Annotated in this window: 34 protein-coding genes and 1 pseudogene (1 of these 35 only partly in view); 23 read left to right on the top strand and 12 right to left on the bottom strand. The window is 45.1% G+C overall.

The annotated features are described in order from the left end of the window. Nucleotides 1-89: 89 nt before the first annotated feature. From D0X99_RS06740 to D0X99_RS06760, 5 genes are all read right to left on the bottom strand, one after another. Nucleotides 90-755, bottom strand: coding sequence for a hypothetical protein (locus D0X99_RS06740; RefSeq protein WP_119476855.1), 666 nt, complete (start codon nucleotides 753-755; stop codon nucleotides 90-92). Nucleotides 756-939: 184 nt separating this feature from the next. Next, the gene (locus tag D0X99_RS06745; RefSeq protein ID WP_119476856.1) at nucleotides 940-1743 is read right to left on the bottom strand and encodes a metallophosphoesterase family protein; all 804 of its coding nucleotides are present in this window, start codon (nucleotides 1741-1743) and stop codon (nucleotides 940-942) included. 179 nt (nucleotides 1744-1922) lie between these two features. After that, nucleotides 1923-2789: an ATP-grasp fold amidoligase family protein gene (locus D0X99_RS06750; protein ID WP_158587681.1), complete on the bottom strand. Its 867-nt coding sequence runs from the start codon at nucleotides 2787-2789 to the stop codon at nucleotides 1923-1925. Nucleotides 2790-3021: 232 nt separating this feature from the next. Continuing rightward, the gene (purL, locus tag D0X99_RS06755; RefSeq protein WP_119476858.1) at nucleotides 3022-6699 is read right to left on the bottom strand and encodes a phosphoribosylformylglycinamidine synthase; all 3678 of its coding nucleotides are present in this window, start codon (nucleotides 6697-6699) and stop codon (nucleotides 3022-3024) included. Nucleotides 6700-6864: 165 nt separating this feature from the next. Continuing rightward, on the bottom strand, nucleotides 6865-7671 hold the full coding sequence (locus D0X99_RS06760) for an alpha/beta fold hydrolase (protein ID WP_119476859.1): 807 nt from the start codon (nucleotides 7669-7671) through the stop codon (nucleotides 6865-6867). 224 nt (nucleotides 7672-7895) lie between these two features. Here D0X99_RS06760 and D0X99_RS06765 point away from each other — a divergent pair, with 224 nt between their 5' ends. The 5 genes from D0X99_RS06765 to D0X99_RS06785 all read left to right on the top strand — a co-directional run bounded on the left by D0X99_RS06765 (nucleotide 7896) and on the right by D0X99_RS06785 (nucleotide 15078). Further along, entirely contained in the window at nucleotides 7896-8501 is a 606-nt protein-coding gene (locus D0X99_RS06765; RefSeq protein WP_119476994.1) for a TetR/AcrR family transcriptional regulator, read from the top strand. A gap of 14 nt (nucleotides 8502-8515) precedes the next feature. Next, nucleotides 8516-9874 carry a TolC family protein gene (locus tag D0X99_RS06770; RefSeq protein ID WP_119476860.1) on the top strand — a complete coding sequence of 453 codons (1359 nt, stop codon included), beginning with the start codon at nucleotides 8516-8518 and terminating at the stop codon, nucleotides 9872-9874. A 40-nt stretch (nucleotides 9875-9914) separates the two neighbouring features. Next, complete coding sequence (locus tag D0X99_RS06775) at nucleotides 9915-11048, top strand: efflux RND transporter periplasmic adaptor subunit (RefSeq protein WP_119476861.1); 1134 nt, start codon at nucleotides 9915-9917, stop codon at nucleotides 11046-11048. A gap of 2 nt (nucleotides 11049-11050) precedes the next feature. Next, nucleotides 11051-14455 carry an efflux RND transporter permease subunit gene (locus D0X99_RS06780; RefSeq protein WP_119476862.1) on the top strand — a complete coding sequence of 1135 codons (3405 nt, stop codon included), beginning with the start codon at nucleotides 11051-11053 and terminating at the stop codon, nucleotides 14453-14455. A 125-nt stretch (nucleotides 14456-14580) separates the two neighbouring features. Then, a complete protein-coding gene (locus tag D0X99_RS06785; protein WP_119476863.1) occupies nucleotides 14581-15078 on the top strand; it encodes a UpxY family transcription antiterminator in 498 nt (165 codons plus the stop codon). Between the two features lie 30 nt (nucleotides 15079-15108). Here the strand turns inward: D0X99_RS06785 and D0X99_RS06790 are convergent, their stop codons facing one another. The 6 genes from D0X99_RS06790 to ligA form a co-directional block, all read right to left on the bottom strand. After that, nucleotides 15109-16953: a toll/interleukin-1 receptor domain-containing protein gene (locus D0X99_RS06790; RefSeq protein ID WP_119476864.1), complete on the bottom strand. Its 1845-nt coding sequence runs from the start codon at nucleotides 16951-16953 to the stop codon at nucleotides 15109-15111. 112 nt (nucleotides 16954-17065) lie between these two features. Continuing rightward, a complete protein-coding gene (locus tag D0X99_RS06795) occupies nucleotides 17066-17770 on the bottom strand; it encodes a hypothetical protein (protein ID WP_119476865.1) in 705 nt (234 codons plus the stop codon). Between the two features lie 122 nt (nucleotides 17771-17892). Then, complete coding sequence (xseB, locus tag D0X99_RS06800) at nucleotides 17893-18081, bottom strand: exodeoxyribonuclease VII small subunit (RefSeq protein WP_119476866.1); 189 nt, start codon at nucleotides 18079-18081, stop codon at nucleotides 17893-17895. Further along, nucleotides 18078-19385 carry an exodeoxyribonuclease VII large subunit gene (gene xseA, locus D0X99_RS06805; protein WP_119476867.1) on the bottom strand — a complete coding sequence of 436 codons (1308 nt, stop codon included), beginning with the start codon at nucleotides 19383-19385 and terminating at the stop codon, nucleotides 18078-18080. The genes xseB and xseA overlap by 4 nt, the downstream gene beginning before the upstream one ends. Before the next feature lie 3 nt (nucleotides 19386-19388). Continuing rightward, on the bottom strand, nucleotides 19389-20252 hold the full coding sequence (gene dapA / locus D0X99_RS06810; RefSeq protein WP_119476868.1) for a 4-hydroxy-tetrahydrodipicolinate synthase: 864 nt from the start codon (nucleotides 20250-20252) through the stop codon (nucleotides 19389-19391). Nucleotides 20253-20389: 137 nt separating this feature from the next. Next, entirely contained in the window at nucleotides 20390-22843 is a 2454-nt protein-coding gene (gene ligA, locus D0X99_RS06815; RefSeq protein ID WP_119476869.1) for an NAD-dependent DNA ligase LigA, read from the bottom strand. Nucleotides 22844-23050: 207 nt separating this feature from the next. Between ligA and D0X99_RS06820 the strand changes: the two genes are divergently transcribed. The 10 genes from D0X99_RS06820 (at nucleotide 23051) to D0X99_RS06865 (ending at nucleotide 41630) form a co-directional block, all read left to right on the top strand. Further along, nucleotides 23051-23683, top strand: coding sequence for a TetR/AcrR family transcriptional regulator (locus D0X99_RS06820; RefSeq protein WP_119476870.1), 633 nt, complete (start codon nucleotides 23051-23053; stop codon nucleotides 23681-23683). 91 nt (nucleotides 23684-23774) lie between these two features. Then, nucleotides 23775-25835, top strand: a complete 2061-nt coding sequence (metG, locus tag D0X99_RS06825; RefSeq protein ID WP_119476871.1) for a methionine--tRNA ligase — start codon at nucleotides 23775-23777, stop codon at nucleotides 25833-25835. Between the two features lie 209 nt (nucleotides 25836-26044). Then, on the top strand, nucleotides 26045-28957 hold the full coding sequence (locus D0X99_RS06830; protein WP_158587682.1) for a PAS domain S-box protein: 2913 nt from the start codon (nucleotides 26045-26047) through the stop codon (nucleotides 28955-28957). Nucleotides 28958-29239: 282 nt separating this feature from the next. After that, the gene (locus D0X99_RS06835; protein WP_119476873.1) at nucleotides 29240-35419 is read left to right on the top strand and encodes a PAS domain S-box protein; all 6180 of its coding nucleotides are present in this window, start codon (nucleotides 29240-29242) and stop codon (nucleotides 35417-35419) included. A gap of 9 nt (nucleotides 35420-35428) precedes the next feature. Then, nucleotides 35429-35854, top strand: coding sequence for a response regulator (locus D0X99_RS06840; protein ID WP_119476874.1), 426 nt, complete (start codon nucleotides 35429-35431; stop codon nucleotides 35852-35854). 118 nt (nucleotides 35855-35972) lie between these two features. After that, nucleotides 35973-37436 (top strand): potassium/proton antiporter, encoded by a 1464-nt coding sequence (locus D0X99_RS06845; RefSeq protein ID WP_119476875.1) that lies wholly within the window; start codon nucleotides 35973-35975, stop codon nucleotides 37434-37436. Between the two features lie 161 nt (nucleotides 37437-37597). Further along, the gene (locus tag D0X99_RS06850) at nucleotides 37598-39025 is read left to right on the top strand and encodes a circularly permuted type 2 ATP-grasp protein (protein ID WP_119476876.1); all 1428 of its coding nucleotides are present in this window, start codon (nucleotides 37598-37600) and stop codon (nucleotides 39023-39025) included. 11 nt (nucleotides 39026-39036) lie between these two features. Beyond that, entirely contained in the window at nucleotides 39037-40017 is a 981-nt protein-coding gene (locus tag D0X99_RS06855) for an alpha-E domain-containing protein (protein WP_119476877.1), read from the top strand. Continuing rightward, nucleotides 40014-40757, top strand: coding sequence for a peptidase (locus tag D0X99_RS06860; protein WP_119476878.1), 744 nt, complete (start codon nucleotides 40014-40016; stop codon nucleotides 40755-40757). The genes D0X99_RS06855 and D0X99_RS06860 overlap by 4 nt, the downstream gene beginning before the upstream one ends. A gap of 3 nt (nucleotides 40758-40760) precedes the next feature. Beyond that, nucleotides 40761-41630 (top strand): transglutaminase family protein, encoded by an 870-nt coding sequence (locus D0X99_RS06865; RefSeq protein WP_119476879.1) that lies wholly within the window; start codon nucleotides 40761-40763, stop codon nucleotides 41628-41630. Here the strand turns inward: D0X99_RS06865 and D0X99_RS06870 are convergent, their stop codons facing one another. Then, nucleotides 41631-42401: a DUF6503 family protein gene (locus D0X99_RS06870; RefSeq protein ID WP_119476880.1), complete on the bottom strand. Its 771-nt coding sequence runs from the start codon at nucleotides 42399-42401 to the stop codon at nucleotides 41631-41633. Nucleotides 42402-42587: 186 nt separating this feature from the next. Between D0X99_RS06870 and D0X99_RS06875 the strand changes: the two genes are divergently transcribed. From D0X99_RS06875 to D0X99_RS06910, 8 genes and pseudogenes are all read left to right on the top strand, one after another. Beyond that, nucleotides 42588-43817, top strand: coding sequence for a PepSY-associated TM helix domain-containing protein (locus D0X99_RS06875; protein WP_119476881.1), 1230 nt, complete (start codon nucleotides 42588-42590; stop codon nucleotides 43815-43817). 80 nt (nucleotides 43818-43897) lie between these two features. Continuing rightward, nucleotides 43898-45010 (top strand): annotated as a pseudogene (locus tag D0X99_RS06880) (glycoside hydrolase family 130 protein). Nucleotides 45011-45087: 77 nt separating this feature from the next. Continuing rightward, nucleotides 45088-45756 carry a response regulator transcription factor gene (locus D0X99_RS06885; protein ID WP_119476882.1) on the top strand — a complete coding sequence of 223 codons (669 nt, stop codon included), beginning with the start codon at nucleotides 45088-45090 and terminating at the stop codon, nucleotides 45754-45756. Next, nucleotides 45753-47135 carry a sensor histidine kinase gene (locus D0X99_RS06890; protein WP_119476883.1) on the top strand — a complete coding sequence of 461 codons (1383 nt, stop codon included), beginning with the start codon at nucleotides 45753-45755 and terminating at the stop codon, nucleotides 47133-47135. Before D0X99_RS06885 ends, D0X99_RS06890 begins: the two co-directional genes overlap by 4 nt. A 72-nt stretch (nucleotides 47136-47207) precedes the next feature. Beyond that, nucleotides 47208-51530: a CusA/CzcA family heavy metal efflux RND transporter gene (locus D0X99_RS06895; protein ID WP_119476884.1), complete on the top strand. Its 4323-nt coding sequence runs from the start codon at nucleotides 47208-47210 to the stop codon at nucleotides 51528-51530. Then, nucleotides 51530-52687, top strand: coding sequence for an efflux RND transporter periplasmic adaptor subunit (locus D0X99_RS06900; protein ID WP_119476885.1), 1158 nt, complete (start codon nucleotides 51530-51532; stop codon nucleotides 52685-52687). Before D0X99_RS06895 ends, D0X99_RS06900 begins: the two co-directional genes overlap by 1 nt. Nucleotides 52688-52984: 297 nt before the next feature. Next, nucleotides 52985-56200 (top strand): SusC/RagA family TonB-linked outer membrane protein, encoded by a 3216-nt coding sequence (locus D0X99_RS06905; RefSeq protein WP_119476886.1) that lies wholly within the window; start codon nucleotides 52985-52987, stop codon nucleotides 56198-56200. 37 nt (nucleotides 56201-56237) lie between these two features. Further along, nucleotides 56238-57671, top strand: partial view of a SusD/RagB family nutrient-binding outer membrane lipoprotein gene (locus D0X99_RS06910; RefSeq protein ID WP_119476887.1) — the 5' portion only. The gene runs 117 nt beyond the window's last position; 1434 of the gene's 1551 nt are visible here — the first part of the coding sequence; it begins with the start codon at nucleotides 56238-56240; its stop codon lies beyond the right edge, outside the window.

The following is a 57671-nucleotide window of genomic DNA, read 5'->3' on the forward strand; positions in this document are numbered from 1 at the left end:
AATTTACAAGAAACAAAAAAGACCTAGTTTTAAAATTAGTTTAACTAATGTAAAATCCGTTTCAATAAATAGATCTTTTTTTGTTGCTCTTAACTATTAAATTTGAAATTTCCATTTTCTCTTCTGTAAATTTCTCCTTTTAGACTATTAGCAATTGCTATCTTAATATCAAAATTGTCAGGATAAGAATAAACTGTTTTAGTTAATTTTATCTCGCCAAATTTTTGTTTTCCGTGACTGTCGTTGCATAAAACTTGCCTTTGAAAATGTGAACATGTAATCTCACCTTCGGAAATGGTCAGGAATATTGTCAAAATAGTCTCAAGAGGAAGAAAAAATAATGCTTGTTTTTTTGTCATGTCCGAATTAAATAAAAAACCATCAAGTTTGTCTGAACTGTCATTTGAAAAGAATAATGAAAAGCTATGAATTATTTGGTTTATAATAAATCTCCAATCCTTTTCGGACTTTATTACTTTGTCAAAACTGTAATGAGTATCAATTTTGTGCCGATTCATAAGGTCAATAATTGTTCCTTTACTTTCATAAAATCCCAATTGTTCTTTCTTGGTCAAAAAGTCCTGTGGTATTTTCTGTGCATCATCAAGTTTTCTTGTAATGTAAGCGCCTATCAGTAAGGCCTTTTCAACTTTTACTTGAGATTGCTCAGTTATTCGTTTGGAATGTCTGAATTTGGCAATTGTCAAAAAACTATTATATAATTCCTTTTTCCAATTATAGCTTTCGTGTATCATTTTTTTATTGGGTTGCCTTTTAGAGTGAGTGAAAACTTGTTTCTAGGTAAACTACTGGTATGAATATTTACTTAAAAATGGATGTCCAAATGCACCTTTAATATCTTTTTTTCTCAAATAAATACTTCATTCCCATTCCAAAAAATACCCACTTCTGGATAATTCCATCAGCGGTTAGTCAAACTTAAAGGTTATGTCCGTTTAGGATCATTCCTTCTTGGACGGTCTTGAGATAGGTGATGGCCTTGCCGTCTTCGCCTACTTCGCAGACCCGGTAGGAAGGAAAAGGATTGCCCCAGTTGCCTCCGAAATGTCCGGACCAGAGGAAGGGCTTTTTTCGGTAGATCATCTGTCCATCCACATCGTGATCATGGCCGTGAAAGGTTGCCCGGACATTGGGATAGGAGGTGACTAGGTTTAGGAAGTCGGTACAAGGTACCCCGTGTCGGGTCCATTCGTTTTGGGAGATATGGACAAAGACAAAAACATTGGACAGGGAAGCATACTCTTCCAGTTTGCTTTTGGCGAAGTCCAGGTTGGCACAGAGGTATTCTCCTTTTTCATTGGAGCAGTCCAGCAGGATGATGCCCGAGTCTTTTGCTTGGAAAGAAAAGTTGGTCGCCTGTCCCATAATCCGTTCGAAGTCAGTCAGGCTGACCCTATCGTGATTGCCCCGGGTGACGTAATGAGGAATTTGGAGTTGGGAATAGACCATTTTTACTTCCGGAAGCAGCGTCGGTTCGTCATGGATCAGATCCCCGTTGAAGACCACAAAGTCCACGTCTTTTTCCCGATGGATGGCCTCGATCAGGTTGCGGTGGGAAGTTTCAAAATCAGTGTTAGGCTGTCCCCAGTGTCCGTCCGAAGCGGTGATGAATTTTAGTTTGGTGGCTTTTGGGAAATCCATTTTCCCGTAAGTGATAAATGGTAGCGTCATCAGAGAGGAGCCGATCAGGCTGAGTTTTTGGAGAAATGGACGTCGGTGCATTCCGTAAATTAGGATTTTGAGTTGGAAAATCGGGTATTTCTCCGATGAATCAATCTGACTTTTTCCATGTATTTCTTTAGATCAGCCGATTTTTTCCTACTGCATTCAGTAGAAAAAAAGCGAAGATTAATCCAAGCAGGAGTAGTTTTCGGGGCATAAACCAGAAGAGAATTCAACTCCTAAGCTCCTGCTTTTTGAAGAAGAAGCCTTCCTTCACTTATTTTTTTTCCAAGATTGAAGTCCAGAGCTTGACATTCAAACCGGTCCAATCCTGAACCTGGATAATGGGTGATCTCCCCAAAGTGAATTTTGTCCTCAACCGAATAAAGGTCGATCCGGACCAGTTCAAACTCCTCCGAGAGCGTTTCGGCCAAATGAAGCAAACGGTCTAGGTTTGGGATTTTGGGGATTTCGGGCATAGGGATATCATCACCCATTGGGCCGCCCACTTCCCGTAGAAGAGGATCCAGATAGCAGGCAAAACTTTGCTTCCCGCTTTTGTAAAAAATCCCGATCATTTCCACCTGTCCATGGATGCAATAAAACTTGAAGTCAAGCGGCAGCCTGCCCTGCCCGTCTCTCAATACTTTCTCACAGATGATTTTACGGGGAATATCCCGATAGCCCCACTCGTGAAGGGATTGTCCATAGCTGGAGTTCAGCCACTTTTCGCAGGTGGATTTCAGGAAACGGGGATCGGCGCCGGGCTTTACATGGAGGTTTGCGCCCGAACAGTGATTTGCCTTTAAAAAAAATTCCTGTCCAAGCTTATCGAAGGGAATATCTGTTCCTGATTTGCTGACGTGGAGCAAAGGGATTAACAATTCATCCCCATACTGTCTCCCAAGCTTTTGACGGATGTATTGCCTGACTTGAAATTTGTCCGAAGTGATGGGAATCAGCGGGTTTCGGTCCCTGACTTTTTTGAAATTGACCCATTCACAGAATGTCCTCGGCTGATCCAAATTGAGTGGATATCCGTGTTTTTTGAGGAATGTGGTTTTCAAAAAGGGATAACCTGTAGCCTGCTGTTTCAGGTTGATCAAACGGTCCCGGTAGGTTTGGATTGTGAAAGAAATTGCCAAAGAATCTTGGGAATAAGTTGGTATCGAAAAGTGAATACCAATTTTATAATTTATCCTTAGAATAGAATCTTCAAAAAAGGAAAGTGCAGAGAATCGTAAATGAATTTCCAGAATTCCCTACTTCCGGAAGCAATAAAAAATCCCTTCCGGTTTTCACCAGAAGGGATTGATTCAAATCTCAAATTTTCAAATCTCAAATTCGTCCTTCTACCCAATTCTTTGCATTGACAAACGCCTCCAACCAAGGAGTGAAGTCGTCATTTCGTTCGCTTGGATAATGGGCCCAGTTCCATGGCTTCAGGCTTCGCTCGATGTGCGGCATGATGGCCAGGTGACGTCCGTCTTCGGAAGCGATACCCGCTGTCGCAAAGTCAGAACCGTTTGGATTGCCGGGATAAGCAGCATAGCTGTACTTCATGGCGAAGTTGTAGGCATTGTCACCTTTTGGAAGGTAGAATTTGCCTTCTCCGTGCGCTACCCATACCCCGAGACGCTGACCGCTAAGGCTGCCGAGCATTACGGAGTTGTTTTCCGGTACGGTCACATTCACGAAGCAGGACTCAAACTTATGGCTGGCGTTGTGCAGCATTTTTGGCTTCTGGTCGTGGTCAGGTGTTACCAAACCAAGCTCGACCATCAGCTGGCAGCCGTTACATACCCCCAAGGAAAGCGTGTCTGGTCTCGCGTAGAAGTTGTCGAGCGCCTGCTTCGCCTTTGGATTGTAAAGGAAAGCACCAGCCCAGCCTTTCGCCGAACCCAACACGTCAGAATTGGAAAATCCACCTACGAAGACGATCATCTGTACATCGCTGAGGTCTTCTCTTCCTGCGATCAGGTCGGTCATGTGGACATCCTTCACCTCAAATCCCGCCAACCACAGTGCATAGGCCATTTCACGGTCACCGTTTACACCCTTTTCACGGATGATGGCCGCCTTGGCATTGCCTTTCGTAGTTCTGAAAGGATCTATTCCAAGCTTCTCAAATTTACCCTCCCATCCCGGAGCAAAGTCGTAGCTCAGGGCGTGGTTTTTATAATTTTCGAATCGGTCTTTTGCGAGCTTTTCTCCGCTTTGCTTGCGATCCAGGAGATAGGAGGACTTAAACCACAAGTCTCTCAACTCAGCCACATCCAAGGATAGAGATTCCAGGCTTACTTTTCCGCCCAAGTTCACTTCTGCCAGTTCTACAAAGTCGATATCAGCCTTGGCAAGCAGATCTTCCACGGCGTGATCGTTGGCTACTTGGATGAGGATTCCCGGATTTTCTGCGAAAAGAGCCTTCACCACATCTGATTCGCCCAATCGGGATTCCTTTACGGAAAGACCCAAGTTTTGACTTGGGAAGCACATTTCCAGCAAAGCGGTGATGATACCTCCTGAAGAAATATCGTGTCCTGACAAAATCAAACCTTTGGAAATCAATTCCTGAACGGTTTCAAAAGCCTTGGCGAAATAAGCTGAATCAGCCACGGTAGGCGTTTCTTTGCCGATCTTGTTGAAGATCTGGTAAAGGGAAGACCCCGCCAGCTTTGCAGCATCCTGGGAGAAATCAAGGTAAAGAACCTTTGTTCCTGCTTTTGGAAGAAGTGCGGCTTTAACTGTTTTGTTGATGTTGGAGCATTCTCCTACGGTGGAAATGATTACCGTTCCAGGTGAGTACACCACTTTTCCGTCAGGGTATTTCTGAGTCATGGAAAGGGAATCCTTTCCGGTTGGAATATTCACACCCAGCTCGATGGCAAAGTCTGAAACGGCTTTCACCGCTCGATACAATCGGTCGTTTTCTCCCTTGTTTTTCGCAGGCCACATCCAGTTGGCAGAGAGCGAAACTCCCTTCAGTCCATCCTGGACTGGAGCAAAAATCAGGTTAGTCAGCGCCTCAGCAATCGCCAGTCTGCTGCCCGCTTCCGGATTGGCCAAGGCCGCTACCGGAGCATGTCCTATGGAGGTGGCGATGCCTTTGTTTCCTGTATAATCAAGCGCCATTACCGCCACATCATTGAGTGGAAGCTGGATTTCACCAACTGTTTGCTGGGTTGCCACGCGTCCGGTTACCGAGCGGTCCACTTTGTTAGTCAACCAATCTTTACAAGCAACTGCTTCGAGTTGAAGCACTTCCTTGATGTATTCTGACAGTTTTCCAGCCTGATAATCTGCCTCTGCGAAAGTAGGGCCTTCTCCACTTTTGTCCTCCAACACAGTCTTTGGTGAGGAGCCAAACATGTAGGCCAAATCCCAATCCACAGGCTTTTCACCGGTCTTTTGGTTTTCAAACTTGAAGTGCATGTCTCCGGTCGTCTCGCCTACCACATAGAATGGTGCGCGTTCACGCTCGGATAGCTGCTTGAGGGTATCGATGTCTTTTTTGCCTACCACCAATCCCATTCTTTCCTGGGATTCATTTCCGATGATTTCTTTCGCAGAAAGAGTAGGATCACCAACCGGAAGTTGGTCGATGTGGATAGTTCCGCCGGTACTTTCCACCAGTTCTGAAAGACAATTCAGGTGACCTCCTGCTCCGTGGTCGTGGATGGAAATGATCGGGTTGTTTTCGCTTTCGGCCATGGCGCGAATCACGTTGGATACACGCTTTTGCATTTCCGGATTGGAGCGCTGGATGGCGTTAAGTTCGATGGCGTTGGAAAGTTCTCCGGTATTCAGGGAAGAGACTGCAGAACCGCCCATGCCGATGCGGTAGTTGTCACCGCCCATGATCACGATTTGGTCGCCTGCTTTTGGCTCGCCTTTTTTTGTATAGTTGGCATTGGTAAATCCAATACCACCAGCCAGCATGATTACTTTGTCAAAGCCGTATTGCTTGTCGCCTTCCTCGTGCTCAAAAGTCAGCAACGAACCCGCGATGAGTGGCTGTCCGAATTTATTTCCAAAATCGGAAGCTCCATTGGAAGCTTTGATCAGGATGTCCATCGGGGTTTGGTAGAGCCAAGGACGCTCAGCCAGATTTTTCTCCCAGCTTCTTCCTTTTTCAGATCGGGAATAAGAAGTCATGTACACAGCGGTACCAGCCAGGGGAATGGAGGCTGTTCCTCCCGCCAAGCGGTCGCGAATTTCCCCGCCTGAACCTGTTGCAGCTCCGTTAAACGGCTCGACGGTAGTCGGGAAGTTGTGGGTTTCCGCCTTCAGGGAAATGACGGTATCAATTTCCCTCGGCTCAAAAAAGTCAGCCTTGTGCTGGGTTTTCGGTGCGAATTGCTGGACTCTTGGTCCTTTGACAAACGCCACGTTGTCTTTGTATGCGGAAGCGATCCGGTTTGGATTGCGCTTGGAAGTTTCCTTGATCATCTGGAAAAGCGTCATTGGCTTTTCCTCTCCATCGATCACAAAGGAACCATTGAAAATCTTGTGACGGCAGTGCTCAGAATTGACTTGGGAAAATCCGAACACTTCGGAATCAGTAAGGGGACGGCCTAATTGTCTGGAGACATTTTCCAGATAATCCACTTCTTCCTGGCTTAAAGCCAACCCTTCGGATTTATTGTACCCTGCGATATCGGTTACTGCTTTGATCGGCTCAGGCTGGAGGTGGATGTCGTAGATTTCCTGATCCAGTCCGTCATATGCTTTCTGGAGCATCGGATCGATCTGATCACCCTCGTTCATTGGGAAAAACTCCTCGATTCGTTGGATGCCTTGGATTCCCATGTTAACTGTGATTTCCACAGCATTGGTTGACCAAGGGGTGATCATTTCCTTTCGGGGTCCGGAGTACTTTCCGGCTACTTTTTCACCTTGAATCAGCTTGGCTTCGCCAAAAAGCCAGGTGAGTTTTGAAATGTCTTGGGTGCTGAGGGGGTGGGGTACTTGAACTCCGTAGATGAGTTTCTGAGGGGATTCAAAGAAGAAAATCATGTCCTTTGGCTGGTAAGTCGCAAAGGTAAGGATTTGATATAGATTGGAAAATTCTCCCGGTGAATATCGGGATGCAGATTTAAAAATTACTGCATCTCCAAGGGAAGAGCTTAGGTAAGTAGTTCTTGAAAAGAAAATGGTGGAAGAGTGGTGAATCGAGTTGGGTTAGAACTCGGTTTTTGTTTGTAGGTAATTGGCGGCAGCTTCTATTAAGCCACCGTGGCCGACGGGAAGAATGATTTTACGGAGATGAGGGATTTTGGAGCTGAATCGTTCGAGGTTTTCAGCCGTTACCATTTTGTCGAATTCACCGATAAACAAAGTGACTGGGATATTGGGATGTTTTCTTGCCAGACGGATGATTTTGCCCAACTGGAGTTGGAGGTTGCCCAGGACTTTCCACACAAAATAGGCTTGGGCACGCTTAGATCGGGTTTCCATTTGGGTTTTGACAAATTTCACCAAGCTTTTTTCCACCAATCCTGCCGTACGGAGACCTTCGACAATCCCGAAAAATCGGTTTGGTTTGAAAACTACCCGCTTGAACAGCGGATGAAAATAATTGGGATAGCTGCCCATGCTGTACCAAAGTCCGGTTTTGATGCCGTCAGGAGCAAGCAGTGTCAGGCTTTTGATTTGTTCAGGAAATAGTTCGAAAGTCAGCAAGGCAAATTTTCCCCCCATGCTGTATCCGATTAGGTGAAAATTCCGAAAACCTTCCTGAACCTGAAGCATGTGGATCAAGTCTGCCCAAACCGATCTATCCAATTCCCGGTCAGAATCCATCCATTGGCTGCGACCATGGTAGAACATATCGAAAAAAAGGAAAGTCTGCCCGGGCTTTCTGATCCGGTCAAAGTCCAGCATGTCCCGATGACTCTGACCAAACCCATGGAAAATCAGGAAAACTTCAGAACCTGAGCCTTCTTTTCGATAAAACCATTTTCCCCGGGGATGAATCAGGTAATTCATGTCAGAAAATTATGTTTCGAAGTTAGATATAAGCAAAGAATTTTATCAACACTTTTTTTAATGAAACGAATTATATTTTGATTTAATCGATCAAATTTATTTTTTGTTCGATTTTGTACACTCATTACTGCGTGTGGGGAAATATTATTTTTGAAAAAACTCAGGAAACTTTGAACCAACTGATAGTTTCCATAGTTTTGCACCCAAATTCAACAGGAGGATCAGTGACAAGAACAAGAATTTTGGAGATCGCAACGGAGCAGTTTTTCCGATTTGGAGTAAGGGCTGTGACCATGGAAGACATCGCAAGACAGGCAGGGATTTCAAAAAAGACGATTTACCAGGAATTTGCCGACAAGAAGGATTTGGTAAAAGAGGCTTTTGAAGTCATTCTGGAAAAAGACAGAAAAAAATTGACTTTCATTCTCGACAATGAGGATGGAGTAATAGAGCACTTGGTACGGACTTCCAAATTGATGCGGGAACGTTTGCAAAACATGAATCCCATGGTCATCATGGAAATCCAGAAGTATTTCCCGGAAGCATGGAGAATGTTTGAAGAGTTTAAAGAGCGGGTAATCCAGGAAGACTTGGTCAATGTGCTGGAGAAGGGAAAGCAACTCGGCTATTTCAGGCCGGAAATCGACTCCCAGATTTTGGCCAAAGTCCGAATCAACCAAATCACATCCGCCTTTGACGCAGAAAAATTTGGACTGGCAGATTACAACATGGCAGAAGAACAAATGGTCCTAATGGATCATTTTTTACACGGAATTTTCACAGAAAAAGGCCGAATGGCATTTACTACACAGCAAGCTATTGAAGATTGAAAACTAACCTAACTATGAAAAAGTACCTTTTTACGATTTTGGTATTTTTACTTGTTTTTTCTGGAACCCAAGCTCAGGAAGTGGCTCAACTTACACTGAACGAGGCACTTCTGTACGCCATCGAAAACAACGTAACTACCAAAAATGCCAGATTGGAAACACTGATTTCCAAAGCAACGGTAAAGGAAACCACTGCACTTGGACTTCCCCAGATCAATGGATCTTTTAACCTGGACTACAATCCACAGATTCCTGTGGTTTTCCTTCCAAATCAGCCTCCTTTCGGAGATCCTAGCAATCCCAGTGATGTAATTCCTGCTCGATTTGGAGTGAGTTATTCTTCCGGAATAGGGATTACCATGACGCAGATGATTTTTGACGGATCTTTTTTCGTTGGCTTGAGAGCGGCAAAAACCCTGACTGAGCTTACCAACATGGATCTGAGTAAAGCAGAAAACGACGTGATCGAAAATGTCAAGAAGGCTTACTTCACGGTGTTGGTCAATCAGGAAAGAATCCGATTGGCCCAGGCAAACTTGGCCCGAATTGATACCCTGCTAAAAGAAACCAAAGCGCTTAACGAAGCTGGATTTGCAGAAAAAATAGACGTGTCCAGAATTCAGGTTCAGCGCAATAACACTTACACCCAAACGCAGCGTAGTCAAACTGCCTGGGAAATCAGCAAGGAAATCCTAAAGCTGCAAATGGGAATGCCTTTGGAGGTGGATATCGTCATTACAGAGACTCTTGAGGAACTCAACCCAAAAGAAAATTTGGCTCAGTTGCTTGTAGATGAAGGACAAAGCCGAATTGAACTTGACCAATTGAATACGCAAATCGAATTGAATCAGCTGGATCTCAAGTACAATACCAGTCAGTATATGCCTACGATTGACTTTGTGGGTAATACGCTGAGAAGAGGAGCGGGAAATGAACTGAGTACCGTCTACAACAGTCAAAACTGGTTTGGAAGCTCCCTGCTTGGTGTCAGTATGAACATTCCGATTTTCGACGGCCTATCCAAAAGTGCGAGAATTCAGAAAAACCGGGTTACCATCAACCAACTCGAAAACCAGCGTTTTTTCCTGAAAGACAGTTTCAAAAACGAGCTGTTTACCGCCAAAGCCAATCTTAGAAATGACCTGAACATTCTCCAAGTACAGCAGGAAAACCTCAAACTCGCGCAAGAGGTATTCGATATTGCCCGAATCAAGTATCAGGAAGGTGTCGGATCCAACCTGGAAGTAGTGGATGCAGACGCTGCATTGATCGAAGCGGAAATTAATTTTCTCGCGGCGCTTTATGACGGTCTGATTTCCAAAGTAAATCTCGAAAAAGCCCTTGGCCTGTTGAAGGCTGATTTGACTAACTAAACCAACTCTTTCTCTTAAAATCAAAAAATACCTCATTCATATGAAATCCATCTTAAAACTTTTACCCCTCTTCGCCTTGGCAGTGCTGGTTTTTTCCTGCGGCCAGGAAGATGGCATAGATGCCAAGAAAAATAAACTCGCTGAACTCAAAGATCAGGTCAGCACATTAAGTGACGAGATCAAAAACTTGGAGGCAGAGCTTTCCAAACTTGATCCGGAATTTGCCAAAACGAACAAGAAATCAATCCTCATCACCACTGCTGCGGCTCGAAAAGGTGAATTTACCCACTTTGTCGAGGTGACAGGTTCGGTTCTTTCCAAGAAAAACGTGTCAATCAGTTCTGAGACTGCAGGTAGAATCCTGGAAGTTCCGGCTATCGAAGGTATGCGGGTAAGCAAAGGACAAATTCTAGCCCGAATCGATGCGGAATCCATTGAGCGTAACATTGAAGAAATGCAGAGCTCCCTAGATTTGGCTACGACCATTTTCCAAAAGCAGGAAAGACTGTGGAACCAGAAAATCGGTACCGAAATCCAGTATCTGGAAGCAAAAAACAGAAAAGAAGGACTTGAAAAAAGTTTGGCTGCGATGAAAACACAGCTGAACAAGGCTTATGTGAAAGCTCCTTTTTCAGGTACTGTCGAAAGTGTTCAGGTTAGAGTAGGAGAACTCGTGCAGCCAGGTGTTCCGATGTTTCAGTTTGTAGGAGAAAGCGATCTGTTCATTCAGGCTGACGTATCAGAGAGTTTTGTAGGTGTGTTGAGCAAAGGTGATTCTGTTCAGGTCGTATTCCCTTCACTGAATAAAACCATTACCACAAAAGTCTCTGCTGTGGGAGGGATCATCAACCCAAACAACAGAACGTTCAGCATCGAAGTATTTCTTCCAAACCTGCCTGATGTAAAGCCAAATATGATTTCAGTGCTGAAGATTCAAGATTATTCAAACAAAGAAGGTGTCATCGTACCTGCCCATTTGATTTTGTCAGATACCCAGGGAGACTACCTTTTCATTGTTGAAAATGGAACTGCAAAGAAAAAGTATGTGAAGCGAGGTTTGACTTTTGGAGATGAGACCGAGATCCTGGAAGGGCTGACCGGAACTGAAACCATTGTAGACAAAGGCTTCCGTGAAGTAGGAGATAATTTCAGTGTCAATATTGCACAGCTTTAATCATGACTGATTTTTCAAAATCCAAATCAATCAGGGAATTTGGGTTGTCCAGCTTTAGTGTGGACAATTCCACTTCCGTGGTCATTTTGACCCTGATTATTACGGTCCTCGGACTTGGGGCTTACCGCACCATGCCCAAGGAAAGTTTCCCCGAAATCGTTATTCCGACGGTTTACATCGGTACACCCTATCCCGGCAACTCGCCCGTGGATATGGAAAACCTGATCACCCGTCCGATCGAGAAACAACTTAAGTCTCTGAACAACATCAAGGATATCAAATCCACTTCGGTACAGGACTTTTCGTCAATTGTGGTGGAGTTTAACCCCGGTGTGGAGATTTCCAAGGCGATTCAGGATGTAAAGGATGCCGTTGATAAATCCAAAACCGACCTTCCTTCAGATCTTGATCAGGATCCCAATGTGTTGGAAGTAAACACTTCCGACTTTCCGATCATGAACGTCAACATATCAGGCCCTTATTCCGAGCAGGAATTGAAAAAGTTTGGGGAATACCTGGAAGACGAAATCGAGAAGCTTCCGGAGATTTCCAAAGCAGATTTGGCCGGTACCGTGGAGCGGGAAATTCAGATCAACGTGGATCCCTATAAAATGGAAGCCGTTGGTGTGAGTTTTGGCGACATCAGTCAAGCAATCCAGACGGAAAACCTAACCATATCAGGTGGTAACATCAAAAGCGGAGATTTCGAACGTACTGTCCGAGTGGATGGTGAGTTTGCAACGCCAGCCGATCTGTTGGATATCATCGTCAAGACCGATCAGCAAAAGATTGTTTACCTGAAAGATGTGGCTGAGGTTAAGGATACGTTCAAGGAAAGAACATCCTATGCCAGAAGCAAGAATCTTCCCGTGGTCACCATCAACGTGACCAAGCGTAGTGGGGAAAACCTTCTTGACGCAGCTGATAAGATCAAAATGATCATTGAGACTACGAAGGAAAACCGTTTCCCTGAGAATTTGGAAATCACCATTACCAATGACCAAAGTAAGCAGACCCGGACTCAGGTAAGCGACTTGGAAAACTCCATCATCTTTGGGATGATCCTCGTGGTCTTGGTTCTGATGTTTTTCATGGGATTCCGCAATTCCCTGTTTGTGGGTTCGGCGATACCCCTCTCCATGTTTATTTCCTTCCTGATTCTAAATGCGTTTGGGATCACGCTCAACCTGATGGTTCTTTTCTCCCTGATCCTTGCCCTAGGTATGCTTGTGGACAACGGAATTGTGGTGGTGGAGAATATCTATCGAATGATGCAGGATGGCAAGCCGGCTATTCAGGCTGCTAAGGAAGGGGTAGGAGAAGTTGCAGTACCAATCATCAGCTCTACAGCGACGACACTGGCTGCCTTCCTTCCATTGGCATTTTGGGATGACCTGGTTGGGGAATTCATGAAATACCTCCCGATTACATTGATTATTGTACTGTCTGCCTCTTTGTTTGTGGCCTTGGTGATTAACCCTGTTATGACCGCCATGTTTATGAAGATAGATGACATGACCCAGGAAAAGCCCAAGCAGAAGTCCATTATCGTTTCAGGTATTTTTCTGGTACTTGCCATAATCTTCTATTTGGTAGGATGGAATTCCATGGGTTCTTTGTCTTTGGTTACCTCTGTTCTTATTCTATTCAACATTTTCTTCCTTAGAAAAGCCATCAACTGGTTTCAGACGGTGTTTTTGGTTAAGCTCGAAAATGCCTATGAGAGCACCTTGAATTACGCACTTCACGGTAAAAAGCCCTATTGGTTCCTGAGTGGAATGTTTGGCTTATTGATCTTTTCAATAGCCCTTTTGGGAATTCGTGCTCCAAAAGTCCTTTTCTTTCCGGATAATCAACCTCAGCTGATCAACGTGTTTATCGAATTTCCGATCGGTACTGACATCCAAGCGACTAACACCTTTGTGGATAAAATGGAGGATGAAATGATCGATGCCTTGGAACCCTATGGCGGAATCATTGAGTCGGTCATCACCCAAGTGGGAGAAGGAACCAGTGATCCTCAGGAAGGACCAAGTCAGCAGGCTACTCCGCATAAATCAAAAATCACTATCGGTTTTGTGGATTACATCGAGCGTCAGGGAATCAATACCAATGACGCCATGGAAGTAATCCGGGATCTGGTTGAAAAATACCCAGGCGTTTTGATAACTGTCAACAAGCAGCGAAACGGTCCGCCGGTAGGAAGTCCTGTGAATATTGAATTTGTGGGTGAAGATTACGAGCAGTTGATTGCTTTTGTCGAGGAGACAAAAAATTACCTTGAGTCCAATAACATTCAAGGTTTGGAAGAACTCAAGACGGATTTGTCTTTGGGAAGTCCTGAAGTGGTGGTACAAATCGACCGGGAAAAAGCCAGACGATTTGGGCTTTCTACTTCTTCCATTGCCACTGAATTGAGGACCTCCCTTTTTGGTTTGGAAGTTTCCAAATACAAAGAAGGAGAGGAGGATTATCCAATCCAGCTGCGCCTTTCCGAAGATTACCGTTATGACATCAATACCCTGGTCAATAAGAAAATTGGTTTCCGGGATAAGTTTGGAACCAAACGAGAGGTGCCGATTTCAGCGGTTGCAAATATCCAGTACGGTTCTACCTATGGATCGGTAAAAAGGAAAGATCTGGAGAAAGCAATTACCATGTTTTCCAACGTGCTCGATGGATACAATGCCACCGAAATCAATGCACAAATCAAAAGCTTAATGGAAAATTATACGGTGCCTGAGGGTGTTACTGTGAAATTTACAGGAGAGCAGGAAGAGCAGGCAAAATCCATGGCATTCCTCGTCAATGCCCTTTTGATTGCAATTTCTTTGATCTTCCTAATCATTGTGGCCCAGTTTAACTCAGTGATCAGTCCATTTATCATCATGACCTCTGTACTACTGAGTACCATAGGTGTATTCCTTGGATTGGTGATTTTCAATATGGACTTTGTGGTGATTATGACTGGTATTGGAATTATTTCCCTGGCTGGTGTTGTGGTTAACAACGCGATCGTATTGATTGACTACACAGACTTGGTACGGGTCAGAAAGCGAGAAGAAAAAGGAATCAAACCGGGACAATACCTCGAATTAGAGGATCTACTTTCCAGTATAGTGGAAGCAGGAAAGACACGTCTTCGACCTGTATTGTTAACCGCAATTACCACCGTACTTGGATTGGTGCCTTTGGCGATAGGAATGAATATTAATTTCAGCACCTTGCTCAGCGATTTTGACCCTCAGTTTTATGTAGGGGGTGATAATGCAGCTTTCTGGGGACCGATGGCTTGGACAGTAATATTTGGGCTAACCTTTGCTACAGTCATTACGTTAGTGATCGTACCAGTTATGTATTTGTTGGCGGATAAACTCGCAATGAGATTTCGCAAGATCAAAGCATGATTGATTTAAGGTTGGTGGTTTTTTTTGACAAAACCTCCGGGACTGTGTCCCGGGGGTTTTTTATTTTTTATCCCGGCTAATCCACCTCAGTTTTGTAATTTTGCCATCCCAATAAAACTTTAGCCATGGTGGAAATGAAATGGTACGTGATGTACACCGCATCGCGTTCAGAAAAGAAAGTTGCAGAACGATTGAAAGAAAAAGGCTGGGAGGTGTATTTACCCATTGTTGAAGAACTCCGTCAGTGGTCAGACCGCAAAAAGAAAGTTCAACGGGCACTTTTCAACGGTTATGTTTTTGTAAAGACCAACCGCAACCAACTTTGGGAATGCCTACAGGTACCGGGAGCAGTAAAGTTTGTCCATTTTTCAGGTCATCATGCCACAATTCGGGAAGAAGAAATAGAAATCATCAAGCGGGTAGTGACCACAGGTGTGGCTGTGGAAACAGACGGCACTGAAATCGAGCCAGGGGAAAAAGTAAAAGTAATGGGAGGTCCGCTTCAGGATATGACCGGGGAGGTGATAGAAAAAGGAAACAAAGACTATTTCCTGATTCGTATTCCGGGAATTTTACAGAATATGCTGATTACCATTGAGCGGAAATTCCTGCAGGTGATTTGATATTTCAAAAAATAGCCATTTTGGAAAGGCTTAGTATTGAAATTGTGACCTTTTGGTGATTTTCCGAAGTGTTTTCAAGGAAGCCGAGTCCATTTCCTGTGGTCTGGGAGGAATTCTCTCCAGAACGACGGGAGACGACGAAGATTCCTGACTCATTTGATTGGTGGAGAATCTACTCACTGAATCGAGGATTTTTTCTACCGAAAAATCTTGATCAAATTCCAATTCAGAGGCGATCGAGTCAGGGATTGCAAACGCACGGATCTTCATTGGAGAATTCAAATCTTCCAATGTATACAAATCCCTCATAGTGACGACAAAGGCCATCACTTCCACAGATCCTGATGTATTCTCCTCACTGAAGGTCAAAAGCACTTTCCGACTGTTCGGATTTCCTGATCCCATTCTGGTAGGGAGCGACTCTTCCTCGCTGTAATTGAGTGTGTCATTTGAGGAGGATTCAGCGTATTGTGGAGGTGGAGATCCAACTAACTCTTCACCTAAATCAATGCTGTAGTTGGCAGAATCTGTGGCAGATACTTCTGCATATTCAGGTGAGCTTGTCGTAAACCCTCCGTTGAAAATTAAAATCCCTGCTGTCAGCAAAACCAAAAGAGATGCTGCATACGGCATAAATTTTTTAAAAAGGGTAGGTTCGGATAAAGGACTTTCAGGAGAAGGCGCTGGAGATGAAGCAGTGGAAATTTTTGTCCGGTCTGTCACCTCCTCGACTTCAACAGTCATTTCCGGATATACTTCTCCTGTTTTCCAGTCGGGACTGGGTGTTGTTTCCTTTCCCAGTGTGTGGAAAACGGTACTTGGTATTCTAGGAGGTGTAAGTCCCTCTTCGGCAGTTTCAAACCGGGCCAAAGCCTTCGGAACCACAGCTTCAGTGACCACATTCCGTTCAAGAACCACATCTTTTTTCCGCTCTTTTCCCTCGATGATCTGAATCAAAGTCACCCGTAAGATGAGCGTGAAATTGCCGGTGTTCAGGGCTTTAACATCAAATAACCACTCGGTGAAATCGTCTTCAAAGATGACCTGTTCCTCATTATTCAGGGGCTTGATTTCAAAATTATGGCCGTCCTTTCCTTCATTCAGGGAAACTTGCATCACGTTTCCAAGTCGAATGGATTCAATTACTCGTTGATCTTCCGGGATTTTCAACCCCTCCAAAAGGTAAATTTCTTCCCATGCCAGTCTCACCGTACACCTCGTCCAGGTATTCAATTGCATCATACCCGGAATATGGTAAAGTACTTTCCCTTCTTTTCTGGATGCGGTAGCAGAAGAAACAGGTTGAGGGGATATTTTTCCGCTTTGCGAAAGCAGCGCGTCGATCAGCGGTTGGTACGATTTTGACCTCATGATCTCCAGCGTGAGCGTATTCATGTTGCTCAGCTTTCCTGCCAATTCGTCGATAGCTCCCCTTATGTCTGTGTAGAGATTGATGTCTTCCTGAACTTTGCGGGTATCGGCAAGGTTGTCCAATTCTTTGGCGCTGGCATTGAGTTCTTTTATTTTTTGATCCCAATATTTTAGGTAATTCAAGATTCCAAGCGAATCGTAGATATTGGCGTCAGGAAGGACAATTGGGAAAATGCGGTCAAAAAACTCACCCTTTCTTTCGACTTCCATCAGTTCAAACATGCAGTTTTTGGACTTCAGGTATTTGTCGCTGATGATCAGGACGACTAGGTTGCCCTGTCCTATTTGCTGCATAAATTCCCGGATTAGTCCTTTGAATCCAAGGTCGGTTTTATCCCTTACCAGGGATATTCCCCGCTGTTGGAGGATGGCTTCGACTTCGTTGGCTACGGTTTCACTTTCACCACCCCAGGCATAGGAAATAAAAACGTGCTGTTGGGCCATTTTGACTTGAAAAATCTGTCCTCCTGAAGGTAACCCACTTTTGTCAAAAGTTCAAAAATGAAACCGGCAACCTGTTTGGGCTGCCGATTTTATAACTGGGATTTCCTGGAAATCAATCTTGGGTCTTTGGTATAAAATACCTTCGGAATACAATCTGTGCCTGAAAAAGATGATCTCCGTATCGGTTATTTCCCACATTGCCATCCAGATTGTCTGTGAAAGTCCAAAGCATGGTTCCTTCACCGGCAATATCGGAATAAGGACCTATCCGTAAACTAAGTCCAGCCCGGACTGGGACATAACCGGTGGTAATCTGATGCTCGGTAGGTGCTTCTTCAGGACTGAACGATTTGGTTTGCTCGGTCCTCACATGCATTACGCCCAGTCCTGCACCACCATAAAGATTGACTTTACTTCGGTGCATATGATTGGAAAAGGGTATGAGGTAAAAGCTGGGAATAAGGTCGAAAAAATAAGCGGACCCTTTTGCAGTGAAGGACGCGTTTTCAAAATACCATTTATCCCGAAGGGTAGTTGGGGGATTTCCACCACTGCTGATCCATTGAACTCCAGTACTCGCGCGAAGCTCCACCATTTCAGAAAGCTTATTGGTCAGGGAAACCGAGAAGGCTGGTTTGACTGCAAAGTTGAAATCCCGGTACTGGCCGCCATTGTCCAAGTAGGAGAAAGAGGGCCCAAGTCCAACAGTCAGAATATTGTCTCTTGAAATCCGCTCTTTGTAAAAGTTTTGAGCTGAAATACTGCCGGAGGACAGGATAAAAAGAACTACAGTCAGGTGTTTAACTAGGGCGTTCATGTGGTAAGGTCTTGATAATGTGAGAAGAGTAAATTCTCTTTTTCAATTTTGGCAACAAGCATGCCAAGAGGAATGTTGATTTTCTCTTTAACTCAACAAATCATGGTTATTGTTTGGGCAGATCATGCTCCTTCAAAAGCCTTATGTATGTCCGATTCAGTAGTTTTTAATCGGGTTCGGCAGAGCTTCACCAAATCGGCAGCCTCCTTGACCAAATCCGAAAGTTCATCCACTGATTTGTTTCCTTCTTCCAATTGACTCAGGATGGTCTCCAGTCTGGCCATGGCATCGGTATAGTTTAGATCTTTCATTTTTTCAGGATTTGAGTGATTGTACTGCTGATTTTTTGATTTAGGGTAAAGGTTTCGATCTGATCACCGATTTCCGCCTCAGTCAGATGAATCGGTTTTCCTTCCAGTTCGGTACGGGTAAAACCTCTTTTCAGGATGGAATTGGGGTCGAGTTGCCTCAATAGATTTTCCTGATTATTCAGTTTTTCCTGCTGTTTTTGAAGGAAATTTTCAAGGCCTTTTTTAAGACCTTTTTCAATTGTTTCCAGTTTCAGGTGTTGGATTTTAAGCTGGGATTTAGCTGCAAGATCGATTCGGTTGATTCGGTTTTTCACCTTTTCGGCTTCCAGGGAAATCCGGTTTCCTGCCAGAGATTTAGCTCGAAGCGCATATTGATGAATCTTACTTTCTTCCTCACGAAGTTGATGCCGGGTAGATCGGTCCAGTCGTTGAAGGACCAGCCCCAGGTTGTCTTCAAATTCGCGAAACCCGGAAAGTAAAAATTCAGCTACAGCGGTTGGGGTTTTCAGTCGGGTATGGGCGACTAAATCAGCCACTGTTTCGTCTCGTTCATGACCTATGCCGGTAAAGACCGGAATTGGAAAGTTGGCTATCGCTACACCCAATCTGTAATCGTCAAAGCAATCCAGATCCAGCTGTGCTCCTCCGCCACGGATGATGATCACTGCATCCAGGCTAAGAAGTTCGGTTTCAGCTTTGATGCGCTCCAAGGCGGTGACCAGACTTGTCACAGCTTCATTTCCTTGCATGAGGGAATTGAACAGCTTGTGATAAACCTTGTATCCGTAGGGATTCTGCTCAATCTGATTGACAAAATCACCGTACCCGGCTGCTGATGCGCTGGATATAATGGCGATTTTTTGGACAACTTGGGGAAGTTCAAAACGGGCGTTTAGTCGAAGAAGACCCTCGCGAGTCAGTCGGTCGATTGTCTCCTGCCTCAGTCTGGCGCGTTCTCCCAAGGAAAAGGAAGGGTCGATATCTTTTACATTCACGCTCAAGCCGTAGACCGGATGGTAGCTGACGGCCACCTGCGCCAACACCTTCATCCCGTTTTTCAGACTGGTACCCGTGACAGATTCGAATTTTGCTGAGACGGAGCGGTAAGTAAATTGCCAAAGGTTGGCTCGGATCTTAGCGAGCACCTGATTTCCTTGTTTTTCTACCAGTTCAAAATACACATGTCCCTGTGGTGCGAGACGGAAATCCGCCAGTTCACCCACAACCCAATAGACCGGCTCGAGTTCGTTTTCCAGCGTCAGCCGGATTTGCTCGGTCAGTTGGGAAATGGAAAGTGGTGACATGGATTATTTATTCTGATAGGCAGCCTTGATCTGATTACTCAGCTCGATACTGGCGCTGAGCATAGGCAATCTCACCTGATCCCCGGAAATAATTCCCATGTGGAAGAGGAGATTTTTGATACCGACCGGATTGCCCTCGATGTACATCAGCGAATTGAGGGTAAGCAATGAAAAAGTCGCCTGAATTGCTTCTTCATTTGTGCCGTGAGTCAATTTTTTGAACGTGTCCGGAAAGGCATTGGCCAGGACGGAAATAACCCCATGTCCTCCAATGCTCATCAGGGCCTTGGTCATCAGGTCATCGCCGGAAAGCAGTAAAAAGTCCTTAGGCATAGCCGCTGCGATTTGCATGCACTGCTCAAGGTTCCCGCTGGCTTCCTTCATTCCCACAATATTCGGATGATGGGACAGATGAAGCGTGGTGGCAGCAGTCATGTTGGACATGGTGCGGCCTGGGATATTGTAAAGAATCACCGGTACCGGACTGGCATCAGCTATGGCTGTATAGTGAGCTACGATTCCAGCCTGGCTGGGTTTGTTGTAATAAGGGCTGACCGAAAGAATTGCGGCTACTCCGTAGAAATCGGTGTTTTTGATTTCATTCACGACCGCGTGAGTATTGTTTCCCCCAATACCCAAGACTACGGGCACTCGGCCGGCATTGTATTCCAGGCAGGCTTTCAGCACCTGTTTCTTTTCAGCGGAGTTTAAGGTAGCAGCCTCTCCGGTAGTGCCCAGCACCACCAGGTAGTCCACTCCGCCCGAAACTACATGATCGATCAGCCGCTTGAGGCTTTCGAAGTCAATCGAGTAATCGTCATGAAAAGGAGTGATTAGTGCCACTCCGGTGCCTTTGAATGCATTCATGGTTTTAGGTTTCTTAGGGCTGCAAAGATACAGTCTTGGATTGGTTTTGACTTCCGTTTATAGAAAAAAACGGGTTTAGTGAGTTTAAACCGTGATTTGGGTTGGTTTGGACTGAATTCTTTTTTGGTTTTTTGGAATCACCCGTTGACCATCTTCAAAAACTCCTCCTCTGAAATCAGCGGCACGCCGAGCTTTTGCGCCTTTTCCTTTTTGCTTGGACCCATTTCTTCCCCTTCGATGATGAAGTCGAGGTTTTTGGAAACGGAGGAAATGTATTGACCTCCATGCGCCTGCACAAAATCCACAATTTCATCCCGTTTGAAGTTTTGAAGTTTGCCGGATGCGAGGATTCGTTTGCCGGCAAGGGCATTTCCAAGTTGAGTTGATTCCCGTTGCTCAATTTCAAATTTCAAACCGTGAGATTTCAGTCGGGCGATGCTGTCCAGATGTTCAGGTTGGGCAAAAAACTCCCGGATACTTTGGACCAGGGTTTCGCCAACTCCATTGATTTCCAGCAGTTGTTCGGAACTTGCTTCCTGGAGTTTTTCAATGCTTCCAAAATGCCTGGCCAAAAGCTGGGCGGTATTTTCACCGATATTCCGGATGCCCAGCGCAAACAGGACCTTTTCGAAAGGCTGTTCCTTGGAAGCAAAGATTCCCTCCATCATGTTGGAAATGACTCCTTCCTGGAAAGTGTTGGCCTTGAGTTTTTTGATCCGTTCATTGAGCTCGGATGGGAGATCCAAGTCCAGTTCCAACAGAATCATGTGAACGGTACCGTGCTTTTTGCTGGCTTCGAGGATTTTTTCAAAGTCAGTTCTTCTGCCCAAAAAAATCTCCAATACCACCGCCACCGGCACATAATCCTCGACTTTCATCAGATCGGCATGCTGGCTGAGGTTATGAATGAGAAGGTCAACCATGCCTACATTGGAAGGGACTTTTTTCTTCCAGGCGCGGATCTGTGCCTGAAATGCCCTAAGTCTATCCTTGAGCGGCAAGTGGGTTGTTTCCAACAAAAAGTCCTGGATTTGCTTGAAGGAAATGCTTTCGGTCAGGGCAAAAAGTGCCTTTTCCAGAGAGATATAAAGCAATCCCGACACTTCCCGTTCGTATTGGTCCTGACTCATTTCCAGTCCGAGAAGTTCACTTTGTTTGGTGTCGAGTTCGTAGATGTCGGCGTAGGTTCTGATAAATCCCTGATCGATCAACGCACGGATTCGTTCCGTACCCAGGGAATCGATGTCCATCGCCCGCTTGCTGACAAAGTGCTCAATGCGCCCCAATACTTGCGGAGGACAGCTGACGGCATTTGGGCAGTAGTGCTTGGCTTCCCCTTCTTTTCGGACCAACTGAGATCCGCATTCCGGACAAGTGCTGATGTATCGGATGGCGTGGGCATGGGGTCTTCTTCTTTTTTCATTGACCCCTGTGATTTTTGGGATGATTTCTCCGCCCTTTTCCACGAAGACAAAATCCCCTTCATGGATCCCTAGCCGCTCAATCTCATTGGCATTGTGAAGAGAAGCGCGCTTGACCGTAGTTCCGGCCAGACTGACCGGGGCCAAATTGGCTACAGGAGTGATGGCGCCGGTTCGACCGACTTGGTAGGTGATGGAGAGTAGTTCAGTTTCGGCGCTTTCCGCTTTGTATTTGTAGGCAATGGCCCAGCGGGGGATCTTTGCCGTAAAGCCCAGTTCTTCCCGCTGATCATAGTCGTTGATTTTGAGCACTACGCCATCGGTGTCGAGTGGGAGACCGTAACGTTTGTCTTTCCAGTCCTCGATGTAGTCCAGTACTTCTGAGATGCTGTTCACTTTTTTGTAGGTCGGCGAAACGTTGAATCCCCAACTTTCGATCAGGTGAATGGCCTCGTCATGTTTGGTGACGCCGATGTTTTCGCCCAAAAGCTGGTAGAAATAGCAGTTTAGCCGTCTTTTGGCTACGACCGAACTGTCCTGCATTTTGAGCGTGCCTGAGGCGGCATTTCGGGGATTTGCCATCAGTGCTTCGCCCTCTGCTTCCCGTTCGGCATTGATTTTCATAAATTCCTTAAGAGGAAGAAAAATCTCGCCGCGCACCTCAAATTTGGCGGGGACATTTGCCGCCCGGATTTTCAGCGGGATGTTTCGGATGGTTTTTACGTTGGCCGTGACATCGTCTCCTTTGGTTCCGTCACCGCGGGTGACTGCCCTGACGAGTTGCCCGTTTTCGTAGACCAAGCTGATTGCCACTCCGTCAAACTTCATCTCGCAGAAATACTCGTAGTTTTTGTGTCCAAGTCCCTTCATCACCCGCTCATCAAAAGCGATGAGTTCCTCCGTAGTGTAGGTATTTCCCAAAGAGAGCATGCGATATTCATGCTCCACTGTCTTGAATTCTTTGGTAATGGTGCCGCCCACCCGTTGGCTGGGACTATCCGGAAACAGCAGGTCCGGATACTCCCGCTCAAGCCTTACCAGTTCTTCCAGTAGCTGATCAAACTCATAATCAGAGATTTCGATTCGGCTTTCCTGATAATACAACTGATTGTGATGGTTGATTTCTTTGCTGAGTTGAGCGATTCGGGCAGCGGCTTCGGCGTGAGTCATGAGTCAAAAATTACGATTGGGTAAAGTTAAAAGGAATGGCTAGAGAATTGGAAAAGGGGTAGGAGGAAAGTTGTAGGGATATCAGGTTCTTGGCTTCGTGTTGACTTTGAATCGTACTTATCCGCTTGAATTATTCAAAGAGGGCTAAAATCCGGAATCGGAAATCCGAAATCCCAAATTCAATTCCCTTTCTAACTTTGTCGTGATATGAGTAAAAAACTAGGTTTAGAAGGGAAAATCCTGGACGCTGCTTATCGGCTTTTCCTCCAGAAAGGCTACCGTCATACCACCATGGATGACATCGCCCAAGACTTGGGAATGAGTAAAAAGACCCTTTACAAGTATTTTCCCGGAAAGTTGGAACTGCTTGCAGCTTCTTTCGAAGTGTTAAAAACCAAAATGACCGCTAAAGTGGAGGCGATTTTGGACAACCGCTACATTTCCTTCCCGCTGAAACTCAAGTCATCCCTGACAGTGATCGCCACGCATTTGGCACCAATCAACCCCGAGCTTTTTGAAGATCTCAGGGAATATGCTCCGGAGATTTGGGAAGCCATGACCACTTACATCAATGAGTCTGCCTACCTCCGCTTTGCCAAATTGATCGAACAGGGAATTGCTCAAGGTTTGGTCAATCCAAGGATTAATGTCAGCCTGATTGTGATGCTGTATGCCGCTGCAGTCCAGTCATTACTGGATCCCAAGTTTTACAGTCAGTTTCCCGAATCGCTTCATAAAGGCATGAAAATGCCCCCTTCGGATATCTATGATCAAGCGATCAGTATTATTTATTCGGGTATTTTGACTGAAGAAGCCCGCAAGGAATTTCAAAACGCCTGATCCCGCCTTTCGTTGATTTCCCTATCTTTGGCCTCGGTTTTCGAGAAACCTATTCCTGAATTTCTATCGCTGTAAAGCAAGATTTACCCACATGAGCAATAAAAATTTCAAACGATATACCGTCACTTCAGCGCTCCCCTATGCCAATGGTCCGTTACATATCGGTCACTTGGCAGGATGCTATGTGCCGGCGGATATTTATGTTCGCTACCTCCGTTCCCAAGGCAGGGATGTAGCTTTTATCTGTGGTTCGGATGAGCACGGTGTGGCGATCACTATCAAAGCCGCCAAGGAAGGCAAAACTCCTCAGCAGGTGGTGGATCATTACCACCAGATGATGAAGTATAGCTTTGAACAGTTTGGAATCAGCTTCAATCATTATTCCCGTACTTCAGCCAAAGTTCACCACGAAACTGCTCAGGGATTTTTCACTGACCTGTATGAAAAAGGGGAATTTCTCGAGCAGACCACCGAGCAATACTACGATGAAGAGGCTGGGCAGTTTTTGGCAGATCGCTACATCGAAGGTACTTGCCCCAAGTGTGGATTCGAACATGCCTATGGCGACCAATGCGAAAAGTGCGGAAGTTCCCTTAGCCCAACTGACCTGATCAATCCGGTTTCCAAGTTGAGCGGAAGAACTCCCGTTTTGAAAGGGACAAAGCATTGGTTTTTGGACTTGGCCAAATATCAGGATTTTCTGAAAAAGTGGATTCTGGAAGATCACGCCCAGGATTGGAAAAACAACGTCCTCGGTCAGTGCCGCTCTTGGTTGGAGGCCGGTGACGGGCTTCAGGCCCGATCTATGACCCGGGACTTGGAGTGGGGAATTCCTGTACCACTTCAGGATGCACAGGGCAAAGTGCTTTATGTGTGGTTTGATGCCCCTATCGGATACATTTCTTCCACCAAGGAATGGGCAGCTGAGAAAGGAATTGACTGGCAGCCCTATTGGAAAGATCAGGACACCAAGCTGGTGCACTTCATTGGCAAAGACAATATCGTTTTCCATTGCATCATTTTTCCGGCAATTCTGAAAACCCACGGAGGCTATGTCCTTCCTGAAAATGTGCCTGCCAATGAGTTTTTGAACTTGGAAGGCGACAAAATTTCCACCTCCCGCAACTGGGCAGTGTGGTTGCATGAGTATTTGGAAGAATTTCCCGGAAAGCAGGACGTATTGCGCTATGTGCTGACCGCAAATGCCCCGGAGACTAAGGACAACGACTTCACCTGGAAGGATTTTCAGGGAAGAAATAATTCTGAATTGGTATCCATCTATGGCAATTTTGTGAACCGGGCGGTAGTCTTGACACAGAAATTTTATCAGGGAGAAATCCCTGCGAGAGGGGAGCTTAGTGGCTATGATGAAGAAGTATTGGCCGCTTTGGCAGAATTTCCGGAGAAAATCGCTGCTTCGGTCGAGCGATACCGATTCCGTGAGGCCCTGTCCATTGTGATGGATTTTGCCCGCTTGGGAAATAAATATCTGGCTGACACAGAGCCTTGGAAAGAAATCAAAACCGATCCCGAGCGCACCAAAACCATTTTGAATATTGCCCTGAATATCGCAGCGAATCTTGCGATTGTGTCTGAGCCGTTTTTACCATTTACTGCCGCCAAGCTGTTTGAAATGTTTGGAATGAAGCAGGTTTCCTGGTCTCAGGCCGGAAATGGCAACTTACTTTCAGAAGGAAAAACCCTGGGGCAAATGGGATTGCTTTTTGAGAAAATCGAAGACGAAACCGTAGAAAAACAAGTTCAAAAGCTACTTGATGCCAAAAAGATGAATGAAGCCGCCAATGCACCTGTGACTCCGATGAAGGAGCTAATTACTTACGACGACTTTGCCAAGCTCGATATGCGAGTCGTGACTGTTTTGGAAGCCGAGCGCATGCCAAAATCCAAGAAACTCCTGAAGCTGAAAGTGGACATTGGTCTCGGTCACCGAACTGTACTGAGTGGGGTCGCGGAGCATTTCGAACCGGAATTCCTGATCGGAAAACAAGTTACTATGCTGATCAACTTAGCCCCTCGGAAAATGATGGGAATAGACTCAGAAGGAATGATCCTGATGGCAGAAGACAAGGACGGTAAACTGAAATTGCTTCATCCACATGAAGGAACTGCAAGTGGATCAACTATTTCCTAAAGTTCAGGATTAAAAAATTTTCAAAAACCAGCTGAAAATTCAGTTGGTTTTTTCTTTTTTATCAAAATTTGACAGATAAGTACCTGGCAATTACACTTCATTTACATTTTTCGCACTTCATTGAAAACTAGACGGCGCTGTTGAATCAGGAAATGAATTGTTTTTTCTTACTTTCCTTATTGCTTAACACACCCACTTTGCAAATTTCCATGTCTCATATATTGAAGCGAAAGGAGAACAAGTTTCTTCTTATAGCCTTGGTAGTATTTGCCATCAGTGCCGCGACATTTTTCTTCAATCTGCACCGGTATTCCGAGAATGTAACTGAAAATATCGCGGTTGAAAGAAAAATTACCCAGATAGACAAAATTTACAATAATTACCTCACCTCAATCATTCATAAAAGAGGCTACCAATTTGGATTGGACAAGGAGTCCCTCGACCGTTTTTTGGCATACAACAAGACTAATCAACTTCTTATTAATGAGTTCAGCAAGGAAGTGACAGGTCCTGAGATGGAAAAGTTGTATGAAGAATTGGTTCATAGCAACCTTGACAGAAGAGATTTGCTTGCTAGGCACATTGCCTATTTGGATTCCATGACTCAGGAGGCAGCTCTATCTATAATTATCTCGGAAAATCCGGAAATTTTAAAAACTTCCTTGGCACTCGAGAATGCATTTGCCAATCTCAAGGAGTATTTGGAAGGGGAAAGTTTGGAATTGGAAGAAACCGGCGAAAAACTGACCCTAGTTAACAATGTCGGATTCGTTATTTTGGGTTTGCTGGTTGTCGGCTTTATTACCGGAACTTTTATTCAGACTAGGAAACAGACCCTACTGGAAGCCGAGAAGGAAAATCAGGAGGAAATATTACGAATCACCCGAAATTCAGAAATACAGTTTAGTACATCTTTTCAAAATGCTGCCATCGGAATGGCCTTGGTTTCGAGGGAGGGCAGATTCACTGAGGTTAATAGAAGTTTATGCAAACTCCTTGGATATTCCGAGGAGGAACTTGTGGGTTTGACGTTTCAGGAAATCACCCATCCAGATGATCTATTTACCGATTTGGAATACGCGCAGCAGCTTTTGGATCAGAAAATCGAGTCTTACTCGATGGAAAAGCGCTATTTCAAAAAAGATGGCGAGACCGTTTGGATCAATCTAAATGGTACAGCTGTTTGGAACGAGGATGGTTCGTTCCGTCATTTTATCGCGCAGATCCAAAACATCACTCCAAGGAAACTTGCTTTTGAGGCACTTCAGGACCAAAAGAACCGATTTGAAAATGTGATCAGAGGAACCAATGCAGGGACGTGGGAGTGGAACGTGCAGACTGGGGAAACGGTATTCAATGAGACATGGGCGGAAATCATCGGGTATAGTCTTAAAGAACTTGAGCCTATTTCCATCCAAACTTGGGCGGATTTCGCCCATCCGGATGATTTGGAAAGATCAAATGAGATTCTTCAGAAATGTTTCACAGGAGAATCGGAATACTATGAATGTGAATGCCGAATGAGGCATAGGGATGGGCACTGGGTGTGGGTTTTGGACCGGGGTAAGGTCATGAGTTGGACCTATGATGGTAAGCCGGAAAAAATGTTTGGTACCCACATCGATATTTCAAAGTTCAAAAGTCTGGAGGATATACTCCTTCAAAAAGAGGCCTTTATCAATGCCATGCTTGATACCCTCGACGTGGGAATCGTTGTGTGCGATGAAAAAGGAGAACTAAAGCTTTTCAATAGAACTACCCTAGCACTTCATGGCCTGGATTCGAAGAATATTCCTCAGGACGAATGGTCAAGACATTACCATTTACTAAAAGAAGACGGCCAAACTTTTTTGGAGAAAGAAGAAGTTCCGCTGTATCGAGCATGGAAGGGGGAATGGGTAGAAAATCAGATTATCTGCATCAGACACACTTCAGGCGAGGTCTATTATGTCAGTGCGTCCGGTTCCCAGATTCGTGATGAGCTAGGCAATATTCAGGGGGCCGTCGTCGCCATGAAAAATATTACCGAGAGCAGAAAGATTGGATTGGAACTGGAAGAACGGGAAAGGAAGTTTAAAGGAATTTTCAATTCCACTTTCCAGTTTATTGGATTTTTGGATCCGGATGGGACTCTTGTGGAAGCAAACCAGACTGCTATGGATTTTGCGGGATTAAAACCTGCAGATGTGGTAGGGAAGAAATTCTGGGATTGCTATTGGTGGCAGATTTCCACTGAAACTCAAGAAAAACTCCGATCAGCCATCCATCAGGCTGCACAGGGTGAATTTATCCAATACGAAGTAGCGGTCTGGGATAAGGAAAAAAATCCAGTTACGATTTTGTTCAATCTTAAGCCACTTTTTGACTCAGCTGGTGAGGTAACAGCCATCATTCCAGAGGGGCGTTTGGTTCAGGAAATTGTTGATGCCCGAAAATCACTTGAGGAAAAAAATAAAGAGCTGGAGCGGTTTGCCTCAGTAGCCTCTCATGATTTGAAAGAACCGCTCCGAATGATAGTTAGCTTCTTACAGCTTCTGGAACGGAAATACAAAGGTCAATTGGACGAGAAAGCTGATCAATACATCCATTTTGCTGTGGATGCGGCACAGCGGATGAATATTCTGATTTCAGATTTGTTGGATTTCAGTAAGGTTGGAAATGAAAATACCACTAAGGAGGAAATCGATTTAAATCTGATTATCAAGGATCAGGAGGGATATTTTTCCCAGCTTTTAAATGAAAGTGGAGGCACGCTTGATTTCGCTTCCCTACCGATCATTACTGGGAAAAAAGTACCCATTAGCCTGCTCTTCAGAAATCTAATTGCGAATGCGATTAAGTACCGAAAACCCGATCTACCTCCCAAAATTACCATAGAAGGGAAAGACTGCGTCGACCACTGGGAGTTGAGTGTGACAGATAATGGGATTGGAGTTGATTCGGAATATAGAGAGGTGATCTTCGAAATGTTTAAGCGATTACATACCAAACAGGAATACCCTGGAACAGGCTTGGGACTTGCCGTTTGCAAGAAAATTGTCGAGCAGCATAACGGGAAAATCTGGGTGGAATCCAACCCCGGATCCGGTAGTTCCTTTCACTTTACCTTAAGGAAATCCTGATAAAAAATCTAAGCAATGAAAAGCCTTCAAAAACCAGGAACACCCTTTCATTTACAATTCAATGAACCTTATTAAAAATTGATAAGTCAGCCAAGTAACATTGACTGAATATAGGGTATTTTAAAAAGTGTTTAATTCTGTCCTTTTTGAGTTGGCTTGATCACCCCAAAGCAAGGCATTCGCAAAAGGAAAAATTGGCCCTTCAGCTTAAAATTATCAGTCCGAAGGTATTAGGAAAATAGCGGACAAAACGACAAGCCCTGAAATGGGTCTTGAAAAACTATGGTTAAAACGGACAGAAATCCTATTGTATTCATATTAGTCTCCGAGGACTTGAGATTGGATTCAGTTTCTCCGGAAAACCTCCAGATTATCAGTACTGGATTGGGATGGGAAATCGAGCCAGGTATGTACCTGCCAGATTTGCTCCAAGGTGAAGTAAAAGAATATTTCATTGAGCAGGTAAAAGATGGTTTTTCAGGCCGTTGCTTTTCATTCGAAATTCTCTTTCCATGTCATATTAACCAAGTCAAAGAATGCGAAGTGGTGGTGACTCCCTCGCAAATGGATCACAAAAAGGTGACCAAGGTAGGTCTTGCAATCCGATGTAAGGATGAATTCAAGGAAGACCTTGCAAAACTTTACTCGGATGGATTAATGAGTATCGTTTTCAATTCGGTCTCATTGGGTATCTGTATTACAGACCGACAAGGGAAGTTTGTGGAGTTAAATCAGGAATATTGTCGGATTTACGGCTATAGCAGGGAAGAATTGATCGGGAATAGCTTCACGATGGTAGTGGACCCGAAAAACCATGAATACATCCAAAAACTTCACAATGATTTTTTTGTATTTGGGGAGGAGCCACCAGGGGAATTTGAAGTGATCACCAAATCAGGCAAACTGCGCACCGTGAGTGTTTTTGCAGATAAGCTGACTTCCCCTGAGGGTGAGGAATACAAAGTCACTACCATAAATGATATTACTGAACTGAAACTGCTTGAAAACCAAGTGGAAAACATGACCCGTAATATCCCCGGTACTGTATTACGGTATATGTTATTGCCGGACGGAAGGGACAAATTATTACATGTGTCAGATGGTCTGTATGAATTTTGTGGAATAAGTCCTAAAGCAGCCATACTCGATGTAAATCTGATTTGGAGTAGAATTGATTCCGAGTTTGTCCCCGGATTGAAAGAATCCATCAGGATCTCTGCCGAGACCCTTCAAACTTGGGAATACCAATGGAGATTTTTCCACACGGATGGTACCATCCACTGGCATCGGGCTAAAGGTAATCCCAAACGACTTTCTGACGGATCGATTATTTGGGATTCGATCATATTGGATGTTACCCATGAAAAGAATGCCGAACGTGCTTTGGAGGAATCTGAAACGCGGTTTGAAAAGTTGATCAGTAAGGGAGTCGAAATGATTTCTATTCTCAATGCTGAAGGCAAGTACCTGTACAACAGCCCTTCTTACCAGACCATATTGGGTTTCGACCCTGAGGAATTATATGGTTTTCAGGCTTTTTCTCTCATTCATCCGGACGATGTACCTCAATTGTTTTCCGAATTTCAACAGGTCTTTACTTCAAAGAAAATTCAATCCCAACCATACCGAATCCGAAGAAAGGATGGTCAATACATCTGGCTGAGGTCAATTGGGACTAACCTTTTGGATGATCCTTTGATCCAGGGGATTGTGGTCAACAGTACAGATATCACGGATTTGATTCAGGTGGAGAAAGATCTCAAATCATCTGAACAACAGTACAAATACCTGTTTGAAAACAATCCCGGAGCTATGATGATCTGGGATTTGGAAAATGGCCAAATCCTCGATGTGAATGAAAGGACCTGTCAACTTTACGGTTACAGTCATTCGGAATTTTTAAAGTTGACAGTTTATGATATCCGTCCAAAAAAAGAGGTTCCGAAATTTATAGAACAGTCGAAAACAGAAAATTGGTCAAACGACTCTGGTACACGGTTGTATTATGGAATTTCCCGTCACCTCAAAAAATCCGGTGAACCACTCGACATTGAAGTCAACGCACAGATGATTGACTATAAGGGAAGGCGGGTGTCGCTGGTCTTGCTTTATGATGTGACGGAAAAATTAAAAGCGGAGACAGAAGTATCGATCTCGGAAGAAAAATACCGGTCAGTCTTCAATTTGAGTCCCTTGCCTAAAATGATCTACCGAAGGGATACACTTCGGTTTTTGGATGTAAATGAATTGGCAATCAAAAACTACGGATATACCAAGGAAGAGTTTTTAAACATGACTCCTTTGGATATTCGTCCGGAGAATCAAAAAGAGAGTTTTTTAAGGTTAAATCAGGAAGAAATTCCATTTGGAGAGGTTTCCAGCTTTGGAATAAATATCCATCAGAAGAAGGACCAAAGTCTAATTTATGTGGAGATTACCGGACAACGGATTCTCTATCAGGGAATTGACTCCATGATGATTGTCGCCATTGATGTCACGGAAAAGGTGCTTGCAAATAAGCTTGAAAAGTTGGAGTTGGAACTGATGGAGGAAGTCATCTTGGTCGATTCGAGTCTGGAGGATCAGTTGTCCAAATTTCTTCTAGGCCTTGAGGGGGCAGTGCCGCGAATCCGAACCTCGGTCCTTCGTGTGGACAATGACAAATTGTATAACCTGGTTTCACCGGCGATTTCCACCACCTATCTGGAGAAGATTCAAGGATTGCCTATCGGTCCAAATGTTGGCTCGTGTGGGGCAGCAGCCTATCTTGGTCAGAGAAGGTCAACTGAAGATATTTCCAAGGATCCAAATTGGGAGGGTTTAAAAAAACTGGCATTAGATCAGGGATTTCGGTCAACTTTATCGTTCCCAATTTTTAATCCCGACAAAAAAGTCATCGCGACATTTGGAGTTTACTTCCTGGATTATAAAAAACCTGATTCCAGTGATTTTGAGCGGTTTCAACGGGCTGCATCCCTGATCAGCTTGATCCTTGAGCACCACACTAACAAAGTGGAGTTGAGACTCAGTAATGAACGTTACGAGTATGTCAACTTGGCAACCAAAGATGCCATTTACGATTGGGATATTGAAAAAAACAAACTGTATTGGGGGAAAAGCTACGAGCGGTTCCTTGGAATAGAGCACTCGGATAAAGAGTTTGTTCTGGAGGATTGGAGAGATCGGATTCACCCAGCTGACTTGAACAGGCTTACCCTAACCTTGGAAAATGACTTGGGCAATCCTGCCAAAGAAAGATTTAAGGAGGAATACCACATCCGAAAGAATGACGGTACTTATGCCTTTGTGGTGGACCGATCAATGATTGTAAGGGACGACAAAGGAAAAGCAATCCGAATGGTAGGAGTACTTTCGGATGTTACTCACCAGCGAATGGAGGAACTTCGTCTCAAATTATTGGAGAGTGTCATCACCAATGCAAATGATGCTGTTATCATCACCGAAGCGGAACCTTTTTCGATGCCTGGACCAAGAATAGTCTATGTCAATGAAGCATTTACCAGAATGACCGGTTATTCTTCAGAAGAGGTGTTGGGAAAAAGTCCCAGAATTCTCCAGGGAGTAAAGACCAGTCAAAAAGAGTTGGATATCCTTCGGGAATCCATGAAAAACTGGCAATCCTGTGAAATCACCACTGTCAACTATAAGAAAAGCGGAGAGGAGTTTTGGTCCAATTTCTCCATCAGCCCAGTGGCAGATGCCAACGGTTGGTACACCCATTGGATTTCGATTCAACGTGACGTCACGGCTCAGAAAATTGAGGAACAGAAAAAGGAATTGCTTGCTCGAATTGTTCAGATTTTTGGTGAAGAGGAGCGGTTTAATTTTGCCTTGGATAGAAGTCTGGAGCAATTGCTTCGATTCAGTGATATCGATGCCGGGGAAATCTGGCTGGTCAATCCCGACAAATCCAAGCTGAATCAAGTCTCCAGATATGCCCTTACTGATGCTGGAAGCCGGTTTTTTTCAATGTCTGACAAGAATACCAGTTTCAAAAAAGGCGAAAGCCTTCCCGGTCAAATTTGGGAATCCAATCAGTACAAGATTATCGATGAGTTTTCTGACCTGAGTTTGTACAGAAGAAAAGATGCTGCATTGAACGCCGGGTTTAAAAGTGCGTTTGGATTTCCTTTTCATGACAAAAATGAAGTGATCGGGGTGGCAGTGTTTGTTTCCTCCAGTAGCAATTGGGTTGTTCAATCGGCCTTGGAGATTTTTAGTTCGATGAGTCAGGTATTGGGTGCGGAGATTCATCGGAAGAAGGTCCAGGATGAACTGTCCCAAATCTTCGATACGGCTCAGGACATCATTTGCATCATGGGATTTGATGGCAAATTCAAAAAAGTGAATAGGGGGGCTGTTATACTTCTGGGTTACACGGAAGAGGAATTGCTTTCCCATCGATACGATTATTTTATCCATCCAGCGGATAGGCAAGAATCGGAAATCGAATTGAAAAATATGGTGGAGGGTCAAAATCTCATCCATTTTGTCAATCGGTTTATCACCAAGGATGGCGAGGTTGTTTGGCTGGATTGGAACAGTACAGTAGTTGCGGAAGAGGAACTGATCTATTCGGTGGCTAAAGATATTACCGAAGAAAAGGAACTCCAGAATCTTCTCGAAAGTGCCAATAAAATGGCCAGAATCGGGTTTTGGGATGTAGATACTCTTGGAGGTACCCAATATTGGAGTTCAGTGACCAAGGAAATTTTTGAAGTTGACCCGGACTTTATCCCATCTGTGGAAAAAGGTATTCGGTATTATACCGAAGATGCGATTCCGGTCATCAGCGAATATTTCAACCGATGTGCTCAAACGGGAGAGCCCTATGATCTTGAACTTCCGATAATTACCGAAAAAGGAAAAAATCTCTGGATTCGAACGCAAGGCCAAGCAGAATTCCGGGAAGGGACTTGCATCCGTGTCTATGGATCCATTCAGGATATTACCGATCTCAAAACTGTTCAGCTTGAACTGGAAAAATCCTTCGAGCAAAAAAATGCAATTCTGGAAAGTATCGGAGATGCCTTTTTCTCCTTGGATAAGCAGGGATTAATTACCTATTGGAACCATGAAGCTTCCAAACTTTTTGGAGGAGCCAAAGAAGAAATGGTGGGTAAAAGCATCTGGGATTTGTTTCCGTTGACATCTGAAAATATCACACTGGAAAAGCTTCGCGAAGCGGCTGAAAGTGGAAGGGTTTTACAGTTTGAAGAGTTTTTTGAGATTTACGACAGGTGGCTGGAGATTTCGATTTACCCTTCGGAAATCGGACTTTCGGTCTATCTCAAAGATATCACGATTCGGAAAACCACGGAGGAATTGATCCGTCAATCCAATGAGCGGTTTGAGAATGCAGCTAAAGCAACTCGGGATGCAATCTGGGATTATGATATACGCTCTGGTCAGTTGTATTGGGGAGAAGGATTCCGCACCTTATTTGGATACGAATTGAATTCAGGAAATCAGCAATACGATGATTGGGCTAGTAAAATTCACCCCGAGGATAAAGATCGGGTGGTAGGCAATGCGACCAACCTCTTTGCCAATCCATCCGTAGCCAATATCCAAAATGAATATCGCTTTTTGAAATCGGACTCTACCTATGCCTATGTCATCGACAGGGGGATGATCATCCGGGATTCTCATGGCGAAGCACTTCGGGTAGTCGGTGCAATTTCTGATGTCACCGAGCGAAAGGAATTTGAATCTTCGCTGAGGAGTCTCAACGAAAAGCTGGAATTGAGGGCAAAGGAATTGGCCGCATCCAATGCGGAATTGGAACAGTTTGCCTATGTGGCCTCTCACGATCTTCAGGAGCCCCTTCGAATGGTCAGTAGTTTTCTGTCCCAACTTGAAATCAAATACAAAGATCAGCTGGATGAGCGTGCCCAGAAATACATCTATTTTGCCGTGGATGGAGCAATGCGAATGCGCCAGATAATTCTGGATCTCCTCGAATTCTCCCGAGTGGGCAGAATGGATGGGGAGGAAGAACAGGTTGATTTGACCGAAATTGTAGAAGAAGTCTGTACACTTCAATCAAGTCTTATCCAAAGTAAAGACGCCAAAATTTCTTGGGTAAACCTACCGGTGATTAAAGGCTTCCGCACTCCGATGTTGCAGGTTTTTCAAAATCTCATCAGCAATGCTATAAAATACAGTCGCGAAGAAGCCGTGCCGGATGTCAGGATCTCATGTAGCGAAGCGCCGGGTTATTGGGAGTTTTCAGTGGAGGACAACGGCATAGGTATGGAGGAAGACAGCTTTGATAAAATCTTTGTTATTTTCCAGAGGCTGCATACCAAAGATCAATATGCAGGTAATGGAATTGGGCTGGCGATAGTAAAGAAAATAGTAGAAAACCTTGGTGGTAAAATCTGTGTTCAGTCTACTCCTGGAGTAGGGACAATATTTCGTTTTACAATAAAAAAATAAGTTAGTGCAATGAAGAAACTCCAGATTCTATTGGTGGAGGACAATGAGGGAGATATCCTGCTAACCACGGAGGCTCTCGAATCCATGAAAATTGAAAATGAGATCAGTGTATTGAAAACAGGCAAAGAGGCCATTGAGTACATGACCCAATCCGGTGCTTACTCAGATGCGGAATTGCCTGATTTGGTTTTGCTTGATATTAACCTGCCGGTCAAAAATGGGCTGGAAGTTTTGGCAGCAATCAAATCCAATGAAAAATCGAAAGATATTCCTGTAATCATGCTCACCACTTCTTCGTCCAAAACAGATCAGGAAGCCTCTCACCGGCTTAATGCAAGCTTGTTTATCACCAAACCGATAGAGATGCATAAGTATGTGGAAGTAGTCAATTTGATTGAAAATTTCTGGTTGAATTTCAACCAACGGCTTAATTGAGGAAAGCAATTTCCTTGAATTTTGATTTTCCAGGGAACCATTTCTCCCAATGATTTTTTAACTTTTTAGATTCCCGGTTGCATCGGGGCCTTTTTTACTCACCTCATTTCTCTTTTTTATGGAAATCACTGCAGAAAACATATTGCTAATCGGTTCATTATTGTTGATCCTGAGCATCCTGGCAAGTAAAACTGCCGGAAGGGCAGGAGTGCCGGTATTGTTGCTGTTTTTGGGGATTGGAATGCTGGCAGGAACTGACGGGATCGGAAAGATCGCATTTGATGATCCGGGAGCCACGCAGTTTCTCGGAATCATTGCCTTGACTTACATCTTGTTTTCCGGAGGATTGGATACCAAATGGGAATCGATCAAACCTGTTTTGAAACCTGGTTTGGTGCTTTCTACCCTTGGAGTATTGCTTACTGCGGTTTCGGTTGGTCTTTTTGCAAGTTGGGTGGCAGATCTCAGCTGGAAAGAAGGGCTATTACTGGGAGCCATTGTGTCCTCTACTGATGCGGCAGCGGTATTTTCTGTTTTGCGGAGCAAGAGTATCGGGCTCAAAGGGAATCTGAGGCCTCTTTTGGAATTTGAGTCGGGTAGCAATGACCCGATGGCTTTTTTCCTAACGATTGGAATGACCTCTTGGCTCAGCATCGAGGGGTTTAGCCCGGTGGATTTGGTTCCGATGTTTCTCAAGCAGATGATCTTGGGAGCTGGGGCGGGATTTCTTCTCGGCAAAGCGATTGTATTCCTCATCAACCGGATCAATCTCGAATATGAAGGATTGTATCCTGTCCTTATGCTGGGTTTGGTGGTAGCGGTTTATTCACTGACCGATTTGATAGGAGGCAATGGGTTTTTGGCGGTGTACCTCGCTGCCATCACCATGAACCAAAGCCGTATGCTTCACCACAAAAGCCTGATCCGGTTTTTTGACGGGATCGCGTGGCTCATGCAGATCGTCATGTTTCTTGCTTTGGGTTTGTTGGTATTTCCAAGTCAGGTTTGGCCGGTAGTCGGTACCGGTTTTGTCATCGCCATGTTCCTGATTTTGGTAGCAAGACCACTTGGAGTCTGGGCGTCTCTTTCATTTTTCAAGTATAAAAACAGGGAAAAGCTTTTTGTAAGTTGGGTGGGTTTGCGAGGAGCGGTACCGATTGTGTTTGCCACTTTTCCACTGATCGCAGGTGTGGAGAAGAGCCATATGATTTTCAATATTGTCTTCTTCATTGTCATCGCCTCTGTTTCCCTGCAGGCTACTACCTTGGCTCGCTTTGCAAAGTGGCTGCATTTATCAGTGCCGGAGGGATTAAAGCGGAAAAGCTTACTTGATCTGGAGCTTTCCGATGATTTCAAAAATGCGTTGGTTGAGGTGACCTTACCTGAGGATTCCCTTATTGATGGGAAGAAAATCCTTGAGTTGAATTTTCCCCAAACCTCCCTTATCGTGATGATCAACCGGAAAAACAAATACATCACACCCAACGGTGCTACAGAATTGAAATCTGGGGATAAGCTGATGATCATGATCAATTCGGAATCCGAGGAGTTTTTGGTTCGTAGTGTACTCGCTTTGCAGTGATTGATTTTAGGATCAGTCTGATTTTAAGTTTATTTTTTGAAAATAAATCAGTAAATCAGGCCTTGTGATGAAAAAAATAACTGAAAAATCAGATTTCATTGAGGATAGTTGATTTTAACGTTTCTTTTTTATCTTACTGTTCAGATTTTAATTTGCTGTGTATGAAAACAGAGGGATATTCCTGCGATGAGCACTACGACGAGATGTTTACGGCTGATGGTCAGGTCAGGGAGCATTACGAGGAGTTTTATAATTACCTGAGCAAGGTCTCTTCCAAAAAGATGAACCAACTTCAGTTTTCAGCCAATAAGACTCAGAAGGCGATGGGCATGACTTTCAATGTCTACCATGACAACCAAGGCCTTGAAAAGATCCTACACCTGGATATCATTCCCCGGATCATTCCCAACTCGGAGTGGAAAAAACTAGAGGCAGGACTAAAGCAGCGGATCTATGCCTTAAATCTTTTCCTCCAGGACGTGTACAATGAGCAAAAAATCCTAAAAGACGGCATCGTCCCCTCAGATCTGATTTTGGGTTCAAAGGATTACCTCAAACCTTGTATTGGTTTGACTCCACCAAAAGGCATCTGGTGCCACATCACCGGTACCGACTTGGTTAAAGATAAGGATGGGGAATACTACATTTTGGAAGACAATCTCCGATGTCCTTCCGGCGTCTCCTACATGTTGGAAAGCAGGGAAATCATCAAGAGAGCCTACCCTCAGCTTTTTAATGACGAGGGAGTGATGCCTGTTTCCGATTATCCTGCCAAGCTTCTTAAAATGCTCCAGTTTCTTTCCGACAAGCCAAAGCCTGTAGTTGGGGTATTGACTCCTGGAATTTACAATTCCGCATACTTTGAGCATTCTTATTTGGCTTTGCAGATGGGAGTGGAACTGGTCAATGGAGTGGATCTAATCGTCAAAAACAAAAAGGCATACATGCAGACTACCAAAGGATTGGAGCAGATCGATGTGATCTACCGAAGAATCGATGATGCCTTCCTCGATCCCTTGACATTCAATCCACATTCCATGCTGGGTGTACCTGGATTATTCGAAGCATACAAGGCAGGGAATGTAGCATTGGCAAATGCACCGGGTACCGGAGTTGCCGATGATAAGGCTGTCTATGCGTATGTGCCGCGGATTATCAAGTATTACCTCGGCGAGGAACCCATCCTAAATAATGTGCCGACTTACCTCTGCAGGGAAGATCAAGACCGGACCTACGTGCTGGAAAACATTGAGAAATTGGTGGTGAAAGAGACCAACGCAGCGGGAGGTTACGGGATGCTCATCGGCCCCAAATCAACCAAGGAAGAGCAGGATAAATTCCGTCAATTGATCAAGGATAATCCAACTAATTACATTGCCCAGCCGACTTTGTCGCTGTCGACTGTTCCCTGTTTGACTGACGAGGGAATCCAAGGCAGGCATGTGGATTTGAGACCGTATATTTTGTATGGAAATGAAATTGAGGTTATTCCGGGAGCACTGACGAGAGTTGCCTTGAAAAAAGGTTCGTTGGTAGTGAACAGTTCACAGGGCGGAGGAAGCAAGGATACCTGGGTGTTGTACAATTAAACGATGAAATCATGCTGAGCAGAGTTGCAAACCATATTTACTGGCTGGGGAGATATCTGGAAAGGGCAGAAAACTACGCCCGATTCATTGATGTTAATTTTAACCTGATGCAGGATTTACCCATGGATCTCAAGGAGCAATGGGGCCCCTTGGTCGCAGCCACAGGTGACTTGGATCTTTATCAGAAAAAATACCAGGGATTTGAGCGGCACCAAGTGATGTACTTTTTGACCTTTGATCAGGATAATCCCAATTCGATGTTGTCTGCAGTGACCAAGGCAAGGGAAAATGCCCGGATAATTCGGGAAAACCTTAGTAAAGAAACCTGGGAAAAGGCCAATGAACTCTATTACATGCTGCAGACGGGGCATGAAAAGAAGGTTTGGAAAAAGGAAGATCCCAGACAGTTTTATGAGCAGGTCAAAAATCAGATTCTTTTGCTTTATGGCTTGGCAGATGCCACAGTGGCGCGGACTGAAGGCTGGTATTTCCGTCAGTTGGGACAGCTGCTTGAGCGTGCCGATAAAACTTCCCGTATTTTGGATGTGAAATATCACATTTTGCTCCCATCACCGGTGGAAGTAGGTTCTCCCCTGGATTTTCTCCATTGGATGGCCCTGCTCAAATCCGTAACCGGATTCAATACCTACCGAAGACTTTATGGGAATATTGATCCCTCGGGCGTAGTGGACTTTCTGGTGCTGAACAAGTATTTCCCTCGCTCCATCTATTATTGTCTTAAGGAAGCCGAGCGATGCCTTCACTGCATTTCTGGCAATGTTTCTGACGGATTTAAAAACCCTGCGGAAAAGACAATTGGAGAAATCAGGTCCCGTCTGGAGTATTCTGAGCTCGATGATATAATTTCTTCGGGGCTTCATGAATATTTGGACTCACTTCAGGTAAAAATCAACCATATTTCCGATCTCATAGACATCAATTACTTCCGGCTAAAGGAAAATTATGTCCTTCAATCTGACTCACAAGCATGACCTTTTGCCTGGGAATAAAAACCAAAAACGGCCTGGTAGGCCTTTCCGATACCCGAATTACTTCTGGTAGCGAGACCACCACTTCAAAGAAAGTTTACACGGTCAACCGTAAAAAACACTCCTTTTTCATCATGACTTCCGGCCTGAGGTCTGTCAGAGATAAAGCAATCACCTATTTCTCTGAAGTCATTGCACATCGGGACGATTCGTTTACCAAATTGTTTCAGGCGGTAAATGAATTTGGAAATCAGGTGAAAATCGTAGCCAAAGAAGATAAAACCTATCTCGAGGAAGCTGGCTTTCAGTTCAACTTGTTTTCGATTATTGGAGGCCAATTGGAAGACGATCCTGAACCCAAGCTTTACCTGCTTTATCCTCAGGGAAACTGGATTGAGATCCGAAAGGGAACTCCTTTTGTCATCATCGGAAATACAGGCTTTGGACATCCGGTGTTGAAGCGTTCGCTACACTATGATGACTCGCTGGAATACGCACTCAAATGTGCCTTTCTGGCTTTTGACGCAACCCGAATTTCAGCCAACGATGTTGATTTTCCGATTGATACCGTGGTATTGAAGAATGATGAATACTACACCAAGGAGAAGCGTTTTGAGCAGAAGGAACTCGAGCACGTTTCAAATTTCTGGAACAACAGACTGAAAAACGCCATTGCCGAACTTCCTTCAGAAGTGCTCAGCAGTGCATTTGAGGATTTTGACCTCGTCTCAAAGGGTTCCTAAGCTATGCTGATTCAAGTTTGGCATCATTCCCAATATTCCTATGGCTCGGAGGTAACGCTGGGTATCCATAAGCTCTATCTGATTCCTCAGTACCGACCTTATTTCCGGGTGGAGCATCAGAAATTCCACGTTTTACCTGACCCGGAAGGTCAAAATTTTCGACAGGATCTGGCAGGAAACTTGTACAAACAGTGCTGGTTTACCGGTAAAACGAAGTCCCTTGAAATCACCGGTGAGTGGATATTTAAACTTCAGCCCTTTAATCCTTTTGGGTTTATTCTAGACAAAAGCTTTGAAGAGATGGGATGGAATCATCCTTTCTTTCAGTTTAGCTATGAAGAGAAAACAGCTTTTTTAATTCCTTTTCTTTCGGACAAAGAGGATTATCAGTTCTCTGGACTTCTTCAGGAGGTGAAAAAATCTTCCACCGGGTTGGTTGATTTTCTGGTCAGTTTGACTCGATTGATCCACCAAGATTGGACCCATGAAATCCGTCACGAGCAAAATATCTGGGATGCAGGTTTCACTTTCAACGAAAAAAGAGGCTCCTGCAGGGATATTGCGCTCATGCAAATGGAAATGCTGAGAGAGTTAGGCTTGGCTACACGATTTGTCAGCGGTTATGCTTTCAATCCCGAGCTGGATGAAGGTCACGAATTACATGCTTGGCTGGAAGTATTTCTGCCAGGTGCGGGTTGGGTTGGGTTGGATCCGAGTTTGGGTTTGCTTACCGACCATCGCTACATTCCTTTGGCCTCCCATTCCGATCCAGCACGGACCCTGCCTGTTCAGGGGTCTTTCGGAGGAATCTCGGATTCCAAATTGGAAACCAGGGTGGATATGAAACTGCTTCATCAGGGCAAGTTGCCCTGATTAGTTTGCAACGACGGCTTTTTCTTTTGGCATTTTAAATAAATCCTCCTCGAGTGGGTCTTCCATCACAAACACATCCGAGAAGCTAACTTGGAAGGTTAAGACTGTGGTGGAATCATTCTCCAACTGATATCCGGTCATTACCCTTGGAAAAAACAACCCATCCGCATCCCGATAATCTTCAAATTTGATTGCATTCAGGGCTGTATTGCCTTTGTTGAAAAAGGTAATTGAATAGAGAGCCCAAGCCAGTTTCCCTGTTTCAGGATCCTTGAGAAGGTAAAACTTGTTGCTTGGACCTGTGCCTTCAGCAATGGTTGCTTCCAAGGTTTCGAAGGATTGGCCGTTTAGCATCCGGTTTTCAGATTTTTTTACCGTTACCCCCGGATCGGTTAAAATATAGGGAAGGCTGAAAAAACTGAAATACAGGTTATGATAAAATTGGACGGACTGGCCGGAAAAGGCTTGTCTGTTGGGACTTATCCATACTTTTTCACCGTCGTTCCCAATCTGGAATTTATCCGCATCAATCCTGACTTTGTGATCGGGAAGGCTGATGTAATGGTTTTCCCATTCCAAGGTAGTCTCATGCACCATGGCATAAGAAAAGCCCTTTGCATTGATCCATTTGCTCCAATCTCCATGGGCATCGAGTAGTTTTTTGAACTCTTCCGGCTGGTTCAGGCGCGGATCGGGTGTGGTAGGTTTTTGCTCGCAGGAGAAAGCGAAAACAAGTAAGCAAAGCAAAATCGAGGTGACAGGGAATCGCATGGCGTAGGTTTATTCGGCCATGAAGATAAGTACTTGCGGAATTTTTTCTTGGGAAAAATTCACGAGTCCTTGCGAAGATTCAGTCTAAATAAAATTATTTATTAGAATGATTCTAAATAAAGATTTCCCTTTTTACATTTGTGTCGATTCCTTGTCTAAAAGCGCATATTCCAAATCCTCACCATCATGTGGAAGCCCATCCGGAAATTTCTTAACGACATTCACCTCTATGCAGGGTTGACCTGCGGACTGATTGTAATAGCGGTTTGTCTCAGTGGGACGATCTATGTCTACAATACCGAAATTCGTGAATGGGCGGATTCTGAGCGTTATTTCGTGGAGATTTCAGGGGCCAAAAAATCGTTGGATGTTCTGAGAACCGACCTGGAAGCTAGTTTATCCTCCGAGGTAGTTGGAGTAAACGTTTTTAACGGCGAGGATCGAAGCGTTCAGTTTCAGGTGAAAAAAGAAGGCGAAGAGCGTCCGGTTACCTACTTTGTGAATCCCTATTCCGGAGCGATTCTGGCTGACAATGTTGAGAAAACCTCAGCGGAGGAGTTTATGGGCTACATGTTTTCCCTGCATCGATGGCTGCTGATTGATAAAATTGAAGAGCCAATTCTTGAAAGTATGACCAATCAGGAGTTGGGCAGATTCATCAATGGTGTTGCTACCTTACTGTTTTTGTTGGGAGTGATTACCGGGATTTTTATCTGGTTTCCTCAAAAGGTCAAAAACTGGAAACAAGGGCTCAGTGTTAAATGGTCCGGTAATTGGAAACGAATCAATCATGACCTACACAATACCTTGGCGTTTTATTCTTTGGGAGCCTTGTTTATCATGGCAGTGACTGGTCCATTCTGGTCCTATCAATGGTATAAAACCGGCTGGCAGAAAACCTGGGATATCTATCAAGCTCCTCAACCTGGAGGAAATCAAGGCGGTCCAAGTGCAGACAAAGGCAATGTGTCAGGAACGGACCAAGCACCGATTGAGCCGGTATATATCTCCTTTGATCAAGTGGTGGAGCAAAGCAATGCTACACTTCCTTATGAAGGAAACCTTCGGATTACCTTGCCGAATCAGCCGGATGGAGATATTTCTGTCAGTAAATCCCGAACTGGATTTTTTGCCAGAGCCGGTGCAGATCAGTTGAGCCTGAATTCGGCCAATCTTGAGGTGAAGGAAGCAAAATTATTCTCCGACTTGCCGGTGCGTCAGCAGATCGGTCGCTCAGTCAAAGCGCTCCATACCGGGGAGATTTTTGGGCAAGTGACCAAGTTTCTCTGGTTTTTGGGCTGTACGATTGCGACTTCGCTTCCGATTACCGGTACCTTGATTTGGTGGAATAAACGTAAAAAGAAAAAATCCGGAAGCCCCAGACGGGCTAAATCCTCTCAGGTCGAAATGGCCTGACAGAATTCAAAGCGGGTGATTTTATCCGCTTTTTTATTTTTTTACCGGAGTAAAATTCCTAAGCTGTATTTTGCTTGGAAATGACTAGAACGCTAAATCCAATTCTTAGCTCAGTTCTGATTTTGTTACTGAACTGTAATGCTTTTGCCCAGGAAAAATCCTGGATGCTTGGACCATTTGTCCGGCCAACCGATGCGCAACCCATAATTTCACCAGTTTCGGATACTGAATTTTCTGATCCGATGACCGGTAAAACAGTTAATTGGGAATCCATGGCTACCTTCAATCCAGCGGCTATCGTGAGAAATGGGCAAGTTCAGGTAATCTACCGGGCTGAAGAAAAACTGGGGGAAAAGGAAATCGGAGGCCATACTTCCCGATTAGGCTTGGCCACTTCACCAGACGGTTTTTCTTTTTCGAGGGAAAAGGAGCCAATTTTCTTTCCGGCGGATGATTCTCAAAAAAAGTACGAATGGACGGGTGGAACAGAAGATCCGCGGATAGTGGAGACCGAAGAAGGACTTTTTGTGCTGACCTATACCCAATGGAATCGGGATGTTCCCCGTTTGGCAGTTGCGACTTCCAAAGACTTGAAGACTTGGGAAAAGCATGGGCCAATTTTTGAAAACTGGAAGGAAGGGAAGTATCACATGACTGAATCCAAATCCGGAGCGATCGTCACCCAACTCAAAAACGGCAAGTTGGTTGCCGCAAAAATCAACGGAAAATATTGGATGTACTAGGGAGTACCTCACATTTGGCTAGCTTCTTCGGATGACTTGGTGAATTGGGTACCCGTAGAAAATCATGAGGGAAACCGAGTTCCAGTATTAAGCCCAAGACCTGGATTTTTTGACTCCTGGTTGGTGGAGGCCGGTCCTCCACCAGTGTTTACTGAGGATGGAATTGTGGTGCTGTACAACGCCGGAAATTCCCAACAAGTCGGTGTGAAAAACTTGGGCAATCGGGTGTACACGGGAGGCCAGGCGCTGTTTGATGCCAAGGAGCCATGGAAGCTTTTGGATCGGGTCGTGCATCCGTTTATTCAGCCGGAATTGCCTTTTGAGAAATCCGGCCAATATCCCGAAGGAACTACCTTCCTGGAGGGATTGGTCCATTTTCAGGGAAAATGGCTCCTCTATTACGGCACTGCGGACAGCATGGTAGGAGTGGTCAGTGCACCGGCGAAATAAAAGTTAAGTGAATCTTAAGGGAGCAAATCACTGATTTTCCTCCGAATTTTTGATTTTTGTTGCTGTAATCCAATCCGATGCGCATCCTGATAGTAGAAGACGAACCCGGAATTTCCAATTTCCTTAAACAGGGATTGGAGGAGGAAGCTTTTGCTGTCGATGTCGCAGATAATGGAAAAGAAGGACTTGAACTCGCACTTTCGGGTAATTACGATCTTCTACTTCTTGACTGGATGCTGCCGGGTATGAGCGGCATTGAATTGACCCGGCAATTCCGAAGGGAATTTCCAGAGACACCGATTATTTTTCTTACGGCCAAAGACACCTTGGACGAGACAGTTTTCGGTCTCCAGTCCGGGGCCAATGATTACATCAAAAAGCCCTTTCACTTTGAAGAATTGCTGGTAAGAATTCGGGTGCAGTTGAGAGGGAAAGTTGGATCGGAGGATAAGCTGAGCTTAGGTCCGATATCCATTTTCCCGGATCGGCATTTGGTGTTGAAAGGGGAAGAGGAAGTTCAGTTGACCCAAAAGGAATTTGCCTTATTGGAGTACCTAATCCGGAATAAAAACAAGGTGTGCCGACGAACCCGCATCATCGAAAGTGTCTGGGACATTCATTTTGACTACAACACCGGAGTGATCGATGTCTTTATCAATTCCCTTCGTAAAAAGCTGAATCTCCAGAAGGACGAGGACTACATTCAGACGATTCGTGGAGTGGGCTATATGGCAAAGGAACTATGAAAAAACTTGCCTATAAGGAGCGGATCGCCGGCCGGCTTACTCTGGTCACTTCCGGAATCATTTTGGTGGTTTTTGGGATTATTTATTTGGTGGCCAATTACACTGTGGTCAGCAATATCGATCGGGAACTCGGACTGGAAACAGACAAGCACAAGGATCAGATATTTTTGGTCAACGGGGATATTCGCTTTTTGCATATGGATGAATGGCAGGAGATGGAACATAGCCAAATCCAGCTCAACCCGATTTTTATCGAAATCGTCGATCTGGAAGGGAAATCCATGGATCGCTCCCCTAATCTTCGCGAAAATCACCTCAGTTTTTCTCCGGAAAAATCTGAACAAAAGGAAGCGGTCACGTTGAAAATCGGAGCCAGTGAAGTGCGGCAAATGCAGATTCCGCTTTTCAACGAAGGAAAGCATGAAGGCTATCTTCTCTTGGCCAAGTCCTTTGAAGATTCCCGCGAATTGCTCAATAATCTCAGAAATGTCCTCCTGATTCTCTATCCCGGGATTTTACTTTCCCTCTTTTTGACCATGAGGTACCTGGCAGGAAAAAGTATCGAACCGATCCAGGAAATCATCCGCAAGACGAATCAAATCACCCAAAGCAACCTCAATGAGCGCGTTCCAGTGGCAGAACCCAATGATGAAATCGGGCAGTTGACCCGCTCGATCAATGAGTTACTTGAGCGCTTGGAATCCGCCTTGAATCGGGAAAAGCAGTTTACTTCTGATGCATCCCACGAACTTCGGACGCCACTTTCGGTACTTCGGGGAACTCTGGAAGTGCTGATTCGAAAGCCTAGGACATCGGAGGAATATGTGGAGAAAATCAAAGCATCCTTTGCGAGCATTGACCGGATGTCGGCGACCATTGACCAATTGTTGGCTTTGGCAAGGGAAGAAAAGGGGAAGAATTTGATAAAAGAGGAATTGGAGTTGATCACTTTTTTGGAGGAAATTACTGACCAGTCAGCCAAGGATCTCCACCGCAAAATCAGTTTCAGATGTGAATCCGGAGTTCCGGTTTTTGTCAAAGCCAATGAAAAATCACTTCAGATGATCCTGAGCAATCTGATCCAAAATGCCGTGAAATATTCAGGCACCCAATCTGAAATTTTGGTAAAAACGGGTCTTCAGGAAGGCCTGCCCTATATCGAAATCTGTGATGAGGGAATGGGCATTTCTCCGGAGCATTTGGAGAAGATTTTCGATCCTTTTTTTAGAGAAAAAGAAGTCGTGGACCGATCCATTGCAGGTACCGGGTTGGGTCTTGCCATTGTCAAAAAGCTGGCTCTGGAGTCCGGAATAAAGATTTCCGTGTCAAGCAAAAAAGGCAAAGGCAGCGTTTTTAGACTTGATTTTCCACTTTCTTAAGCAAATCTTAAGAATCACCTAAGATTGAACTAAGGGTGCGAATTGACCTTTGAGTCAAAATTCCTCAAGTTCATGCTAGACCGCATCATTCAGTGGAGTATTGGCAACAAACTCATCATTTTCATTTTTATTGCCGTATGGCTGGGGTTTGGGATTTTTGCCCTTACCAATCTTCCGATTGGGGCAGTTCCTGATGTGACTAACAACCAGGTCCAGGTCATCACCACCTCACGGAATCTTGCTACAGAGGACGTTGAAAAGTACTTGACTTATCCTGTCGAGCTGGAAATGGCCAATCTTCCGGGAGTCAAGGAAATCCGGTCAGTTTCCAAATTTGGGCTTTCGGTTGTGACTATTGTTTTCGAGGAGGATTTGGGCACCTATCTCCCGAGGCAGCTGATTGCAGAGCGGTTAATTATGGCTCAGGAGCGAATTCCTCAGGGCTTCGGCACACCGTTCATGGGGCCGATTTCCACAGGTTTGGGGGAGATTTACCAATACGTCATTGACGTCAAGCCAGGTTATGAGGATAAATATTCCATTACTGACTTGCGAACGATTCAGGATTGGGTGGTCCGTAGGCAGTTGGCAGGGATCTCCGGTGTTGTGGAAATCAACACTTGGGGAGGATACCTGAAGCAATACGAAGTAGCGATCAATCCTGAGCGATTGAAAGGAATGAATATCAACCTGGCTACCGTGTACGAGGTGCTGAGCAAAAATAACTCCGTGGCAGGCGGAAGCTACATTGAAAAAACCAACGAGAGCTTTTTTATCCGTGGAGAGGGGTTGGTTAGCAGCCTGGAAGATATTGGGAATATTGTAGTTGAAGTTCGTAATGGCTCTCCGGTTTACATCCGGGATATTGCCGAAGTTCGTTTTGGTCATGCCAATCGCTTTGGTGCAATTACAGCCAATGGAGAAGGTGAAAAAGTCCTTGGTCAGGTCATGATGCTCAAAGGAGCGGATGGCAAGGGAACGATTGATCGGGTAAAACAGCGTATCGCTGAAATGGAAAACACCCTTCCGGAAGGAATCGTGATCAACGGCTTTTTGGATCGTTCCGAACTGATCGCCCGAACGACCTTCACCATTGCCGAAAACCTCATTTTGGGTTGCCTTATTGTGATTTTTGTGGTGGTGTTGCTACTTGGAAATTTCCGGTCAGGCCTGGTGGTGGCATCGGTGATTCCGTTGAGTTTGCTCTTTGCGCTTTCGATGATGTACATCTTCGGAGTGGATGCCAACCTGATGAGTTTGGGAGCAATAGACTTTGGGATAATCATTGACGGTGCGGTCATCATCGTTGAATTTATTGCCTATCAGTTTACCAAATCTACGGCCTTACACTCCGGACTTACCCCAAAACAAAAGCAAGCAGAAAAGGATAAAATCTCCTTTGGAGGAGCCTCCAAAATGATGCATTCGGCTGTATTTGGCCAGGTCATTATCATCATTGTATTCATTCCGATTCTTTCACTTTCCGGTGTGGAGGGAAAAATGTTCCGTCCGATGGCTGAAGTATTCAGCTTTGCACTGATCGGGGCGATGATTTTGGGATTGACCTATGTACCGGTTGTTTCTTCCCTTTTTCTGAAATCAGAAGCTCCCGGACCGAAAAACATTTCGGTCAGACTGATCAACTTTCTCAATAAAATCTACGAGCCAACGATCCATTGGGCATTGAAGCACAGCAAAGCTGTACTTGCTGGTGCGGTCGCTATCCTTGTGGGAACGTTTTATCTCTTTTCCACCATGGGTTCGGAGTTTGTGCCGACTTTGGATGAAGGCGACTTTGTAATCCAACCCGTATTGAAAACAGGAACCACTCTTTCCAATACCGTGGAGACCATCACCAAAATAGAGGAAATCCTGATGAAGTTTCCGGAAGTGAATCAGGTGGTAACACGGATCGGTGCAGCGGAGATTCCTACTGATCCGATGTCAATGGAAGAAAGTGACGTCATCGTGACATTACATCCTCCTTCTGAATGGACTACGGTGGAGACCAAAGACGAACTAGCCGAAGAATTCAAAAAAGCCCTGGCTGCGATTCCCGGTTTGGATTTTGAATTCACCCAACCTATCGAAATGCGCTTCAACGAGTTGATTACTGGGGTACGGGCAGATTTGGCGATCAAGGTTTTCGGGGAGGATTTGGATGTGCTGTTGGCAACTGCCCAGGAAATTGAGGCGGCAATTCAGGGAGTGGAAGGTGCTGCGGATATCATTTTGGAAAAAGTGGACGGTTTACCCCAGATGAAAATAGAGTATGACCGGGCAAAAATATCCAAGTACGGACTCAATGTCGAAGACCTCAATCAGGTCGTGACGATGGGTTTTGCAGGTTTGAGTACAGGAACCGTTTTTGAAGGAGAAAAGCAATTTGACCTCGTAGTGAGGTTTGCTGAGCCTTTCCGCAAGGACATCACCCATCTTGAAAATGCAGCTATTCAGCTTCCTACAGGCGGTAGTGTACCGCTCAGTGAACTGGCGAAAATTTCCTATACCAAAGGTCCAGCTAAAATCTCCCGTGACAATACGCAGCGAAGGGTAGTGATCGGCGTCAACGTACGAAACCGGGATTTGCAGTCTGTGGTGGATGATATCCAGGCCATCGTGGCCAAGATTGATATTCCGGAAGGTTATCGGGTGGATTACGGAGGACAGTTTGAAAACCTGCAGCAGGCACGGAGCCGATTGATGATCGCAGTTCCTGTGGCGCTGATTCTGATTTTCATCCTGTTGTACTTCGCATTTTCCTCCACCAGAGATGCCTTTATGATTTACACTGCGATTCCGTTTTCTGCGATCGGTGGAGTGCTTTTGCTTTGGTTGAGAGACATGCCCTTCAGTATTTCTGCCGGTGTGGGTTTTATTGCCCTTTTTGGTATAGCCGTCCTCAACGGTATTGTGATGATCGAACATTTCAAATCCATGAAAGATAAATTTTCCTCTATTCAGGAACTGGTAGTAATAGGCGCTAAAGAACGCTTGCGTCCGGTATTGTTGACTGCCTCGGCTGCTGCATTGGGATTCTTGCCGATGGCTGTTTCCGGTTCGGCTGGTGCTGAGGTACAGCGTCCATTGGCTACAGTGGTAGTTGGGGGATTGATTTCGGCCACGTTGTTGACTCTGGTGGTTTTACCTGTTTTGTATGTGATTTTCAATACCCGGAAAGACGGAAGCATTAAGCCTCCCAAGTCTGTGGCTATGATTCTGGTGCTGATCACAGGTTTGGCTTTACCGGCTTTTTCCCAAAATGAGGTGAAGCAACTTAGCCTAAACCAAGCACTTCAAATTGCTCAGGAGCAAAACCTGAGTTTGCAGGCCGCTCAAAAAAGTCTGGAATCGGCTTCTGCCAGAAGTCAAGCTGGCTGGACAATCAATAAAACGCAGGTGTACTATGGCTTTGACAAAAACGACATCGCCGAAAACGGAGTGTACAACCGGGTGTGGGGCGTGAGGCAAAGTTTTGATTTTCCTTCTGTTTACGCCGCACAGAAAAATGTGCTTCAGGCTTCAGAAATGCAGGTGACAGCCCAACTCGAGCTGACTGGTAGAGCCTTGAAAAAGGATGTCAGTCAGACTTTTGTCCGGGCTTTATATTGGAAAGAGCTGGAGCAGAACTACAATTACCTGGACAGCTTGTACAGGGAATTTGCCCGGGCAGCGACCCGTAGACTGGAAACAGGGGAGTCCAATCTTCTGGAAAAGCTCACTGCGGAAAGCAAGCAACGGGAAATGGGCCTGAAGAAGGCAGAAGCTCTTCGAAATTTTGAGATTACCAAAAATCAGCTTCGTCAGCTTTTGAACATTGAAGGTGAAATTGATCTGATCAGCGAAGAGTTTTCGTTTGATGGACCATTGGATGTGGAAAATCATCCTGCTTTGATGTTGTATCAATCTGCTTATCTACGAGCTGAAAGCCAAGTAAAGGTGGATCGCAGGACCATGCTTCCGGATGTGAATTTGGATCTTTTTCGGGGTACCAATCCGGGAGAAGCTGCCAAGGTTTATCCGGGGTTTCAGGCAGGAATAGGCATTCCGCTTTTCTTTGGTTCGCACACAGCCAAGGTGAAAGCCGGGAAATATCAGCAAGAGCAAATCCTGCTCGAATCTGAAGCTTTTAAGCAACAACTTCAGACCAACTACACCAGAATCCAGACTGCGCTCGCCCAAAACCAGCAGGTAATAGACTATTATGAAACCGAAGGAAAAACCCTTTCGGCTCAACTTCGCGACCAGGCAATTCGCTCGTTCAAAGAAGGGGAAATTGATTTTCTCCAGTACGTGCAGCTGATCGAAAATTCCAGAACCATCACCCTGCAGTATTTGCAGGCAAGGTTGGATTACCAAATCAATCAATTAGAACTTGTTTACCTGAATAACTGATGAAAGCAAATCATTCCAATATTTTCCTGCTTGGCTTCCTTGTCCTGATTACGGGGACGATTTTAGGATGTGGAAAAACCGAAAATTCAGACCTGGAAGGAATTGAAGTAACTGAAGCTCCTGAGGGATCTGAGGGGATTTTTCTGACGGAGGAGCAGTTTAACACCATGAAAATGGAGTGGGGAAGTCCTCATCAAGGCGATTTTTCCAGTGAGGTAGACGTGCAGGGTACTGTTAAGGTTCCTGTGGAGGGCATGCAGGAAATCTCTGCATACTTTGGGGGATATGTCAGTGACCTCAAACTCATCGAGGGACAGACAGTCCGTAAAGGCGAGACGCTGTTTTATCTGGAAAACCCTGAATTCATCCGCCTGCAGCAGGATTACCTGGAGACGACCAGTCAACTGGCCTATTTGAAAGCGGAATTTGAGCGACAGAAGACGCTCTATGGAGAGCAGATCTCAGCACAGAAAAATTACCTCAAAGCAGAAGCGGATTATCAAGGCGCACTGGCTAAAAGTCAGAGTTTGAAAAAGCAACTTAGTCTGATCAACATAGATGCAGACCAACTGACTCCCGCCAATATCAGATCCAAAGTACCCGTTATTTCTCCAATCAGAGGGTTTGTGGAGCAAGTCTTTGTAGCTCCCGGCCAATTTCTTCCTGCCTCCGGAAAGGCAATTTCTTTGCTGAATAAGGATCATTTGCATATCGAGTTGATCCTATTTGAAAAAGATGCCAGCCGGATTCACGTCGGACAGAAAGTGGAGATTTCGATGCCGGATTCTCCCGGTCAGCTACTCATGGCCCAGATTCATGTGGTGGGGCAGGCGATCAATGAACAGCGTCAGATCAATGTCCATGCGGATTTGGTGAATGAAAAAGAGGTGGTCAAGTTGATCCCGGGAATGTTCGTTCAGGCAAAGGTTCAACTCGATCCTCAGTCCTCCTGGGCTTTACCTGAGGATGCGCTAATTGAAGTGGATGGAGAGTATTTCATTTTGGTACAAAAGGAAAAAAGTGCCCAAGGCTACAAGTTGGACAAAGTGAAGGTGATCCCGGGTGCGAAAAACAAAACCAACGTTGCGATTGAGCCGGTGGACGGACTGGATGAGAAGTCAGTTGTTTTGGTTAAAGGCGGATTTAACCTGCTCTAAAATTTATTTTTGGATTGATTGAAAGGGGCTCCTGATGAGGGAGCTCTTTTTATGTTTATCGGTTCGTGATGTTCCGGTAACAGGTACTTAATTTTTGAGAAATCCATGAAGCTGTGTTAAGGAATTTATTCATGACTGTTCAAATCAGAAGAGCCTGTTTTGATTAAAAATGGCGCTTAACAATGAATTAATTCACTTTTTGATAAAACCGGATTAATCCCGAGGGAACAGTGGAGGTATAGGTTTGGGAAAATTTTTACCCATAAAAGAATTCATATTCCAAACCTCTACTTTAAAATGATTGCTCAAAAAAGCATTTGGCAAGGGATGATGACAGCCTGTCTGATCTTCATCCTCAATTTTTCCTTCGCCCAACAAATCCGGGTTACGGGAAAGGTTAGTGACGTGAATAATGAACCCTTACCCGGAGCAACTGTCCTGGTAAAAGGGACCACCCGTGGAACGGTAACTGATGTGGACGGTTCCTACTCGATCGAAGCAGGAAGTACGGAAACCTTGGTTTTTTCCTTTGTTGGATTTGAGACTAAAGAGCAAGTAGTCGGTAATTCTTCCATGATTAACATCATCCTTTCCGAAGGGGTAGCGCTCACTGAAGTAGTGGTAACTGCTCTTGGTGTCGAGCGGGAAACAAAAGCCCTTGGCTATTCAGTGCAGGCGGTAGACGGAGCCAGATTTACCGAAGCCCGTGAAACCAACGTGATAAATTCCTTGAGTGGACGGGTTGCCGGCGTGCAGGTAACTAATAGCTCTACTGGCTTGGGTGGCTCTTCGCGGGTAATTATACGTGGCGAATCTTCTTTGAATATCAATGCCAACCAGCCTCTTTTTGTCGTGGACGGTGTTCCGATTTCCAACAACATCGTGGGTTCATCCGGATCCGGAAATCAGGAGGTGGATTATGGAAATGCGGCAGGTGAAATCAACCCAGATGACATTGCTTCCATGACAGTCCTAAAAGGCCCGGCAGCAGCTGCACTATATGGCTCAAGAGCTGCAAACGGTGCGATCTTGATCACCACCAAAACCGGAAAAGGCAAAAAAGGCCTGGGTGTGACAATCAACTCCAACACGACTTTTGATAATGTATTGAGACTTCCAGACTGGCAGGATAAATACGGACAGGGAAATAACGGTCAGTTTGCTTTTGTCAACGGTGCAGGTGCCGGTACAGCTGATGGGGTGGATGAAAGCTGGGGTCCTGAACTGGATAAAGGATTCTCGACTCCGCAGTTTGACTCTCCGCGAAACGTGGAAGGATTCCGTGGGGGGGACTTGAATGCTCCAGATGGAAGCACGATCACTCCGACTCCTTGGGTTTCTCAGCCGGACAACGTAAATGAGTTTTTCGAAACCGGTCTTACCCTGTCCAACAACATCTCTTTGGAAGGGTCCAACGAAAAATCAAACATCCGACTTTCTTGGACCAACCTGAATCAAACCGGAACAGTACCCAACACCGACCTGAAGCGAAATACCATCGCCATGAACGGTGGAATCAACGTGACCGACAAGCTGACGGTGAATTCTGCCATCAACTTCCAGCGCACAGACAGTGGCAACCGTCCGAGTATTTCCTACGGTACGGAAAGTTTGATGTACCTCTTCATTTGGTACGGTCGTCAGCTGAACAACAACAGCCTGAAAGACTATTGGATGAGAGGAAGAGAAGGCGTGCAGCAGTTTAACTACAACTACAACTACCACGATAACCCATATTTCAACGTCTATGAAAATACCAACGGGCAGGAAAAAGACAGGATCTTTGGTAACATTTCCGCGACATACAAATTCACTCCGAAGTTGAGCCTGATGCTCAGAACCGGTTTGGATACTTATAATGAACTGAGAGACAGAAGGCGAGCATTCAGTACCCAGCGATTCCCAAGAGGAAATTACCGGGAAGATGATGTGTCCTTTAGTGAGCAGAACTCAGACTTTTTGCTGACTTATTCCGAAACAACAAAGTCAACATGGTCTTACAGCGTTGCCTTGGGAGGAAATGCGATGCGTCAGGAAAACAGATATGTGCAGACCGTAGCGCCTCAATTGTTGATCCCGGGGATTTACAACTTTACCAACACCGCTGTAAACCTTCAGGTCAATCAGTTTACCTCCGAAAAGCGGATCAATTCCCTATACGGATTTGGACAGATTGGCTACAAAAACGTCCTTTTCCTGGACGTAACGGGCCGAAATGACTGGTCTAGCACCCTTCCTGCAGACAACAATAGCTATTTCTACCCTTCAGCTACACTGAGTGCGGTGATTTCCGACATTTTCACTTTGCCTGGTGCCATATCCTTCCTGAAAGTAAGAGGTGCATATGCTGAAGTGGGTAACGATACAGATCCGTATGCCTTGACCAATGTGTACAATTCAGTTACCGCCTGGGGTACTATTCAGGCAAAATCTGAATCCAACCGACTTTCCAATGCAGACCTGAAACCGGAAAGAACCGGTTCCTTTGAAACAGGATTTGACATCAGATTTATGGAAGGAAGATTGGGATTGGACTTCACGTATTTTGATAACAGAACCAGAAACCAGATCATCCCAATTGAACTGGACATCGCTACAGGCTATGCATCCCGAATCATCAATGCTGGTGAAATCCAAAACAAGGGGATCGAAGTGGTCTTGAACGGACGTCCGGTTCAGTCAGCTTCCGGCTTTACATGGGACTTCATCGCCAACTTCACCAGAACCAGAGGCTATGTACTGGAACTGACAGAGGGATTGGATACCTACACGCTGACCGGTAGAAATGGCGCCAACATCCAGGCAAGGGTAGGGGAACGAATGGGTAATATCTACGGTGCCGGTTTTGCACGAGTCGAAGATCCTGCTTCACCTTATTTCGGACAGATCATTCACAACACTTCCGGAACGCCGATCACCAGCCCAACTTTGAAGAACCAAGGGAACTACAATCCGGATTGGATGCTAGGTATCCAGAATAATTTGAGCTACAAAGGAATTTCACTGGGATTCCTGTTTGATTACAGACACGGTGGGATCGTAGTGTCCCGAACCAAGACCATCGGATCTACTTCCGGTCAGTTGGAAGAGACGCTTTTCGGACGTGAAAACGGATATGACCTAAGTGTAGAAGGTAACGGGATTATTTCCGAAGGGGTAATCCGAAATGCAGACGGATCTTTCACTCCAAACACCATCAAGATTACTTCCCGAAACTGGCACAACAGATATTATGAGCGAAACAATGTGGAGGCAGCCAAATACGATGCGACTTTTCTGAAGCTGCGAGAAGTGACTATCGGCTACACGATTCCGAAAAGAGTGCTTGGAAAGATGCCTATCCAGGATGTGAAAATCTCCCTAGTGGGACGAAATCTGGCACTATGGACAGAGAATCCTCACTTCGATCCGGAGACTATGGCCATGGGTGGGGGAACGTTAATCCCAGGTGTGGAAGACATGTCTTTCCCGTCGACCCGAAGCATAGGATTCAACCTGAACGTCAAATTCTAATCGGCTGATTTTTCAAACATCAAAAAAGACTGAAATCATGCAATTCAATACAAAATACTTTGCAGCAATCGCCCTGACCTTGGTCATGGGTTTGAGCAGCTGCGACAAGGATTTCGAAGAAATCAATGTCAATCCAAACAGTCCGGAGAAAGTATCTTCCGCACTCCTTTTGCCTACTGTGATCCGAAGCACGACCAGCGAAATCGCCGGAAATGCCTGGGGATATGGAAACGTGGTCATGCAATACACGGCCAAAATCCAGTTTACCAATGAGGACCGCTACAACTGGGGACCTCAGGGAAGTCCGTATGGTTCTTTTTACAATGCCCTAAGAGACATCAACAACATCATTGAGATTTCCGGTGAAGCCAAAGAGCAAAACTATGTGGGCATTGCCAAAGTGATGAGGGCGCACCTGTTTTCATACATGACGGATGCCTACGGCGAAATCCCATATTCTGAAGCCATTCAGGCCAAAGACGGAGTAAACTATCCCAAGTTTGATTCGCAGGAAGCAATCTATGCAGCCATTCTTACTGAATTGGAAGAAGCAAACAGCCTCCTCGGAACCACTGCTGAGCGGGTGGATGGGGATATCCTTTTCAATGGAAGTGTGATCCGTTGGAAAAGATTCGCCAACTCACTTCGGTTGAGAATTTTGATGAGACTGTCTGATCGGAAAGATCCTTCGGCTGCCATGCAGGCCATCCTGAACAATCCGACTCAGTCGCCAATTTTCACCGGTACCAACGAGGAAGCTGCTTTGCAATACCTTGGCGATGTGCCCAATCAGCACCCGCTTTATACGAATCGTTCAGGTTCCTTCGACGAATACAGACTGAGTGAAAAATTGGAAGGCACACTGAAAGATCTGAACGATCCAAGATTGTTTGCTTTTGCACAACCAACAACCGACTCCAAAGCCGGAGTAGTCGGAGCTGTGACAGCATATGAGGGTGTGCCAAATGGTCTCGGTGATGAGGAAGCACTTCAGTATTCTCCTTCAGGAGACAAAACAAAAGGCGGATCAAATTTCCTTTCCAGGGTCGGCCTATTGTGGGCTTGCCAAGCCTGTACATCTTTGGCTAATCCAACCGGCTATCAGGCAATCCTGATGAGCTATGCGGAAGTTCAGTTTATCCTGGCGGAAGCAAGAGAGCGGGGATTCATCACTGTCGGATCGGCTGAGGACTATTACAAAAAAGGGATTCAAGCTTCGGTGGATTACTACCGAGCCCGCTACACCTTTATCAATCAACCGAATATTGCCAGCAAGCTGGTTTTGGATGAAGCATACTTTGCTCAGCCGAAAGTGGCTTATACCGGTACAAGTCAGGAGAAATTGACCAAAATAGGAACCCAGAAATGGTTAGCGCTTTTCTTCAGTGGAATGGAAGCGTGGCACGACTGGAAGCGTACAGGATATCCGGATATCAAGCCGGGTCCGGCAGCTTTTATCAACACGGTTCCG

It is taken from the genome of Algoriphagus lacus (assembly GCF_003583985.1).
Taxonomy (GTDB): Bacteria; Bacteroidota; Bacteroidia; order Cytophagales; family Cyclobacteriaceae; genus Algoriphagus; species Algoriphagus lacus.

Bases quoted from the DNA above. Each gene is read 5' to 3' on its own strand.
- D0X99_RS06740 (WP_119476855.1), bottom strand. From the start codon at position 755: ATGATACACGAAAGCTATAATTGGAAAAAGGAATTATATAATAGTTTT.
- D0X99_RS06745 (WP_119476856.1), bottom strand. From the start codon at position 1,743: ATGCACCGACGTCCATTTCTCCAAAAACTCAGCCTGATCGGCTCCTCT.
- purL (WP_119476858.1), bottom strand. From the start codon at position 6,699: ATGATTTTCTTCTTTGAATCCCCTCAGAAACTCATCTACGGAGTTCAA.
- D0X99_RS06760 (WP_119476859.1), bottom strand. From the start codon at position 7,671: ATGAATTACCTGATTCATCCCCGGGGAAAATGGTTTTATCGAAAAGAA.
- D0X99_RS06770 (WP_119476860.1), top strand. From the start codon at position 8,516: ATGAAAAAGTACCTTTTTACGATTTTGGTATTTTTACTTGTTTTTTCT.
- D0X99_RS06775 (WP_119476861.1), top strand. From the start codon at position 9,915: ATGAAATCCATCTTAAAACTTTTACCCCTCTTCGCCTTGGCAGTGCTG.
- D0X99_RS06780 (WP_119476862.1), top strand. From the start codon at position 11,051: ATGACTGATTTTTCAAAATCCAAATCAATCAGGGAATTTGGGTTGTCC.
- D0X99_RS06785 (WP_119476863.1), top strand. From the start codon at position 14,581: ATGGTGGAAATGAAATGGTACGTGATGTACACCGCATCGCGTTCAGAA.
- D0X99_RS06790 (WP_119476864.1), bottom strand. From the start codon at position 16,953: ATGGCCCAACAGCACGTTTTTATTTCCTATGCCTGGGGTGGTGAAAGT.
- D0X99_RS06795 (WP_119476865.1), bottom strand. From the start codon at position 17,770: ATGAACGCCCTAGTTAAACACCTGACTGTAGTTCTTTTTATCCTGTCC.
- xseB (WP_119476866.1), bottom strand. From the start codon at position 18,081: ATGAAAGATCTAAACTATACCGATGCCATGGCCAGACTGGAGACCATC.
- xseA (WP_119476867.1), bottom strand. From the start codon at position 19,385: ATGTCACCACTTTCCATTTCCCAACTGACCGAGCAAATCCGGCTGACG.
- dapA (WP_119476868.1), bottom strand. From the start codon at position 20,252: ATGAATGCATTCAAAGGCACCGGAGTGGCACTAATCACTCCTTTTCAT.
- ligA (WP_119476869.1), bottom strand. From the start codon at position 22,843: ATGACTCACGCCGAAGCCGCTGCCCGAATCGCTCAACTCAGCAAAGAA.
- D0X99_RS06820 (WP_119476870.1), top strand. From the start codon at position 23,051: ATGAGTAAAAAACTAGGTTTAGAAGGGAAAATCCTGGACGCTGCTTAT.
- metG (WP_119476871.1), top strand. From the start codon at position 23,775: ATGAGCAATAAAAATTTCAAACGATATACCGTCACTTCAGCGCTCCCC.
- D0X99_RS06830 (WP_158587682.1), top strand. From the start codon at position 26,045: ATGTCTCATATATTGAAGCGAAAGGAGAACAAGTTTCTTCTTATAGCC.
- D0X99_RS06835 (WP_119476873.1), top strand. From the start codon at position 29,240: ATGGTTAAAACGGACAGAAATCCTATTGTATTCATATTAGTCTCCGAG.
- D0X99_RS06840 (WP_119476874.1), top strand. From the start codon at position 35,429: ATGAAGAAACTCCAGATTCTATTGGTGGAGGACAATGAGGGAGATATC.
- D0X99_RS06845 (WP_119476875.1), top strand. From the start codon at position 35,973: ATGGAAATCACTGCAGAAAACATATTGCTAATCGGTTCATTATTGTTG.
- D0X99_RS06850 (WP_119476876.1), top strand. From the start codon at position 37,598: ATGAAAACAGAGGGATATTCCTGCGATGAGCACTACGACGAGATGTTT.
- D0X99_RS06855 (WP_119476877.1), top strand. From the start codon at position 39,037: ATGCTGAGCAGAGTTGCAAACCATATTTACTGGCTGGGGAGATATCTG.
- D0X99_RS06860 (WP_119476878.1), top strand. From the start codon at position 40,014: ATGACCTTTTGCCTGGGAATAAAAACCAAAAACGGCCTGGTAGGCCTT.
- D0X99_RS06865 (WP_119476879.1), top strand. From the start codon at position 40,761: ATGCTGATTCAAGTTTGGCATCATTCCCAATATTCCTATGGCTCGGAG.
- D0X99_RS06870 (WP_119476880.1), bottom strand. From the start codon at position 42,401: ATGCGATTCCCTGTCACCTCGATTTTGCTTTGCTTACTTGTTTTCGCT.
- D0X99_RS06875 (WP_119476881.1), top strand. From the start codon at position 42,588: ATGTGGAAGCCCATCCGGAAATTTCTTAACGACATTCACCTCTATGCA.
- D0X99_RS06885 (WP_119476882.1), top strand. From the start codon at position 45,088: ATGCGCATCCTGATAGTAGAAGACGAACCCGGAATTTCCAATTTCCTT.
- D0X99_RS06890 (WP_119476883.1), top strand. From the start codon at position 45,753: ATGAAAAAACTTGCCTATAAGGAGCGGATCGCCGGCCGGCTTACTCTG.
- D0X99_RS06895 (WP_119476884.1), top strand. From the start codon at position 47,208: ATGCTAGACCGCATCATTCAGTGGAGTATTGGCAACAAACTCATCATT.
- D0X99_RS06900 (WP_119476885.1), top strand. From the start codon at position 51,530: ATGAAAGCAAATCATTCCAATATTTTCCTGCTTGGCTTCCTTGTCCTG.
- D0X99_RS06905 (WP_119476886.1), top strand. From the start codon at position 52,985: ATGATTGCTCAAAAAAGCATTTGGCAAGGGATGATGACAGCCTGTCTG.